Raw genomic sequence first — 51,066 nt, 5'->3', positions numbered from 1 at the left:
GCCAACACGGCTGGCAGACGATGTCAACGGGGTAGAGGGTGCAGCGAAGTCAAGGAGGAGGATCGGGCGCAGCCCGGTCCGGGGGACATGAGCGGAGCCCTCTACCCCGATGTCATCGTCCCCCACAAACTATGACGCTTGCTGCACGGGGATCTACAGCCTGATTTGATATAAATTCATCATTCGTGACGCAGCGCCTCAATCGGGTCCAGCCGGGCGGCCCGCCGCGCCGGGAAGAAACCAAACAGCACCCCAATGCCGGCAGAGAACAAGAAAGACATGAGGTTCACCCCCGGGTTAAACAGGTAGGGCACATCCATCAAACTGGAGATGCCGATGGAGGCGATCGTGGCCAGAACGATGCCGATGATGCCGCCCAGCGAGGACAGCACCACCGCCTCAATCAAAAATTGCAGCAGCACCTCGCGCTCCAGCGCCCCGATGGCCAGACGTAGCCCGATCTCGCGGGTGCGCTCGGTCACGCTCACCAGCATGATGTTCATGATGCCGATGCCACCCACCAGCAGGCTCACCGCGGCCACGGCACCCAGCAGCATGGTCATGACCTTGGTGGTGCTGGAGAAAGTTTCGGCCAGTTGTTTGGTGTCGAGCACATTGAAGTTGTCCTCGTCGCCCTCAGCCAGTTTGCGCCGCTCGCGCAGCAGTTGGGTGATGCTGGCCTTGACGCGGGTGGCGTCACTGCCGTCACGCATCGACACCAGCAAGGTGTTCACGCGGGTGTTGCCGGTGATGCGGCGTTGCAGCGTCTTGATGGGCACCAGTACTACGTCGTCCTGGTCGTTGCCAAAAGCACCTTGGCCCTTGGACGCCAGCACGCCCACAATCTCGCAACTGATTTGCTTGACGCGCAATTGCTCACCCAAGGCCGGGCGTGTGCCGTAAAGCTCGCGCCGCACGGTTTCGCCGATCATGCAGACCGCCGCCCCGGCGCGGATTTCGTCGTCTGAAAACTCGCGGCCATCGCGAATTTTCCAGTTGCCGGTGATGAGCCAGTTGTTGGTGCTGCCGATGACGCTGCTGGTCCAGTTGCGCCCGTTGGCGACCAGCGTGCCGCCGGTGCGGGCCTCGGGCGCCACGGCTGCAATGCCGCCGATTTGGGTGGCAATGGCGTCGGCGTCAACTTCCTTGAAAGAGGGCGAGCCGCCACCGCCGCCGCCGGGGCCCATGCGTTGGCCGGGGCGCACTTGCAGCAGGTTGGTGCCCAGGCTCGAAATCTGGTTTTGCACCGCCAGGGTGGCGCCGTTGCCCAGCGTGACCATGGTGATGACGGCGCTCACGCCAATCACGATGCCCAAAATGGTCAGAAATGAACGCATCAGGTTGCGCCGGATCGAGCGCAAGGCGAGCAGCAAGGTGTTGAGCAGCATCAGGCGGCCTCTAAGGTGGACGAATGCAGCCCGGCCGGGTGCGGGTTGAGGGTGTCGCTTTCGACCACGCCGTCGACAAAACGCACGATGCGTTTGGCATAGGCCGCCATGTCGGCCTCGTGCGTGACCATCAGCACGGTGATGCCGTGGTTGACGTTGAGGCCCCACAGCAGTTCCATGATTTCTTTGCTGCGCTGGGTGTCAAGGTTGCCGGTGGGCTCGTCGGCCAGCAACACGGCGGGTTCGGTCACGATGGCGCGGGCAATCGCCACCCGTTGCTGTTGTCCGCCCGACAACTCGGCCGGTGTGTGGTGCTCCCAGCCGGCCAGACCGACCGAGGCCAGCGCTTTGGCGGCGGCGGCATGGCGTGCCTTGGCGCTTTCGCCCCGGTAGAGCAGGGGCAGTTCGACATTTTCTTGCGCCGAGGTGCGCGCCAGCAGGTTAAAGCCCTGAAACACAAAGCCCAGAAAACGTCGCCGCATGCGCGCCCGCTGGTCACGCGACAGGGTTTCGACGTGCACGCCATGAAACAAATACTCGCCAGTGGTGGGGGTGTCCAGGCAGCCCAGCATGTTCATGGCGGTGGACTTGCCCGAGCCGCTGGGGCCCATGATGGCGACAAAATCACCGGCCTGGATGCTCAGGTCCACACCTTTGAGCGCCTGCAATGCGGTAGCGCCTTCGCCGTAGACCTTGGTCACCCGCTTGAGCGTGATGAGCGGGGCGTCACTCATGGGGCTGATCCTGCAGCACGTTGGTCGGTAATCACCAGCATGCCGGTCTTCAAGTCGCCGCCGGTGATTTCGGTCATGCGACCATCGGTGATGCCGGCGGTGACCGCCACCGCGACTGCGGCACCGTCACGCAGCACCCACAGCTGCTTGGCGGGACCGCTGCCGCCGGCTGTTTTGCGGGCGCCGGGCGGCATGCGTGGCATCAGGCTCGACACAATGCCGCCCTTGGCCTTGGCGCCGCCTGCTGCACCTCCGGATTGAGTCGGTGTGAAGCGCAGCGCCGTGTTGGGCACCAGCAGCACATCGCGCAGTTCGGTGGAGGTGATGGTGGCCGAGGCGGTCATGCCGGGGCGCAAGCTCAGGTCGGAGTTGTCCACTTCAAGGTAGGTGACGTAGGTCACCACGTTTTCGGTGATGGTGGAGCCATAGGCCACTCGGGTGATGGTGGCCGGGTACTTGCGCGATGGGTAGGCGCTGACCGTGAAGCGCGCCTTTTGGCCCATTTTGACGGCGCCCACATCGGCTTCGTCGACGTTGACTTGCAGCTTGAGTTGAGCCAGGTCTTCGGCGATGGTGAACAAGGTCACGGCCTGCAAGGAGGCGGCCACGGCGTTGCCGGGGTCCACCGTACGCGTCAGGATCACGCCGTTGATGGGCGAGCGGATGGAGGCTTTGGAGAGGTTGGTTTCATCGGTCGAGGCCGCAGCCTTGGCATCGGCGACATTGGCGTGGGCACTCAACTCGTCGGCTTTGGCGCGCTCCAGCGTGGCACGACCGGTGTCCAACTCGGCCTGCGACGGCACTTTGCCGCCAGACAGGCGCGCTACTTCTTCCAGTCGCGCCAGGTTGCCTTGCGCTTCTTTGACGGTCGCCATCGTTTGTGAAACCCGCGCGTTGGCGGCGCTAAGTGCGGCACGTGAGCGGGCCACCTGGTCCGTCAGTTTGGCGGTGTCCAACGCCACCAGCACCTGGCCTTTTTTGACCTTGTCGTTCACATCGACCAGCACGCGCAACACGGTGCCCGACAACTCGCTGCCAATGCTGACCGAATTGGTGGGTTGCAGCGTGCCGTTGGCGGACACGTTCAAGGTCAGGTTGCCCAGGTTGGCGGCTTCGGTGACAAAGACCGGCGCCTCGTTGCTTTTGTTGTTGGCCTGCCAGAAGTAATAGCCAACGCCCGCCAGCAGCAGCCCGCCCGCGATAAGCCAGACCGTGAGGCGACGCCACCAGACGCGCGGCGGGGCTGCGTCCAGCATGGCTTGCAGGTCAGCCGTGTCGACTGGATCAGGAGTAGAAGTGGGAGTGGGAGTGGTCATGGTGTTTTCTTGGTTTTTTGGTTTTAGTTCCAGCCGCCGCCCAGCGCCTTGTACAGGCGCACATGGTCGGCACTGAGGTCGGCGCTGGTACTCGCCACGGTGTCTTGGGCGTTCAGGAGCGAGCGCTGGGTTAGCAACACGGTCTGGAAGTCAATCAAACCGCTGCTGTAACGGTTCTGGGCCAACAGGGCGGCATGGCCTGCGGCCTCGGCGGCGGCTTGCAGGTGCACCTGACGGGCCTGGTCACCTTTAAGGGCTGCCAGCGCATCGTCAACGTCTTTCAAGGCGGTCAACACCACCGTCTGGTAGCTGGCCCGCGCTTGCTCCAGTACAGCTTCTTGCGCCAGAACTTGGGATTTGGCGGCACCGCCGTCAAACAAGGGGACCGAGATACCCGCTAACAATGAGCTCACCACCGTGGCGCCATTGGTAATTGCGCCCAGCGTCAAGGCGTTCAGCCCCAGTGAGCCAGAGATGGAAAACCCCGGGTAGCGCGCCGCGTCAGCCGCTGAGACACGCGCCAGGGCGGCCGTAATGCGGTGCTCGGCAGCGCGCACATCGGGTCGCTGGCGCAGGGTTTGCGCGGGAATGCTCTGCGCCAGACTGCCAGCGGCCTGTGGCACCGGCTGAGTAGTCTTCAGCATGACCCGCAAGGCATCGGGGCGCTGGCCCGTCAGTACCGCGAGGCTGTGCTGGGTCTTGGCAATGCTGGCTTCCAGTGCTGGAACCTGCGCACTGGTTTGCTCGCTGGCAGTGCGGGCCTGCTCGACCTCGAGCGATGTGATCAACCCGGCCTGGGCGCGCCATTTGGTGATTTGCAGGGTTTCCTGCTGGCTGACGAGGTTGGAGCGGGCAATCTGCAGTTGGGCTTGCTGACCGCGTAGCTGAATGTAGGCGATGGCCACTTCGGCCGCGACCGAAACCTGCACATCGGCCAACGAGGCTTCGGAGGCCTGGGCATCGGCTTCGGTGGCGTTGAGCGCGCTGCGCTGGCCGCCAAAGATATCCGGCTCCCAACTGGCGTCGAGCCCCACCTTGAAACTGTTGCTGGCGTCAAAGTCGCCTGACTTGCTGCGCCCGGCCGAGCCTGAGGCGTTCAAGCCAGGCAGCAGGCTGGCACCTTTCACATCGCGCAAAGCCCGCGATTGCTGCAGCGCAGCCTGGGCGGATCTGATACTGGTGTTGGCCTGCAAAGACTGCGTGACCAGTTGGCTTAGTAGCGGATCGTTGAATTTTTGCCACCAGAGGGCCAGCGCATTCTCAGACGCTGTCGCAGTGCTTGCCGTGTCAGCCGCTAAGGGGTTGGCCGGAGGCTTGGCGGCACAGCCACCCAGCGCCAGTGCCACTACTAAAACCAGCGCGGGGGGCGAATTCGGGCGAAAAAACGAAGCGTTTGGTTTTTTAAAATTCATCAACTCATTGTGCAGGAGTCAAATTAATGTTTGGTTGTTGCAATGTGAAGTCTTGTAAATAGGGCTTGCGATATATCAGGCATCGGCGCTGAGAGTGCTTTCCTTGTCGCGCAAGCCAGAAGTCGGCGAAGGATTTATTCTGAAATCCAGCTGAACCGGGGTTGCCGTACGCCATCAATCACCACTTCTTCGGAAAACATGGCGGCCGGGCGCACCCAGAGGCCCTGTTCACCGTAAAGCGCGCGGTAAAGCGTCATGGGTTCCAGTGTTTCGCTGTGGCGCACGGTGTCAATCACTTCATAGCGCAGGCCTTTGTAATGGCGGTACTGGCCCTTGCGGGTTGGGGTGATGGGTGGGAGGATTTCGTCAGTCATGGGACAATCGTAGGCTATGCACCCAAAAGCCCTGCTCGACGTTTGTTCTGAACTCGTCCGCCTCACCCTCAAATTTGACCACCCCACCGACGCTGTCGTCTCGAAATTCTTTCGCGACAACCGCGGTCTTGGGCCTCGCGAACGCGCCACCTTGTCCGGAACGGTCTATGCCGTACTGCGCAAAAAACAACTGTTTGAACACTTTGCGCCCTCGGGCAGCGGCCCCAAAGAGCGCCGTTTGGCGATTTTGGGCTTTTACGGCCCGGGCGATTTTCTGCGCAGCGCCTTGAACGACCTGGAAATCAACTGGCTCGATCAGTGCGAAAAAATCAACGTCGCCGACTTGATGGAGCGCCACCGCCATAACCTGCCCGAGTGGCTGGTGCAGCCGCTCAAAGAGCAGCTGGGCGATGAATTCTGGCAACTCGCCGACAGCCTTAACCAGGGCGCCGGGCTCGATTTGCGGGTCAATGCCCTCAATGCCAAGCGTGCCGACGTGCAAAAAGAGCTGGCTCAGGTCGGCATCAAAGCGCTGCCTACGCCTTACTCTCCCAATGGCTTGCGCATTTCCGGCAAGCCCGTGCTGAACAAGCACGAGGCCTTCATTCGCGGTGCGTTTGAGGTGCAAGATGAAGGCTCGCAACTGCTGGCCATGCTGGTCGATGCCAAGCGCGGCGAGATGGTGGTGGACTTTTGTGCCGGTGCCGGTGGCAAAACGCTGGCGATTGGCGCGGGTATGCGCAGCACCGGTCGCTTGTACGCGTTCGATACGTCACCGCACCGTCTGGACGCCCTGAAACCGCGTCTGGCGCGCAGTGGTCTGTCCAATGTGCACCCGGCAGCAATAGCCCATGAACGTGACGACCGCGTCAAACGCCTGTCTGGCAAGATTGACCGCGTGTTGGTGGATGCGCCTTGCTCGGGTTTGGGCACGCTGCGGCGCAACCCGGATCTGAAATGGCGCCAAAGCTTGGCGCTGGTGGAGCAAATGGCGGTGACACAAACCGCTATTTTGCAAAGTGCCGCCCGCTTGCTGAAACCCGGCGGTCGCTTGGTCTATGCCACTTGCAGCACCATGATTCAGGAAAACGAAGCCGTTGCGCAAGCTTTCAGTGAAGCCAATCCGGAATTCACCCAAGTCGATGCCGGTGAAATTTTGACCGGCCTGAAGGTGGAGGGCGCTGAAAAACTGTGCTCTGGCGGCGAAAACAACCTGCGCTACTTGCGCCTGTGGCCGCACCGGCACCAGACGGATGGTTTTTTTGCCGCAGTATGGGAAAAGAAACCCGCCTGACGATTGCTTTTTCAGGGGCAGTCCCTATCTGCGGCTGGCCCCGGAATATCTTTTTTGCGCTGAACGCTTTAAAATCTGTGGCTAGCAGGTTAAGCACGAGCCCATCCTGATCATTATCAATTCGTTGTTGAAAGACTCTCTGAATATGTTGTTTTCTGATGGGGCTGCATTCAATGCAGTGGTTAATTGGTTGGCTAATGGTTTTTGGAATTTGTCGGGTTGGCAAATTGCCGTATTTACTTTGGTGATGACCCACATCACCATGATCAGTGTGACGGTGTTTTTGCATCGGCACCAAGCGCACCGTGCGCTGGATTTGCACCCGATTGCTTCGCACTTCTTCCGCTTTTGGCTCTGGCTGACCACCGGGCAGGTCACCAAGGAATGGACGTCCATTCACCGCAAACACCACGCCAAATGCGAGCAACCTGATGATCCGCATAGCCCGCATGTGTACGGCATCAAAACGGTGTTGCTGCAAGGCTATGAGTTGTACCGCAAAGAGGCGGCCAACAAGGAAACCATGACACGTTTTGGCCACGGGACGCCCAGCGACTGGATAGAAAGCCATCTCTACACCCGATTTTCAGCGCTGGGTATTGCCTTGATGCTGACCCTTGACCTGGCCCTGTTTGGCGCGGCCGGTCTGGCGGTATGGGCTGTGCAAATGGCCTGGACACCTGTGATGGCGGCCGGCATCATCAATGGCGCGGCGCATTACTGGGGTTATCGCAACTTCGAGGCGCCAGATGCCAGTACCAACATTTCACCCTGGGGCCTCCTGATTGCCGGTGAAGAGTTGCACAACAACCACCACACCTACCCCACCTCTGCCAAGTTGTCGGTCAAGCCCTACGAATTTGATATTGGCTGGATGTATATCAGCCTGATGCAGCGCGTGGGCTTGGCAACGGTTAAAAAGACGCCGCCCAAGCTGGCCTTTGGCGATGTGCGCCCGGTGGCCGATGAAAAGACCCTGGAAGCCTTGATTTCCAACCGTTACGAAATCATGGCCGGCTATGCGCAAGACATGCGCCGTGCCTTCAAGGAGGAGCTGGAAGCCATGAAAGCGCGCAGCGCCGACGCTTCAGTGCTCAAAGCGGCCCAGCGTTGGATGCACCGCGACACCGACCGTGTGCCAGCCGCTGCCGCCGTTCAATTGACGATGGCGCGTGCGGCCTCGCCGGTGCTGGACAAGATGGTGGTCATGCGCGAAGAGTTGCGCCAGATGTGGCTGAACCGCTCGCACACCCGTGAGCAGTTGGCCGCTGATCTGCAAGCCTGGTGTCACCGCGCCGAGGCCAGCGGCATTGCAGCGCTGCAAGAGTTTTCATTCAAGCTGCGGGCGGCACAGGTCTGATAATTATTAACCAAATGAGGCTCTAGCCCCCGTCCTTATTGCCTGAGTAGCTATTGATAAAATAGCATCAGGCAAAAAGACCCAGCCACAAAAAAGCCCGTTATAAACGGGCTTTTTTGTTAGCAAATAAACCTGAATTACTTCAGTTTCATTTCTTTGTAGTCAACGTGCTTGCGAGCTTTTGGATCAAATTTCTTGATCAGCATCTTCTCGGGCATTGTTTTCTTGTTTTTGCTGGTGGTGTAGAAGTGGCCAGTGCCAGCTGTCGATTCCAGCTTGATTTTTTCGCGTCCGCCTTTGGTTGCCATGGTGCTGCTCCTTATGCCTGACCACGTGAACGCAGATCTGCGAGCACGACATCAATACCGTTTTTGTCGATCAAACGCAAACCTGCGTTGGAAATGCGCAAGCGAATCCAACGGTTTTCGCTCTCGACCCAGAAACGGCGATATTGCAGGTTCGGCAAGAACCGGCGCTTGGTTTTGTTGTTGGCATGGGAAACTTTGTTCCCAACCATCGGGCCTTTGCCCGTGACTTCACATACGCGTGCCATTTGGACACTCCAGAAGACGTAAACACTTTCGTGCCTACTCGTTAACAGCTTTCGCCGCACCTCGCCACACATTCAAGTGGCGGTAAATAGATTCCCTGAACCCGATATGTTTCGTGAGAAACGCAGCTAAATCCAGGAAAGCCTTCGATTATAGCTATTTAACCTTGCTCAAGAAAACGTTGCGCGTCAAGGGCCGCCATGCAACCGGTGCCGGCGCTGGTGATGGCCTGGCGGTAGACGTGATCCTGCACATCGCCCGCAGCAAAAATGCCGGGCACGCTGGTTTGGGTGGCCGCGCCCTTGAGTCCGCCCTGGGTGACGATGTAGCCACCGGCCATCTCCAGTTGACCGGCAAAAATATCGGTGTTGGGCGAGTGACCAATGGCAATAAAACAGCCCTTGAGGGTCAGGTCTTCGGTGTTGCCGGTGGTAACGTTCTTCAGACGAACGCCGGTGACGCCGCTCTGGTCGCCCAGCACTTCGTCCAGGGTGCAAAAGGTTTTGAGTTCAATCTTGCCAGCGGCCACTTTTTCCATCAGCTTGTCGATCAGGATCGGCTCGGCCTTGAATTTGTCGCGGCGGTGCACCAGAAAAACCTTGGCCGCGATGTTGGACAGGTACAACGCTTCTTCGACCGCAGTGTTGCCACCGCCCACGACGCAGCAAATTTCGTCACGGTAAAAGAAACCGTCGCAGGTTGCGCAACCCGAGACGCCGCGCCCCATGAAAGCGGTCTCGGAAGGCAGGCCCAGGTATTTGGCCGAAGCCCCGGTGGCGAGAATGAGCGAGTCGCAGGTGTATTCGCCGCTGTCGCCCTTGAGGGTGAAGGGGCGCTGGCTGAAATCGACCGCGTTGATGTGATCGAATAAGATTTCGGTTTTGAAGCGCTCGGCGTGTTCCTGAAAGCGTTGCATCAGCTCCGGGCCTTGCACGCCGTGAACGTCGGCGGGCCAGTTGTCCACTTCGGTGGTGGTCATGAGTTGGCCGCCTTGGGCAATGCCGGTGATCAGCAAGGGGTTGAGATTGGCGCGTGCGGCGTAAATAGCCGCGGTGTAGCCCGCTGGGCCGGAGCCCAAAATTAAAACCTTGGCATGTCGTGTGTTGGACATTGTGGATAACCTTTTTAGAAAAATTTGATGCGCCGTGTACAGTGCGAGATAGTATGACTTACTCTTTAAATACCTTGAATTCTTCTCGCTCTGCAGCTTCTCCGGGACGCGCTGGATGGCGGCGTTTTGCAGACGAACTCGGCTTGTTGGCCGGGTTCATCCTTCTTGCATTTTGGCTGATTTCGTTGCTGGGGTATTCGACGCAGGACATGGCCTGGTCGACCTCGGGGAATGGCGCGCCGGTCCTTAATCGGGCCGGACGCTTGGGCGCCTGGCTGGCGGATGGCAGTTATTTTGTGTTGGGTTTTTCAGTCTGGTGGTGTGTGGCGGCGGGCATTCGTGTCTGGCTCTCGGGCCTGGCCCAGTGGCTGCGAGGGCGCGAACTGCTGACCACCCGCGTCGACCCCAGCCCGACACCGACCACATTCATCACCCGGTTCACGGCCAGTCGGGCTGCTTTTTGGTGTGGCCTGATCTTGTTGCTGTGCGCCAGTGCCAGCCTGGAGTGGTCACGCTTTTACAGTCTGGAGGCGCGTCTGCCAGGTTCGGGCGGCGGTATTTTGGGTTACTTTGTGGGCCCCTTGAGTGTCAAATGGTTGGGATTTGCAGGTGCGGGTCTGGTTGCCATCGCGTTGGGCGTGGTGGGCTCGGCGCTGGTGTTTCGTTTTTCCTGGGGTCATGTGGCCGAGCGCCTGGGCGCCTGGCTTTATTTTCAGGTCGAGTCACGGCGTGAAAAACGTGAAGTGGCGCAAGACATTGCCGTGGGTCGCCAAGCGGCGCGGGCTCGTGAAGAAGTGGTGCTTGAGGAGCGCGAAGAAATCGCCGTGCACCACCCTCGGCCGGTCGTGATTGAGCCGGTGATGGTCGACGTGCCAAAGAGCGACCGGGTCGCCAAGGAGCGGCAAAAACCTTTGTTCAAGGAAATGCCCGACACCAAGTTGCCGCAAGTTGATTTGCTGGACGAAGCGCTGGTGCGTCAGGAGACCGTGGCGCCCGAGACGCTGGAGATGACCAGTCGCATGATCGAGAAAAAGCTGAAGGATTTCGGCGTCGATGTGCGTGTGGTGCTGGCCCAGCCCGGCCCGGTCATCACGCGTTACGAGATTGAGCCGGCCACTGGCGTCAAGGGCTCGCAGATTGTGGGTCTGGCCAAAGACTTGGCGCGCTCCCTGAGTCTGGTGTCGATCCGGGTGGTGGAGACCATTCCGGGCAAGAACTTCATGGCGCTGGAGTTGCCCAACGCCAAGCGGCAGTCCATCAAACTGTCCGAGATTTTGGGCTCCAACACCTACCACGAGGCCAAATCACTTCTGACCATGGGCTTGGGCAAAGACATTGTGGGCAACCCGGTGGTGGCCGATCTGGCCAAAATGCCGCACGTGCTGGTGGCCGGTACCACGGGCTCGGGAAAGTCGGTCGGGATCAACGCCATGATTCTGAGCCTGCTCTACAAGGCCGAGGCGAGCGATGTGCGGTTCTTGATGATCGACCCCAAAATGCTTGAAATGTCGTTCTACGAAGGTATTCCGCATTTGCTGGCGCCGGTGGTGACCGACATGCGCCAAGCGGCGCACGGCCTGACCTGGTGCGTGGCCGAGATGGAGCGCCGCTACAAGCTGCTGAGCAAAATGGGTGTCCGCAATTTGGCTGGCTACAACGCCAAGATTGACGAGGCCAAGTCGCGTGGCGAGTTCATCTACAACCCGTTCAGCCTGACGCCGGAAGCGCCTGAGCCGCTGGAGCGCCTGCCGCACATTGTGGTGGTGATTGATGAGTTGGCCGATTTGATGATGGTGATCGGCAAGAAGATTGAAGAGCTGATTGCCCGTCTGGCTCAAAAAGCCCGTGCCGCTGGTATCCACCTGATTCTGGCAACCCAGCGCCCCAGCGTGGACGTGATCACCGGCCTGATCAAGGCCAATATCCCGACCCGCATTGCGTTTCAGGTCAGCAGCAAGATCGACAGCCGCACCATTCTGGACCAGATGGGCGCCGAGGCCTTGCTGGGCATGGGCGACATGCTTTACATGCCCAGCGGCACTGGTTTGCCGATTCGTGTGCACGGCGCTTTTGTCAGTGACGATGAAGTGCACCGCGTGGTGGCCTACCTCAAGTCGCAGGGTGAACCCAATTACGTCGAAGGCTTGCTCGAAGGTGGCACCGACGATAGCGTGGGCGACATGATGGGCGAGGGCGGCGGTGGCGGCGCTGAAAAAGACCCGCTCTACGACCAGGCCGTCGAAATCGTTTTGAAGAACCGCAAGGCCAGTATTTCGCTGGTGCAGCGCCACTTGAAGATTGGTTACAACCGCGCCGCGCGCTTGGTGGAAGATATGGAAAACGCCGGTCTGGTCAGCTCGATGAGCAGCAGCGGACAGCGTGAAATTTTGGTGCCAGCGCGCGCCGAGTGAAAGACATCATGAAACGAATTGCTATTTTTTTTATAGCTGCTTACGCAGGTATCACGGGGGCTGCAGGCTTGGAAAGCCTTGAAATATTTATAAAGACCGTTAAAACAGGCCGCGCTGATTTCACACAGGTGGTGACTTCGCCGCCCAAGGAAGGGCAAGCGACGCGTGTCAAGACCTCGAGCGGCACCTTCGAGTTTTCGCGGCCTAGCCGTTTCAAGTTCATTTACAAAAAACCGTTTGAACAAAGCATCGTGGCCGACGGTCAGACGCTGTGGTTGTATGACGTGGATTTGAACCAGGTTACCGCGCGCAAACAGTCTCAGGTGCTGGGTTCCACGCCCGCCGCCCTGATTGCATCGGCACCCGATCTGCTCGCCTTAAAGGCTGATTTCACGCTGGCTGATGCGCCCGACAAAGATGGGCTGCAGTGGGTGGCGGCGACGCCAAAAGCCAAAGAAGGGCAGTTGCAGTCGGTGCGTGTGGGCTTCAAGGTGGGTGACGGGGCTGCCAGCAAAACAGGCGGCCTGGCCGCGCTTGAAATTCTCGACAGCTTCGGTCAGCGCTCTTTGTTGACCTTTAACCGGTTTGAGGCCAACCCTGCTTTGCCGGGCAACAGCTTCTCGTTCAAAGCCCCGGCGGGCGCGGACGTGATCAAACAGTGACGCCGTGAGTTCGTCAACACCTGCCAAATCCCTCCAACCGCTGGCCGAGCGGCTGCGCCCCAAGACGCTGGCGGCCGTGATTGGCCAGCAGCACCTGCTGGGAGAGGGCATGGCGCTGCGGCTCGCGTTTGAGTCGGGTCAGCCGCACAGTTGTATTTTGTGGGGTCCGCCGGGCACCGGCAAAACCACCATTGCGCGCCTGATGGCGAATGCCTTTGACGCGCAGTTCATCACCATCAGCGCCGTGCTAGGGGGTGTCAAGGACATCCGTGAAGCGGTCGAGCTGGCCCAGTTGGCGCTCGGACAAGGCCGGCGCACACTGGTGTTCGTGGACGAAGTGCACCGATTCAACAAAAGCCAGCAGGACGCTTTTTTGCCGCATGTGGAGAGTGGTCTCTTCACGTTCATCGGCGCCACCACCGAGAACCCGTCGTTTGAGGTGAATTCGGCTTTGCTCTCACGCGCAGCGGTTTATGTGCTGCAAGCCTTGTCGCCCCAGGACTTAGAACAAATAGTGGCTGTAGCCCAAGCAGAACATGCGCTACCAGCTATTGAAAAGATAGCTATTGATCGGCTGGTGGCTTATGCGGATGGCGATGCCCGGCGACTGCTCAACACGCTGGAGACTTTGACGGTGGCCGCCACACAAGAGAAGCGTGCCGAAATCACAGATCTGTGGCTCCTCAAGGTACTGGGCGAGCGCATGCGCCGATATGACAAGGGTGGCGAACAGTTTTACGACACGATTTCAGCCTTGCACAAATCCGTGCGTGGCAGTGATCCCGACGCCGCCCTGTATTGGTTCGTGCGCATGCTCGATGGCGGTGCCGACCCGCGCTATCTGGCGCGCCGACTGATCCGCATGGCCAGCGAAGACATTGGGCTGGCCGACCCACGTGCCTTGAGACTGGCGTTGGATGCGTCTGAGGTCTATGAGCGCCTGGGCACGCCCGAGGGCGAGTTGGCGCTGGCTGAATGTGTGGTTTACCTGGCCGTCGCGGCCAAATCGAATGCGGTTTACAAGGCCTTCAATGCGGCCAAGGCGTTTGTAAAACAGGATGGCACACGCCCGGTGCCGATGCACCTGCGCAATGCGCCCACCAAACTCATGAAAGACCTGGACTACGGCAAAGGCTACCGCTATGCGCACGACGAAGCCGGTGGTTTTGCGGCGGGCGAGCGCTACTTGCCCGAAGGCATGGCAGAGCCAGGTTTTTACCGCCCGGTGGAGCGGGGGCTGGAGATCAAAATTGCAGACAAGCTGCGTCAGCTTAAAAATCTAAATCATCAAAAAGGTTGATGCCCGATAAGACTTGCTGATAGTTGTTTTGTCGCAAGGGTAAACCCCCTCTGTGACGGGCACGTCAACGCGTGTTGCTTCGCTACAATCGCGTCCACTTAGCTGCCAGCAACGTGACGTGAGTTACCTTTCTGGCAGGATTATTGCTAAAGAACTGGTACAGCCCACAAGGCCGCACGGATCGTCAGCAAACAGCTGATTCAAACCGTCGGCAAATTTTCGGAGAAGAATATGGATACCTTCATACAGCAGATCATCAATGGTCTGGTGTTGGGCAGCATGTATGCCCTTGTCGCCCTCGGGTACACCATGGTGTACGGCATTATTGGCCTGATCAATTTTGCCCACGGCGAAGTACTCATGGTTGGCGCCCTCACCAGTTGGACCATCATTGGCCTGATGCAGGAATCGATGCCCAGTACCCCCGGTTGGCTGATGCTTCTGATCTCCTTGTTGATTGCCTGCGTGGTCTCAGCTGCCCTCAATTTTGTGATCGAAAAAGTGGCTTACCGGCCGCTGCGCAACAGTCCCAAACTGGCCCCGCTGATCACCGCGATCGGCATGTCCATCCTGCTGCAAACGCTGGCCATGATCATCTGGAAGCCCAACTACAAGCCTTATCCGACGCTTTTGTCGCGCACACCCATTGAGATCGGTGGCGCCGTTATCACGCCAACGCAGGTGCTGATTCTGGCCATGACGGCGGTGTCGCTGGCGATTCTGATGTGGGTGGTGAACTACACCAAGCTCGGTCGCGCCATGCGAGCGACGGCTGAAAACCCCCGCGTGGCAGCCCTGATGGGTGTCAAGCCGGATGTGGTGATTTCTGCCACCTTCCTGATTGGTGCGGTGCTGGCAGCCATTGCCGGCGTGATGTGGGCGGCCAACTACGGTACCGTGCAGCACACCATGGGCTTCCTGCCCGGTCTCAAGGCCTTTACGGCGGCTGTTTTTGGCGGCATCGGTAACCTCGCTGGTGCGGTGGTGGGCGGTATCTTGCTGGGCTTGATTGAATCGCTCGGCGCCGGCTATATCGGTCAACTCACGGGGGGCGTACTGGGTAGCCATTACTCTGACATTTTTGCGTTCATTGTCTTGATCATTGTGCTGACGCTGCGGCCTTCGGGCTTGCTGGGTGAGCGCGTGGCAGACCGCGCTTAAGGAGACTTGTCATGACTCAACAAAAGAAAATCTTCACCTTCCTGCTGGCAGCCATCGGCCTGCTGATCGTGCCGCTTGTGCTGCAGGGTTTTGGCAACGCCTGGGTTCGCATCGCCGACATGGCGCTGCTCTATGTTCTGCTGGCTCTGGGCCTCAACATCGTGGTGGGCTATGCCGGTCTGCTTGACCTGGGTTACGTCGCCTTTTTCGCCATCGGCGCCTACATGTATGGCTTGCTGGCGTCACCGCACCTGACCGAGACTTTTCCCGCGATTGCCGCGATGTTCCCGGATGGGATGCACACACCAATCTGGGTTGTGATCCCGGCGGCTGCTGGTATTGCGGGTGTCTTCGGGGTGTTGTTGGGGGCGCCTACACTGCGTTTGCGCGGCGATTACCTGGCAATCGTGACCTTGGGTTTCGGAGAAATCATCCGGGTGTTCCTGAATAACCTAGACCATCCCGTCAACATCACCAACGGCCCCAAGGGCATGAATCAGATTGATTCGCTCAGTTTCTTCGGGCTTGATCTAGGTAAAAAAATCACCATCGGTGGCTTTGAGTTGGCCTCGGTGTCCTTGTATTACTACCTGTTCCTTTCCTTGGTGCTTTTTAGCATCGTGATCTCGCATCGGCTGCAGTTGTCCCGCGTGGGTCGTGCCTGGATGGCGATTCGGGAAGATGAAATTGCTGCCAAGGCCATGGGCATCAACACCCGCAACCTGAAACTGCTGGCCTTCGGCATGGGCGCGACTTTTGGCGGCGTGTCGGGTGCCATGTTTGCCTCTTTTCAGGGCTTTATTTCGCCCGAGTCCTTCAGCCTGATGGAGTCGGTGATGATTGTGGCGATGGTGGTGCTCGGCGGCATTGGGCATTTGCCGGGCGTTATTCTGGGCGCCGTGATGTTGTCCGCCCTGCCTGAAGTCTTGCGCTACGTGGCAGGCCCCTTGCAGGCGATGACCGGTGGGCGGCTTGACTCTGCCATTCTTCGCCAACTGCTGATTGCGCTGGCCATGATCAGCATCATGCTGCTGCGTCCTCGCGGTTTGTGGCCTTCGCCCGATCACGGCAAGTCACTGAACACCAAAGGCTGAACATGACAGACACAGTACTCAACGTCTCCGGCGTTTCCAAGCGTTTCGGTGGCCTGCAGGCCCTGAGCGAAGTCGGTATCCAGATCAAACGCGGTCAGGTCTACGGCCTGATTGGCCCCAATGGCGCTGGTAAAACCACCTTTTTCAACGTGCTGACCGGGCTCTACACCCCCGATACCGGCAACTTCGAGCTCGCTGGTAAAACCTACCAGCCCACGGCAGTGCATGAAGTGGCTAAAGCCGGCATTGCGCGCACCTTCCAGAACATTCGCTTGTTTGCCGAAATGACGGCGCTGGAAAACGTGATGGTGGGACGCCATATCCGCACCCATTCTGGCTTGCTGGGCGCGATTTTTCGCACCCCCGGTTTCAAGGCCGAAGAAGCCGCCATCACCCAGCGAGCCCACGAGCTGCTGGACTATGTTGGTATCGGCAAGTTTGCTGACTACAAGGCGCGCACTCTGAGCTACGGCGACCAGCGGCGCCTTGAAATTGCGCGCGCCCTGGCAACCGACCCGCAACTGATTGCGTTGGACGAACCTGCCGCAGGCATGAATGCCACCGAAAAAGTGATGCTGCGCACGCTGATTGACAAAATCCGCAACGACAACCGCACTATTTTGCTGATCGAGCACGATGTGAAACTGGTGATGGGTCTGTGTGACCGCGTGACGGTGCTCGACTACGGCAAACAAATTGCCGAAGGCACGCCGGCTGATGTGCAGCGAAATGAAAAAGTGATTGAAGCCTATCTGGGCACCAGCGGTCATTAAACAGTTACTGAGCAATAAAGATGGCAAATATTCTTCTTAAAGTAACCGGCCTCAAAGTGGCTTACGGCGGCATCCAAGCGGTCAAGGGCGTAGACTTTGAAGTGCGCGAAGGCGAGTTGGTTTCCCTGATTGGCTCCAACGGCGCCGGTAAAACCACCACCATGAAAGCCATCACCGGCACCTTGCCGATCAACGATGGCGACATCGAGTACCTGGGCAAAAGCATTCGCGGCCAAGGCCCTTGGGATCTGGTGCGCCAGGGCTTGGCCATGGTGCCGGAAGGGCGCGGGGTTTTTACCCGCATGACGATTGTCGAAAACCTGCAAATGGGCGCCTACATTCGTGACGACAAAGCCGACATCCTGATGGATATCGACAAGGTGTTCACCATATTTCCACGGCTCAAAGAGCGTCGCGACCAATTGGCTGGCACCATGTCCGGCGGTGAGCAGCAAATGCTGGCCATGGGTCGCGCCCTGATGAGTCGCCCCAAAGTGCTGTTGCTTGATGAGCCCTCCATGGGGCTGTCGCCGATCATGGTCGACAAGATTTTTGAAGTGGTGCGCGACGTGTATACCCAAGGTGTGACCGTGCTGCTGGTCGAGCAAAATGCCAGTCGCGCCCTGTCGATTGCCAACCGGGGCTACGTCATGGAGTCCGGCATAGTCACGATGACGGGCGATGCCAAAGAGATGCTGAACGACCCCAAAGTGCGGGCTGCCTACCTCGGCGAATAATCGGGATTTTATTGAGTCATATTGGCCTCTGGCCCCCGTGTATTCTGCGTAAGCAGCTATTAAATTAATAGTGCAACATGCCCATTCTGAATCCGGTCAACCAGCCCCGCCAGTTTTTGGAATACCTCTTCCAGGTGGCGGTGCATCGAGCATTGCCACTGCACAACACGGTCGCTTTTTTGCCACCGCCGCCCAAAGGCCGAACGCTGGTGTTGGGTGCTGGTAAAGCGGCTGGCGCCATGGCGCAGGCGGTTGAGGCGCATTGGCCTGCCGATGCACCCCTTTCGGGACTGGTGGTGACGCGTTACCACCATATTCCCACACGACCACCAGGTTTATCGCAGCGCATCGATGTCGTGGAAGCGGCGCACCCCGTTCCTGATGATGCGGGTATGGCCGCGTCTGAACGCATATTGGCCTTAACCCAAGGCTTGACAAAAGATGACCTGGTGCTGTGCCTGATTTCTGGGGGTGGCTCGGCCCTGCTCATGCTACCCGCAGAGGGTTTGATGCTGCAAGACAAGCAGCGCATCAGCCGCGAGTTGCTTCACAGCGGCGCCACCATTTCTGAGATGAACTGCGTTCGCAAGCACCTCTCTCGCATCAAAGGGGGGCGACTGGCGCTGGCCTGTGCACCGGCGCGGGTGGTAACGCTGGCCATTAGCGATGTGCCGGGTGATGACCTTACTGTGATTGCCAGTGGACCGACCGTGGCCGATCCCAGCACGAGCGAAGAGGCGCTTTCCATTTTGAAACGCTACCGTATTGCATTGCCTGAGCCCGTGGCTGAATTATTGGCAAGCGGCGTGTTGGAAACGCCAAAACCTGACAACCCCGCCTTTTACGACCATTCCATCCACTTGATCGCCACCCCCCAGCAGTCGCTTGAGGCGGCGGCAGATGCGGCCCGTGCAGCGGGCTTGGCGGCTTACATCCTGAGTGATGAGATGGAAGGCGAGTCACGCGAAGTGGGTAAGGTACATGCGGCGTTGGCGCGTGCTGTGGCCCGTAAAGCACAGCCGTTTCAAAAACCTTGTGTCATTTTGAGTGGTGGAGAAACCACAGTGACTGTGCGTCCCGTCGCGCCAGGAACACCACGCGGGCGTGGCGGTCGCGCCGGCGAATTTTGTCTTGGACTGGCTCAGGCCTTGCAAGGACAGGCGCATGTGTTTGCCTTGGCCGCCGACACCGATGGCATCGACGGGGTGGAAGACAACGCGGGTGCTTGGGTGGAGCCTGCCACGCTGGAGCGAGCAAAGTGCTTGGGAATGAAGCTTGATGAATACCTTGACCGTAACGATGCCTATGGCTACTTTGCTGCGCTGGGCGATTTGGTCACCACAGGGCCGACCCACACAAATGTCAATGATTTCAGGGTAGTGCTGGTTTTGTGAAGTGCTTCCGCTAAAAAGTTTGATTTCGCTCAAGGTAGCGATTTGGGATGCGCGGCACAGTCGCAGCATGCTTTCTCCACAAACCATTAATCCCTCACTTGAGAGACAAGTCGCTATCCGGGGTGAGTCTTTGCTGAGGCGTTCTGACTCTTCTGCTTGGGTTTGCTATGTCGAATCCGGGCGCGTTGCATTGGGTGTGATGGAGGGTGATGCTATGGAGCACCAGTTGGGCGTGGTCGTTGGGCCCTGTTGGTTGGAGGCAACTTCGGCGGTTCTGAATCTGCCCAATGCCCTGGATGCCATGGCAGAAACCGAGGTGTGTTTGCGTCGTGTGCCCCTTGCCGAGTTTCGCCGTTCGCTCTCAGAAATGCCTAAACCAGCCCAAGCCGTATTGCACGATGTAGCGATGGCGCACCGCCAACAAACCGAACTGGCCGTCAGTCGCATGGCCAAAGACGCCGAGGCTCGTTGTGCCGAGTGGTTGCTGCGCAATGCCCAAGTGGACGTCGAAGGCGTCATGACTGTGCAGCTACAACAGCGCAAACGCGCCATAGCAGCTCAACTCAACATTGCTCCGGAGACCTTGTCCCGCGTGCTGCGTCACTTGCGTGAGCACAGCCTGATCAGCGGAACAGGCCGAGCCCTGAACCTGATGGACCCCACCGGCCTGCGTTCACTGGCTGGTATTTAAACCCCTGGAGTTCAAGCGAATTCGATAAGCACGTCGCCAGTCTGGACGTGCTCGCCGGCCTTCACCTTAAGTGCAGAGATGACGCCTGCAGCAGGCGCGGTGATATTGGTTTCCATCTTCATGGCTTCCAGCACCAGCAAGGAGTCACCGGCATGAATCTGCTGGCCAGCTTCTGCCAAAACCTTGACAACAATGCCAGAGACCGGACTGCGGCAGACCTTGCTCTCGTTGGCAAGGGGTGAAGTGGGTGCACTTGCAGGATGTCCGTTTTGCGCGCTGGCTGCACTGCCTGCCAGTTTGGCGGACCCCACCGGGTAGGCGGGCGGAAGATTGGCGTGGTCTTCGGCTACTTCGACCTCTACGTCGTAAGTCTTATCGTCAATGTTGATGCGTAGTTTCACAGTGATTTCCAATCAATGATGTCGGTGCGATGCATGGGCGCCGATGCGTCCTACCTGAGCCCAGGCACTAGAGTGGACCAGTCGTACATTGCGAACGCGGGCTTGCACGCCCAAAAAGGCGGCCACTGCCGCAGAGATGGCGAGCAAGGTTTCTTCGCTCAGGGTGTCGTCTGTGAAAGCTACCTTGTTACCCAGTCGTTGTTCGAGCGCGAGGACCCGGCGGCTGAGCGCGCCGATTTCTTCGCGCATTTGCGCTATCAGTGGTAACAACTCGGTGTCGCTTGACTTGTGTTTCATCGTATCCTTTCTAAAGTGGCATCAGGCCGTGCTTTTTGTGCGGACGGGGGATCCGTTTGATGCGCAGATATTCCAGCGCCTTGGCAATATGACTGCGGGTCATGGCGGGTTCAATCACGGCATCGACCAGTCGCTGCTCGGCCGCCACATAAGGGTTGGAGAATGTGTTCCGGTAGTCAGCAATCAGCTCCGCACGCCTTTGCTCGGGGTTTTCGGCCTCTGAAATCTCTTTGCGAAACACAATCTCGGCTGCGCCTTCAGCGCCCATGACTGCGATCTCTGCCGTGGGCCAAGCAAAGACGCGGTCTGCATCCAAGTCTTTGCCGCACATGGCGAGGTAGGCGCCGCCGTAACTCTTGCGCAGGATGATCGTGATCTTGGGCACGGTGGCCGCCGAATAGGCAAACAGCAACTTGGCCCCATGGCGGATGATGCCGCCGTATTCCTGCTCAACGCCCGGCATGAAGCCCGGTACATCGACCAGGGTCACGATCGGAATATTGAAGGCGTCGCAAAAGCGAATAAAGCGGGCCGCCTTGTTGGATGCATTGATGTCGAGCACGCCAGCCTTCACGCAAGGTTGGTTGGCGACGATGCCGACTGAGCCGCCGCAGATGCGGGCAAAGCCGACCACGATGTTCATCGCATGGCCCGTCTGCACCTCGAGAAAATCAGCGTGATCGACGATGGACTCGATGACGGCGCGCACGTCGTAACCCTGCTTGTTCTCAGCGGGCAACACGGTATCAAGCGCCAGATTGGGCTCTACCGAGTAATCGCCTTCGACGATCGGCGGGTCTTCCAGGTTGTTGGCGGGTAGAAAACTGAGCAATTTGGCACACAAGGCGATGGCGTGCTGGTCATCATCAGCAATGAAGTGAATCACGCCGGAATGCACCATGTGGGCATCGGGCCCGCCGAGTTCTTCCGCCGTCACGCTTTCACCCGTGACCTGTTTGATGACCTGTGGGCCGGTGATGAACATCTGCGCCTGGCGGGTCTGGATGATGAAGTCGGTCAGCGCCGGGCTGTAAGCCGCGCCGCCTGCGCAGGGGCCGCAGATCAGTGAGATTTGTGGCACCGCGCCGGACAGCATCACATTCGCGTGAAACACCTTGCCGTAACCCGATAGCGAGCCAATGCCTTCCTGCACCCGGGCGCCGCCAGAATCGTTGATGAAGATAAAGGGCGAGCCGGTCTTCAGTGAAGCGTGCATGATTTCTGCGACCTTGATCGAGTGCATCTCCCCTGCTGACCCGCCGGCCACCGTGAAATCCTGGCTTGCCAGATGCACCAGACGCCCGCCGACCGAGGCGGCCCCGGTGATGACGCCATCGGCAGGCAACACCTTGCCCGCCATTCCAAACAGGGTTGAGCTGTGCGTTGCGAAAAGGCCCACTTCTTCAAAACTACCAGGGTCGACCAGCGTGGACACCCGTTCACGCGCGGTCAGGCGCCCGGAGGCCCGGTGCTTGGCCTGCTTGTCGGCCCCGCCACCCAAATAGGAAGTCTCCTGGCGCTGGCGTAAGTCGTCAATTTTTTCCTGCATGGTGCTCATAGTTTTCCTTGTCTATTCGCTAATGGGCGTGACGGACACCCGGTGTGAGCGGCCGTTCAGCTTGACATCGTAAGTAACCGGTGTGCGCGGCGCTGAAGGCTCAACGCCCGGTTGGCTGGTTTTAACCGCTGCCGCTTGCGGGTCGACACCGAGGTTTTTGGGTCCAAGCTCGCGGGTTTCAAAGAAAGCGGCAGCAACCTGCGGGAACATCGCGTAGGTCAGCACATCTTCTTCACTGCCATCGTTACCGGGCAATGCCATGGCGGCGGTCTGCAGGTTGTCCCATTCAGGGTGCAGCAGGTCAGCGGGGCGCTCGGTGATGGCTTCCTTGTGTGCATGTTGTGTGGCGAGTGCCAGCACCGCCGGATCGCGTTCGCCGGGTGCTTTGCCGTAGTAGCCCAGCATCAGGTCGGCAAACTCGTTGGACATGACCTTGTAGCGCCCCATCAGCACATTAAAGACAGCCTGGGTGCCGACAATCTGACTTGAAGGCGTCACCAGCGGGGGGAACCCGGCATCTTCACGCACGCGCGGCACTTCGATCATCACCTCTTCGAGCCGATCCTCGGCCTTTTGCTGCTTGAGTTGGCTTTCCATGTTGGAAATCATGCCGCCCGGAATCTGACTGTCAAAAATATCGGTCTCGACACCGTGGATGTTGGACATGAAGGCCTGGTAGCGCGGCCGGATGGTCGAAAAGTGGTTCTTGATGCGCCGCAGGCAGTCCTTGTTTAATCTGGCCTCGTAACCGGTGCCCTCCAGCATTTCAACCAGGCTTTCGGTCGGGTTGTGGCCCGGGCCAAGACTCAGGGAACTGATGGCGGTATCAACTCCATCGGCCCCCGCTTCAATGGCTTTCATCAACGAAACCAGCGTGACGCCAGTTGTGGCGTGGGTGTGCACATGAATGCGCACCGAGTCGCCGCAGCGCTGCTTGATGCCCTTGACGATGTCATAGGCGGGCTGCGGTTTGAGCAACGCGGCCATGTCCTTCAGGCAGATCGAGTCGCAACCCAACTCGACCAGTTGTTCGGCCATGTCGATGAAGGTTTCAGTGGTGTGCAGTGGGCTGATGGTGTAGCAAATGGTGCCCTGGGCGTGCTTGCCGTTGCGACGCACGGCGTTGACCGAGTGCCGGATGTTGCGGATGTCGTTGAGTGCGTCAAAAACCCGGAAAACATCCATGCCGTTGCTGGCCGCCTTGTCCACAAATCGGTCCACCACACTGTCTTCGTAGTGACGGTAGCCCAGTAGATTCTGACCACGCAGCAGCATTTGCAAGCGGGAGTTGGGTAACAACTGGCGGAATTTTCGCAGTCGCTCCCACGGGTCTTCGTTCAAAAACCGGATGCAGGCATCAAAGGTGGCGCCGCCCCAGCACTCGACCGACCAATACCCGGCCTGGTCAATATCGGCACAGGCGGGCACCATGTCTTCAAACGCCATACGCGTTGCCAACAGGCTTTGGTGGGCGTCGCGCAGGCATAACTCGGTGATATCGATTATTTTTGCCATATGGAATTCATTTCTATTGCTAATGCGTCAGCGGTTTTGAGCGGTGGATGATGCCCATTGCTGACGCTGTAGTGGTTGATGTTTTCGGTGGGGTGATCGTATTCTTGGACATTTGCGGTGGGACTATTCAACCGCCTTGCCTCAAGTATGGCACCGCAAGCCGAAATAAAGCTATTCTCTTTATTTAATAAATTGATTCATGTCAATCTACATGCTACAAGTGCTGTGTGACAGTCACTTTTAATCGTCAGCGACCGAAAAAAACGGATAAGCGGGACGCCCATTTCGTTAACGGTTTTAAGTTGGAAATCTCTGATCCATGCAAGTGTTCACGAGGCTGTTTTAACCAAAAAAACTGGTCTGCACGTTCTCAGCGGTAATATTCTCGCCGGCGGGCCTCGGATGTGAACTCTTCCAAATCTGGATCCATGGCGCTGCGTGATGAAATGATGCCAATAGGTCGGTCATTCTCCACCACCGGGATATGTCGAAAGCCGTTCACCTGCATTAGTAACAAAGCATGCCCATAAGACTTATCAGGGGCGAGTGTGATGGGGGCGGCGCTCATGACTTCACAGATCCGGGTGCGACTGGCATCTCGACCTTGGGCCACCACGCGAAACAAAACATCGCGCTCAGTCACAATGCCGACGAGTCGCTCGTTCTCCACGACCAAGAGTGCACCCACGCGACGGCTAGCCATTTTTTCAGCGGCTACGTAAACGGTGGTGTCTGGTGAAGCAGTCAAAAACTTCTGCTGCTCCAGGAGGTTTCGGATGGGTTGATTGAACATAGTGGCTTTCGTTGCCAAATGCTAGCCGTCTTTACGGAATTGGATTTGACCTATCTCAGCGTTTTAAACGCTTCGAACCCGTTTTCCTCGGCCTAAGAGTCCACAAGTCTGAGGTCGATATTCAGCAACCCCCCGTTGGCAGGCCTAAATTTGGGATTTGACCAACGCGCCAAGCGCCTCTGGGTTAAGAATATGAATATCTCGATGGCGAACATCCAGAATGCCTGATGCCACCAATTTGGTAAAAGCACGGCTCACGGTTTCTATTTTTAATCCCAAATAGCTGCCAATTTCCTCACGAGTCATGCGCAAGACCAATTCTGATTGCGAGTACCCCCGCTCATGAAAACGCTGGGACAGGTTCAGCAAAAACGCAGCGAGGCGTTCCTCCGCGTTTTGGGTACCAAGTAGCAGCATCATGTTTTGGGTACGTACCAACTCGCGACTCATAAGGACATGTACATGGCGCTGCAAAGCAGGGACTTCCCGTGATAGTTCCCCGATGCGGTCGTAGGGTAGGACGCAAACTTCGGCATCTTCCAGAGCCACTGCGTTGTGAACGTGTTGGTCGCTTTCAAGGCCATCGAGGCCAATAATTTCCCCCGACATTTGAAAGCCGATGACCTGCTCTTGTCCGCTGGCCAATGTCAAATAGATCTTGAAAAAACCGCTACGAATGGCAAACAAGTTGTTAAAAATGGCCCCATTGCGCAACAAAAGGTCGCCGCGTTTGACTGTACGTCGGGCGGTGACAAGCGTATCAATGCGTTCAAAGTCGTCTTTACTCAGCGGCAGACAAAGGTCCCGCAAGTTGCAGTTGGCGCAGTCAATGATGGAGGTATTTGGGTTCAAGGGACCCATTGTGGCATTAGCCTTGATATGAATTGATCTGAATCAAAGTTATTGTGTGATTTAACCGAACAAAAGCTGGATTGCTACACGATTGCAGCCACTGACTTTAGGATTTTTCCACGACGATCATTCCAGTTTCAATTCAACGTCAGCGCCCTTAAAACATTTTCCGCAGTCGCTGGCGCCGTCAATCGCACCGCCCCACTATCACCCCGTGCCTGCGCTACGGCATCGCGCAAGGCTTCAAATACGCTGATGGCCAGCATGAACGGCGGTTCTCCCACGGCTTTGGAGCCGAACACGTTGTCTTCCCTGTTCGGTTCGGGCCAGAGGTCGACCCTGAAGTGTTTCGGCACATCACCGGCGGTAGGGATTTTGTAGGTGCTGGGCGCGTGGGTGCTCAGCGCCCCTTGGTCGTTCCAAACCAGTTGCTCGGTGGTGAGCCAGCCCATGCCCTGCACAAAACCGCCTTCGATCTGGCCGATGTCGATGGCCGGGTTGATGCTGCGGCCGACGTCGTGCAGGATGTCCACGCGCAGCACCCGGCTTTCGCCGGTGAGGGTGTCAATAGCCACTTCGGTGCAGGCGGCGCCGTAGGCGAAGTAATAAAACGGCCTACCACTCAGGGTTGCTTTGTCGTAGTGGATTTTTGGCGTGCGGTAAAAACCGTCGCTCCAGAGTTGGATGCGGTTGGCATAGGCCAGTTTCACCACCTCATCGAACGGGCGGGTGCTGTTGGGTCCATAGATCAGTCCACCGTCAAAGCGGATGGCGCCAGCGCCGCAGACGTCCAGACCGCCGACGAATTGAGCGAGGTTGTCGCGCACATGGCGGGCTGCAAACTGGGCAGCGCGGCCGTTCAGGTCGGTGCCGGCCGAGGCGGCGGTGGCCGAGGCGTTGGGGATTTTGCTGGTGTCGCTGGCAGTCGTCAGCACCCGCGACAAGGGCACGCCCAGTTCGTCGGCCACGATTTGCGCCACTTTGGTGTTCAGGCCCTGACCCATCTCGGTGCCGCCGTGGTTCACCTGAATGCTGCCATCCAGGTACACATGCACCAGAGCGCCAGCCTGGTTGAACAGCGTGGCGGTGAACGAAATGCCAAACTTGACGGGCGTGAGGGCGATGCCACGTTTGATCACCTGGCTCTTGGCGTTATAGGTTGAAATGGCCTCTAGCCGCCGTCGATACTGCGCAGTCAGCTCTAACTTTGATAGCAATGGTTGCAGGATGTTGTCTTCAACCTGCATGCCATAGTGGGTGGTGTCGCGTTTGTTGCTGTTCAGCGTCGGGCTGCTCAGGGCTTCGTCGGCGTAAAGATTGCGCTGGCGCACATCAAGCGGGTCCAGCCCCAAATGGCGGGCGATATCACTCAAAATAGTTTCGGTCACGATCATGCCCTGCGGCCCACCAAAGCCCCGAAATGCAGTGTGGCTCTGGGTGTTGAGCTTGCAGCGATAAGAGGAAATCTCAACATCTTCCAGAAAGTAGGCGTTGTCGGCATGGAAGATGGCCCGGTCTGCCACCGGGCCTGATAAGTCGGCGCTAAAGCCGCAGTGGGCCGCCATCATCAGCTTCAGACCACACAGGCGGCCAGTATCGTCAAAGCCGGCGGTGTACGCGTAGCTAAAAGGGTGACGTTTGCCAGTGACCATGAAATCTTCGTCGCGGTCCAGGCGCAGCTTGACCGGGCGTTTTAGCTTGGCGGCCGCCACCGCCGCCCACACCGCCAAGTGCCCGGCTTGGGTTTCCTTGCCGCCAAAACCACCGCCCAAGCGTCTGCATTCGACGCGAACTGCATGGTTGTCCAGCCCCAATGCGTGCGCTACCCAGTGCTGCACCTCGCCGGGGTGCTGGGTGCTGGAATAAATCAGCCACTGGTGTTGCTCTTGCGGCAGCGCGTAGGCAATCTGGCCCTCTAAATAAAAATGTTCCTGTCCACCGACCTCCAGCGTACCGCTCAAGGTGTGGGGCGCTCTGGCCAACGCCCGTGTGGCATCACCGCGGTTGACGAAAACCGGAGGCAGCACATAGCTTTGTGCGGCTAGCGCGTCTTTGACCGTGAGGATGGCGGGCAGCGCCTCAATCGCCAAAATTACTTTGCGGGCGGCGTGCCGAGCTTGAGCCACGCTGTCGGCCACCACCACACCGACCACTTGGCCGATGTGCTGCACCGTGTCGATCGCAAAAATGGGTTCATCACCGGCAAAAGCCGCCAGCATCGGGTCACCGGGAATGTCCTGGGTAAGGATGACCCCGCGCACGCCCGGCATGGCCAAGGCGATTCGGCTGTCAACGCCGAGCAGTTTGCCGTGCGCCACGGTCGAGAGAATGGGCGCGGCGTAAAGCGTGCCACGCACCTCGGGAATGTCGTCCACGTAGGTGGCGGCGCCAGCGACTTGGGCGAAGGCGCTTTCATGCGGGTGGGATTGGCCGCTGGCACGCGCGGCAACCGGGGTGCTGGGGCTCATGCTGGTTCGCCTTCCAGAGTGAAGGATTCGAGGTTGATCTGTTGCTCGCCCTGGCTCTCCAGCCAGAAGCGTTGCAACAGATTGCCCAGCACCAGCGTGCGGTAGGTGCTGCTGGCGCGCATGTCGGAGATTGGCTGAAACTCCTCTCGTAGCGAGGCCATGGCTTGCTGCACGGTGGATTGTGTCCAGGCTTGGCCAAGCAAGGCCGCTTCGGTTTGGAGTGCCCGCACCGGGGTGGCGGCGACACCCCCGACGCCGATGGAAATGTGCTTTACCAGTCCGTCCTCCTGGTGCAGATTCAGGGCCAGGCACACAGCGGAGATGTCATCGTCAAAGCGCTTGGATATTTTGTAGACGCGCGACCATTCTCCTTCGACGGCTTTTGGCACCTTGATCCAGGCCAGCACTTCGTCGGCGGTCATCACGTTGGTGCGGTAGCCGGTGTAGAGCGTCTCCAGCGGCAGCTCGCGCTGCACTACCTGGCCACTTTTTTCACTCATCAGCACCACGCGGGAACCCAGTGCAATCAGCAGCGGCATCGAGTCGCCAATCGGTGATCCGTTAGCCACATTGCCACCCAGCGTGCCCGAGTTACGAACTGGCAGCCCGGCAAAGCGGTTGGCAAACGTGTGCAACTGAGGTCGGTCCGCCACCAGCGCGGCGAAGGCATCGGTCAATGTCACGGCGGCGCCAATCGAGAGGTGGCTTGGGGTGTCTTCAATCAGCCGCAGTTCCTTGACCTTGGAGACATCGAGCACCTTGTCGAACTGTTTGTGCATTTTGTTGATCCACAGCCCCACGTCGGTGCAGCCGGCCACGATCTGTGCGTCAGGATGGGCGGCACGAGCGCTGAGCAGGGCTGTCAGCGTTCGGGGAGAGATATAAGCCAAATCAGGCTCTAGCCCTCGTCCTGCTTGCGCAAGTAGCTCTAATTTTTGTAGCAAATCGGGTTCATCGACACGCACCTGCGGCAGTTTTTCCATTTGCTGTGCTGCCTCCAGAATCGGGCGGTAGCCGGTGCAGCGGCACAGGTTGCCCGAGAGCTCCGCTTGTGCCAGTTCGCGGCTGATGGGCTCGCCTTGAACGACATGGTTCTGGTACATGCCAAACAAACTCATCACAAACCCCGGGGTGCAAAAGCCGCACTGGCTGCCATGAGACTGCACCAGCGCTTGCTGGGCTGGGTGCTGTGTGCCGTCGTCGGCTGCCAGATCTTCGACCGTCCACAGTGCCAGACCGTCGATGGAATGCGCCATCCGGATGCAGCTGTTAACAGCGCTGTATTTGAGCTTGCCACCGTCTGCCTCGCCCAGCACCACCGTGCAGGCACCACAGTCGCCCTCATTGCACCCCTCTTTGGTGCCGGTGCAGTTCAGATCCTCACGCAACACCTCCAGCAGGGTGCGGGTGGGTGGTACATTGCACAGCGTGACAATTTCGCCGCGCTTGATAAATTGAATGACTCGGTTCTTCATGGTCAGTTCCTTGGACGGCGTGTGAGACTGAATCAGGGTAAAACAGCAGGGCGTTCTAAGTTGTTTAGGCTAGCATAAGACGTGAAAATATTCATGAGTCACTCTAATTTGTTCATTGCGTTCAGTTCAGCATAAATCGTGCCTTCTTGGCATCAACTTTGCATGTGAATGCCATCCGCTCACTACGTGTCAAAAAACAATACCAACAGCATGACAACTCCCCGACTGCAACTTGCGGGCATTACCAAAAGCTACCCGGGCGTGGTAGCCAATAGCGCTGTGTCCCTGACGGTGATGCCAGGCGAGACGCATGCGGTGCTGGGCGAAAACGGGGCTGGCAAATCGACCCTGATGAAAATCATTTATGGCTCGGTCAAGCCGGATGCGGGCAAGGTCATGTTCAATGGCCAGGTGGTGCATGTGCGTAATCCGCAGGAAGCCCGCGTGCTGGGGATCAGCATGGTGTTTCAGCACTTCAGTTTGTTTGACACCATCACGGTGGCCGAGAACGTTTGGCTGGGTCTGGACAAGCGCTTGAGCCTGCTCGAAGTTACCCACAGCATCACCGCCAAAGCGGCTGAATATGGGCTCGATATTGACCCCGCCCGACCGGTGCATACCTTGAGCGTGGGCGAGATGCAGCGTGTGGAAATTATCCGCGCCTTGCTCACCAACCCGCAATTGTTGATTCTGGATGAGCCCACCTCGGTGCTGACGCCGCAAGCGGTCGAAAAGTTGTTTGTGGTGCTCAAGAAGCTGGCCAGCCAAGGGTGCAGCATTTTGTACATCAGCCACAAGCTCCATGAGATCCGCGAGTTGTGCAATGCCTGCACCGTACTGCGCGGCGGCAAGGTCACGGGGGTCTGCAACCCGGCACAAGAGACCAACGCCTCGCTTTCCAAAATGATGATTGGTGCCGAGCCGCCGCTGCTGACCCGGCGCACCCAAAAAACTGGCGCGCCCGTCTTGCGCGTGCAAAATTTAAGTCTCGCGCGCGAAGATCAGTTTGGCATGGACCTGGAAAATATTTGCCTGTCGGTCAAGTCGGGCGAGGTGGTGGGCATTGCGGGTGTCTCAGGCAATGGCCAAAAGGAATTGCTCTACGCCTTGTCGGGTGAAGACATGCGTGCACCGTCGGGCAGTATTTGCATCGGTGAGGTGGATGCCGCCAGCCTGCACCCTGGCGCCCGTCGCAAGCTGGGGCTGCATTTTGTGCCAGAAGAGCGTTTGGGCCGGGGTGCCGTGCCGACCTTGAGTCTGGCGCACAACCTGCTGCTGACGCGTAATGAATCGATATCTTTCCCACGCTTCGCCGGGGGCTGGATTCGGGTGCGTCAACTGGAAGCACATGCCGCCGACATCATCCAACGCTTTAACGTCAAAGCAGGGGGACCGCGCGCCGTAGCGCGTTCGCTGTCGGGGGGGAATTTGCAAAAATACATTGTGGGCCGCGAAATTGACGCCAACCCCAAGCTGTTCATCGTGTCGCAGCCGACCTGGGGCGTCGATGTCGGCGCTGCCGCGCAAATTCGCGGTGAAATTCTGGAACTGCGCGATGCCGGTTGTGCCGTGCTGGTCGTTAGTGAAGAACTTGAAGAATTGTTTGAGGTCAGTGATCGACTGCACGTCATCGCCAACGGCCGCCTATCTCCCTCGGTGCCGATTGCCGAGGCTACGGTTGAGACGATTGGCGAGTGGATGAGTGGGTTATGGGATGTGAATCATGCTCAAGCTTGAAGCCCGCCCTCAACCTTCGGCCATGTGGAGCTATGGCTCGCCGCTGCTGGCCTTGTTCATCACCGTCATCCTTGGTGTCATGCTGTTTGTTGCCTTGGGCAAAGACCCCGTGAGTGGTTTGTTGGTGTTTTTTTGGGAACCCATCAAAAGCGTGTATGCCCTGGGTGAATTGACCGTCAAAGCCACACCGTTGTTGCTGATCGCGCTCGGTCTGGCAGTGTGTTTCAGGTCCAACGTCTGGAATATTGGCGCCGAGGGTCAGTATGTGCTGGGCGCTATTGCCGCCAGTGGCGTGGCCATGATGGCGGATAAAACCACCGGTGGCTGGATCGTGATTCCCATCGTTTTGGCAGGCGTGTTGGGCGGCATGTTCTGGGCAGGCATTACCGCTTTTTTGCGCGACCGCTTTCACGCCAACGAAATTTTGGTCAGCTTGATGCTGGTCTATGTGGCCGTGCAGGTGCTCAGTTACATGGTTTCAGGGCCATGGAAAGACCCCCAGGGCTATAACTTTCCACAGACCAAGAATTTTGATCTGGTGACCCGCATCCCGCGTCTGTTTGAGGGCTCGCGGGTCAGTATTGGTGTGTTTTTCACTTGGGTTGGTGCGTTGGGCACCTGGATATTTTTGTTTCGCACCCGCTCCGGCTTTGCTCAGCAGGTTGGCGGCCTGGCACCAGCGGCGTCCCGCTATGCCGGATTTTCTTCGCGTCGGGCCCTGTGGGTAGCAATGCTGGTGTCGGGTGGTATGGCCGGTCTGGCGGGCGCGCTGGAAGTCGCGGGCCCGATTGGACAGCTCACGCCCTATGTGCCGGCAGGTTACGGGTTTGCGGCCATCATCGTTGCCTTTGTCGGGCGCTTGCACCCGGTCGGCATGATTTTCTCGGCCATGTTGATGAGCATGTTTTATATCGGGGGTGAGTTGGCGCAGTCGCGCTTGGGTCTGCCCAAATCGCTCACCGGCGTCTTTCAGGGCTTGTTGCTCTTCACCTTGCTGGCCTGCGACACACTGGTGAATTACCGATTGAGGTGGAAGAAATGATGGAATCCTACGCACTGCTGATTGCTGCCACCCTCAATGCAGGCACCGTGCTGGCCCTGGCATCTCTAGGGCTGCTCATCAACGAGAAGGCCGGCATCGTCAACCTGGGCGCCGAGGGCATGATGTTGTGCGCGGCCATTGCCGGTTTTGCGGCGGTGGTTCACTCGGGCAGCGATATGGTCGGGTTCGCTGCGGGCATCGGTGCCGGTGCTTTGCTGGCGCTGATTTTTGGCGGACTGGTGATTTGGCTCAACACCAATCAGTACGCTACCGGCCTGGCGGTGAGTTTGTTTGGTACCGGTTTTTCAGCCTTTGCCGGCATTGCCTATGTGCAGGAAAAAATCCCGGAGCGCCCTCACTTTGCCGTTCCTTATCTGTCGGACATTCCACTCTTGGGCCCGGCCTTGTTTCGGCACCACCCCCTGGTCTACCTGACCGTTTTGTTTGCCTTGGGTCTGATCTGGTTTTTGTACCGCACGCGCAGTGGGTTGGTGTTGCGCAGTGTCGGCGAGAGCCCTGAGTCAGCCCATGCCCTGGGCTACCCGGTGCGTCGCATTCGCCTGATGGCCGTGGTTGCGGGTGGTGCGCTGTGCGGCTTGGCGGGTGCTTATATTTCTATTGTCTATACGCCTTTGTGGGTGGAAGGGATGGTGGCGGGCAAGGGCTGGATTGCCCTGGCGCTCACGACTTTCGCCACCTGGCGGCCGGCCCGTGTCTTGTTGGGAGCCTACCTGTTTGGGGGTGTGACCATGCTTCAGTTTCACTTGCAAGGTATCGGCGTGGAAGTGCCGAGCCAGTTTTTGACCATGTTGCCTTACGTCTCCACCATCGTAGTGCTGGCACTCATTTCAAGAAATCCCCAATGGATTCGTATCAATATGCCGACATCGATTGGTAAGCCTTTCTACCCCGGCGCCTGATTTCCCGTTCATAATTTCACTTTTTCTCAACCCTGTCTCAACCACCTCACTCCAAAAGGACCTGACATGACCGACCTCCAAAAACGCTCGCTCCTCAAAATTGCAGCACTGACCGCCGTGGCCTCTGCCGCGATGGTCGGTTGTGGCAAAAAAGAAGAACCAGCGCCGGCTCCAAAACCTGCGCCTGTCGCTTCGGCACCAGCGCCTAAGGCCGAGCCCTTGAAGATTGCCTTTGCCTATGTCGGCCCGGTCGGTGATGGTGGCTGGAGCTTCGCGCACGACAACGGTCGCAAGGCCCTGGAAAAAGAATTCGGTGACAAGATCAAAACCTCGTTTGTTGAAAACGTGCCCGAGTCGGCCGATGCCGAGCGCGTCATTCGCGATATGGCGGGTCAAGGCAACAAGCTGATTTTTGGCACCACGTTTGGCTACATGGAGCCGATGCTCAAAGTGGCTGCCGACACCAAGGGCGTCAAGTTTGAACACGCCACCGGTTACAAGCAGGCCGAGAACATGCGCACCTATGACAGTCGCACCTACGAAGGCGCGTACATGGCGGGTGTGATTGCGGGCAAGATGACCAAATCCAACACGCTGGGCGTCGTGGCTTCGGTGCCAATTCCTGAAGTGGTGCGCAACATCAACGCTTTCACGCTGGGCGCGCAGTCGAGCAATCCCAAGGTCAAGACCAAGGTGGTATGGGTGAACGAGTGGTTTAACCCACCGAAAGAAACCGAAGCGGCTACTTCCTTGATCAACGGCGGTGCCGATGTGTTGTTCCAGAATACCGACTCACCCGCGGTGCTCAAGACGGCAGAGGCCAAGGGCAAGCGCGCTTTTGGTTGGGATTCCGATATGACCGCTTACGGCCCCAAGGCCCACTTGGCATCCGCCGTGATTAACTGGGGTCCTTACTACATCAAGGCCACCAAGGAAGCACTGGATGGCAAATGGGTCGGTGGTACGCATACTTGGTGGGGCGTGAAAGAAGGCGCCATCGACTTGGTGTCGATCGCTGAAGACGTGCCTGCCGAGACAAAAGCCAAAGTCGATGAAGTCAAGAAAGGCCTCGTCGATGGAAGTTTCTCAATCTGGAAAGGCCCCATCACCGACAACACCGGCAAGGTGCAGATCGCCAAGGACACCGTCGCGGATGACAAGTTTCTGGGTGGCCTGAACTTCTTTGTCAAGGGCGTTGAAGGCAAGGTGCCTGGTAGCAAATAAACGTCATTTCACTAGCAGAATCAAGTCGCCTTGGGGCGGCTTGTCTGTTTTTTGAAACATCATTTGACTACTTTAGCGCGGTATTTACACAGGTTTTACATAAGCCTGTGCGAATGCATCACAATACCGCCTGACACAAAAGCACAGTTGTGCGTGGCGTGTTAATTATTAACAACTCTGGAATAAATATTATGACAAACCGTCGCGAATTCATTGCTCAAATCGGCCTGGGTGGCTCTGCCTTGTTGGCTGGTAACGTCATGGCTGCTGACCTGCCAATGGTTGCTGATGCTGATCCACAAGGTAAAGCGCTCGGCTATGTGGCTGACGCTGCTAAAGCTGACAAAGTGAAATTCCCCAAGTTTGCTGCAGGCCAAAACTGCACCTCTTGCGCTTTGTTCCAAGGTAAGGCTGGCGCTGCTTCCGGTCCTTGCCCCTTGTTTGCTGGCAAACAAGTGGCTGCCAAAGGCTGGTGCTCCGCTTACGCCAAGAAGGCTTAAGTCTGCCCCTTTCAAGGAGGCGGCACTGGTCGCCACCTTGTCTGAACAAGGCACCGTCATGGTGCCTTTTTTTCGTCCCAGCTTTGCGATACTCGGTGCATGCAGTTACAAGATATTCTTTATTCTCAGGGTTTTGGTACCCGCCGTGTGTGTTCTGGCCTGATTCAACAGGGCTTGGTTCAGGTTTATGAGTCAAATGAGGCGCTAGCCCCCGTGCCCTGTTCGCAGTCAGCTACTGATTTTGTAGCGGATGGCTTGCGTTTTCGGGTTCAGGGTGTGGACTGGCCCTACTTTGAGAAGGCCTACGTGATGCTGAACAAGCCCATGAACACCGAGTGCTCGCAAAAACCCTCAACCCATCCCAGTATCTACACCTTGTTGCCCTCGCCCTTGCGTCTTCGCCCCCAAAAGGGCGCTGTTCAAGGGGTGCAGGCGGTCGGGCGGCTGGATCAGGACACCACCGGCTTGTTGTTGCTGACCGATGATGGCAAGTTCATCCACCGCATGAGTTCGCCGCGCCACCATGTCCCCAAGGTGTATGAGGTGACGGTCAAGCATCCGCTGGATGAGGTGCAGGTTAACAAGTTGCTGTCTGGCGTGGTGCTGGACGACGACCCCAAGCCGGTGCGGGCAGCAGCATGCGAGGCGGTATCAAGCCACCATCTGCGGCTGACCTTGACCGAAGGTAAATACCACCAGGTCAAGCGCATGGTAGCGGCGGTGAGCAACCGGGTGGAGGCCTTGAGCCGCTCGCAAATTGGCGGTTTACGTTTGCCTGATGATTTGGCGCCTGGGCAGTGGCGCTGGTTGACACAGGCCGATCTGGCTTCTATTGCCAGTTGAATGAGTACTTTTTCAACGATAGTCACCTGTTCATTGCAGGATAGGGATTCCGTTCTGTCTTGATTTAACCCGGTGTAGGCGCGCCATTGGCCGCGCGTGACTATTTCATACAGTCTGATATTGACGTTATTAGATTTCCATTGAAAATCCACGCCATGAATGTCATCACCTTGCAACAGAATAAATGGTTTAAACGAGCGCTGCGGTCCATGGCGGGTGTCTTGGCGTTGTGGGTGCTGGCTTGGTTGGCAGTGCCGCCGATTCTTAAAAGTCAGTTGGAGAAAGAAATGACTGCGCAGTTGGGGCGACGCGTCACGCTGGGGGCGGTCGATTTCAAACCCTGGTCGCTCGAACTCACGCTGCAAGACCTGGCCGTGGCCCGTGCCGCAGGTACTGTCGATACCTCACCGCAGCTCAGCATCCAGCGTATCTATATTGATGCAGAGTTGCAGTCTCTGGTGCGACTGGCGCCGGTGCTGGACGCGATCGAGGTGGCGACGCCTCGTTTGAGCCTGACGCACCTGGGCGAGGGCCATTACGATGTGGACGATATTCTGGCGCGACTGACTCAACCCACCGACAAACCCGACGCAGCGCCCCTCAGGTTTGCACTTTACAACCTGGCTTTGAGCGGTGGCGCGATGGATTTCACCGACAAAGCGGTGAACAAGTCCCACGTCCTGCAGGATTTGCAGATCAAGCTGCCTTTTTTGAGCAATCTGGACTCGCAACGGACCGTGCTGGTGCAGCCGCAACTCGCGTTTCGGCTCAATGGCAGCCAGTTTGACTCTGCCGCGCATGGTACGCCTTTTGCACAAACCCACAAGACGGATGCCACCTTCAAAATCACCGATCTGGATTTGGCGCCGTACTTGGCCTATGTGCCCGCCGGTTTGCCGGTTCAGCTGATGTCAGCGGTGCTGAATGCTGACCTCAAGGTGGCGTTTGAGCAGTCGCCCACGATGGCCGTCAAACTCAGCGGCACGCTGCAGGCGGGCAAAGTCAAGCTCCAGCGCCCGCTTGTCAAGTCGCCGGAGTTGCTGGACTTTGACCTGCTCAAACTCACGCTCGCCGATGTGCGTCCGCTGGAGCGGGTGGCACGGCTGGCGGCGGTGGAATTGACCGGCGCTACGCTGAGTGTTCACCGCGACAAGTCGGGCCAGATTAATTTGGCGCAGCTGTCAAAACCGCAAAATGCTACTAAAAAAATAGCTACTAACGCAAGTAGCACGGGGGCTACAGCCAAAAATGACTCAAAAGAGGGTGCCTGGAAGCTCGACATCGCCCAAGTGCGCCTGAACAATGGCGCGCTTCATTGGACGGACGAGGGCACCGCACCCGTGGCGCGGCTGGGCTTGAACGATGTTGCACTGGAAGCCACAGGTATTGCCGTTCCATTTGTTCAACCCTTGCAGTTTGGCGGATCGGCCAAGTTGGCCACTTTGGCCGAGGGAAAGCCGGGCCCGGCCGTCAAACCCGCCCCGGTGGCCGCTTTTAGCTTCAAAGGCTCCGCCACCGACCAGGCAGCCACGCTGAACGCCACGCTGGCTGAGTTGCCGCTCGGCATCGCCGGGCCCTATCTGGCGAAATTCATGACGCCTTCGTTGAGCGGCATGCTCAACGCAGACCTTGGCGTGACCTGGAAAGCCAACGTGGACCCCGAAAAACCGGCCGAATTGTTGCTCGATGCCAAAACGTTGACGCTCGACGGCGTGGCCTTGACGCAGGGCAGGGCGAGTCTGGCCAGCATCAAAAAAATTCAGGTCGAACAAGCGCTGCTTGACGTGGCGAAACAAAGCGTCACAGTCGGTAAACTGAACGTGACACAGCCCAAAACCGGGGTGCAGCGCGAAGCCGATGGGCAATGGATGTTTGAGCGTTGGCTTAAAGCCGTGCCTGACACCACGCCTGCACGTCCAGCGGACAAGAAACCTGTCACCCCAGCCAAACCTTGGGGCGTCGCCATTCAGGATGTGGCGCTGGAGGGTGGCGCTTTTAGTTTCATGGACAAATCAACCGGCAAACCGGTGGCGGTGGACCTGGCAGGCGTGTCGGTTCAGTTGAAAAACTTTTCCACCACCAGTCCCAAACCTTTCGGCCTGAACGTGTCGACCCAGCTTCGAGCCGGTCACACCGAAGCGGGTCGGTTGGCTTGGCGTGGCACCTTGGGGCTGAGTCCACTTACGGTGCAGGGCAAGCTGGACGCCGTCAGGGTGCCGGTGCACGCGTTCGAGCCCTATTTGGCCGACACGTTGGCTATTGAAATCCTCAAGGCCGAAGCCAGTTTCAAAGGCCGGGTCAGCTATGCGCAGACGGCAGCAGGCCCGGTGGTGAAGGTCAACGGCGACGCCGCGATCGAAGAGTTTCAGGCCAACACCTTGCCGCAAGGTGATGAGTTGTTGAGCATGAAACTGCTCAGTTTGCGTGGGCTGGACTTGGGGCTGTTGCCCGGCAGCGCCACCAGGGTGTCAGTTCAAGAAACGGTGCTAAGCGATTTCTTTGCCCGACTGATCCTCAGCGAGGCCGGGCGTCTCAATTTGCAGGACGTGATGAAAGTGCCAACCCAAGCCGCTGCACCCGCCCTGGCTTCTTCAGCGCCGATTAGTCATGCTTCAGATGCTTCTAAATTAATAGCTACTAGCGCAGGTAATACGGGGGCTACAGCCCCAATAGATGCTAAGCCGACGTTGGCGCCCGTGATCAGCTTCGGGCCGATCAGCGTGATTGGTGGTCGGGTGAATTTCTCGGACCGATTCATCCAGCCCAACTACTCGGCCAGTTTGACGGAACTGACCGGCAAGCTCAGTGCGTTTTCGTCGCAAACCCAGCCGGGTGTCGTCAATCTGGCTGATCTGGAATTGCGCGGTCGCGCTGAGGGCACGGCGTCGCTGGAGATCACCGGCAAGGTCAATCCGCTGGCGACCCCGTTGGCGCTCGACATCAAAGGCCGCGTGCGCGACCTGGAGTTGCCGCCGCTGTCGCCGTATTCGGTGCGTTATGCGGGTTATGGCATCGAGCGCGGCAAGCTCAGTGTCGATGTCGGTTACGTCATTGCGCCCGATGGCCAACTCACCGCCAGCAACAATATCGTGCTCAACCAACTCACTTTCGGCGAGAAGGTGGACGGCGCGCCAGCTTCTTTGCCGGTGAAGCTGGCGGTGGCCCTGCTGGCCGACCGCAACGGCGTGATCGATATCAACCTGCCGGTGAGCGGTTCCTTGAGCGACCCGCAGTTCAGGCTGGCGCCGATCGTGTTCAAGCTGATTCTGAATCTCGTGGTGAAGGCCATTACGTCGCCGTTCAGTTTGCTGGCCAGTGCCTTTGGCGGCGGCTCTGACGAACTCAGTATGGTGAACTTTGCACCCGGCTCTGCCGTTCTGAGTGAGCAGGCCAAACCGGGTCTGGACAAAGTCGTGAAAGCCCTGATCGAGCGTCCGGCGCTCAAGATGACTGTGATCGGCACCGCCAGCCTTGAAGTCGAGCGCGAGGCTTTCAAGCACGAACAACTCAAAGCGCTGGTGCAAGCCGAGAAACGCCGTGCCGCGATTGTCAATGGGGCGCCTGCGAGCCCCCCTAATGAAGCCCATGGACAGGGCGTTGTCTCGGCGACGGAATACCCGGTGCTGCTCAAAGCGGTTTACCGGCGCGCCGATTTTCCCAAACCGCGCAACCTGATTGGTCTGGTCAAGGACATTCCCCCTGCAGAGATGGAAGCCCTGATGTTGGCGAACCTGCCCGCCACCGAGGACGCCATGCGTGAGCTGGCGGTGCAGCGCGGGGTGCATGTGCGGGACTATCTGGCCAGTCAAAAACTGCCCACTGAGCGCCTCTTTTTAGGTGCCGCAAAAGCGGTTCCACCTGAGGCAAAATGGAGCCCCCGCGCGGAGCTGAATTTAACGACTCAATAGTTCGTCCCCGAGACTTTTTGCCGAATGAGAAATTTGGGCGAAAATAGCGGGTTCAGCCCTGTCCGCTTGACGGTGGGGATCCTCCCCCAATGTATGCGCGACTCATGTTCTCTGTCTTCAATAAAACTGCCAAAGCCCCCGAAGTGATTAAAACCCCCGCCAAAACTAACGAACCCCATCCGCTGGACGCGCTGACGGGCGGGGCATTTTCTGCCCATACCTCCACCGAGCGCACCGCGAAAATTCGCGAATGGCTGGTCACTGAGCCCACTGCCGACAACCTGCAGGCCGTGTTCAAGGAAATGGGTGGCAAAGACAAAGGCGCGGCCAAGTTGTTGCGCGAAAAGCTTGATGAGATTAAGCGCAGCAAGGGCCAGGAATCCATCGCCCAAGAGTGGGCCGACAAGGCCCAGGCTTTGCTGGCCGTGGGCAAGCTCAACATTGCCGATGCGATGGCTTGGCAGCGTGATGCCGCCAAAGCTGGCGCGCCCCTGAGCAAAGAGCCGCTCGCCACGCTGCGCGGCCAGCTCAGCGACCGGGTTAAGGTGATTGAAGACTTGCAACACCGGGTTCAAGTTCAGCGCGAAGCCGCTGTGTTGCTGGCCCAGCGCATTGAAGTGCTGTCCACCAAGTCCTGGCGCGATGCGCAGGCCGTGGTTGAAGCCCTGCACGCCGATGTCGACCACTGGCAGGCGCAAGCCACCGCCCTGCTGGGTGACGCCAATTGGGCCAGTGTTGATGCCAAATATCCGCCGCTGCTGGATGGTTCGCGTGCGCAGTTGCTGGTGGTGTGGGATGCTTTCAAAAGCGCATTGGGCCAAGCGGCGGCGGCTGCGGCAGACGCTGCGGCGCCCTTGCCCCCCGTGCCGGTGTGGGCTGATGAATTGCGCCTGGCGCGTGGCATTCCGCTGGAAGCGGTGGCCAAGCCCAAGAAAGCGCCGATTGATCCTGAAATCAAGGCCAAAGCCATTACCATCGTGCGTGAGGCGCTCACAAAACTAGAGCAAGAAGTTGGCGAAGGCCACGGCAAAGCCAGTGCCGGTGCTGCCAATGCCTTGCGCAATGCGCTCAAAGAATTCGGCAAAGTCATCGACGACAAACTCGAAAACCAGGCCCACGCGGCGCTGGCCGCTGCAGGTGAATTGGAAGGCTGGCAGCGCTGGCGTGCCGACCAGTTGCGCGAAGAACTCGTCGCCAAGGCCGAAGGCTTGCTCAAGCGCCCTGAAGGTCAGGCCATGGGCGGCCGCAAACTGCAAGAAAGCCTGCGCACCCTGCGTGACCAGTGGAAACAAACCGACCAGGGCGGTGTGCCCAACCACGGTTTGTGGAAACGCTTTGACGACGCCTGCAACGAAGCCCACAAAGTGGTCGAAGTCTGGCTTGAAAAAGTCAAGGCCGAGTCGGCTGAGCACCGTGCCCAACGTCTGGCCTTGATAGAAGAAGTCAACGCCTGGGCTACCGCCAACACCACTGCGCTGGACAACGACTGGAAGGGTTTCAACCGCATCCTGCATCAGTTTGGTGACCGCTGGCGCGAAGGCGGCCATGTCGGCGAAAAAGCCTTTGCCGAATTGCAACCGCTCTTTAAAGCCGCCATCAACAACGCAGCTGCCCCACTTGAAGCCCTGCAAAAAATCAGCCTCGCCACGCGACAGGCCCTGATCGAAGAAGCCAAAGTGTTGGGCGCCCAGCCTGAGTTGCGCATCGATGCCGTCAAGGCTTTGCAGCACCGCTGGCAAGCCGAAACCCACGTCGTGCCGATGGACCGCCGCCAGGAACAAAAGCTCTGGGACGCGTTTCGCAAACCGATCGACGAAGCCTTCAACCGCAAGACTGTGGAACGCGAAAAAGCCGATGCCGCCTTGGGTGAACGTGACCGCACCGTGCTGGATGCTGCCAAGGCGCTCGAAGCCGCCAATGCCGCTGGTGATGCCCAAGGCATTCGCAGCGCCATGAATGCCCTTGAAGCAGCCTTGCGTGGCCAGGCCCAGGCCAAAGCTGCGGTGCAAGTGGTTAGTTCTGAGGTGAATCCGCTTGTAGCCCCCGTTGAATCTGCGCAAGATGCTACTGAAACTGTAGCAACTTCAGAGCCAGCCGATGCCGCTGAAGAAGGCGCTGCGGCCGAGTCGGCCGCACCGGTGGAGCCAGTGGTCGCGCCCAAGCCCGCCCCCAAGCCGGTGATCGCCGTTCGCGGTGATGACCGTCCGGGCATGAAAAAGACCGAACCCGTCGTCATGGGACGCGGTGGCAAGTTTGGTGACCGCAAAGACGGTGGCCGTGATGGCGGCCGTGACAGCAACCGTGGCCCTCGCGAAGGCGGCTTTGCCGGTCGTCCGGATGACCGCGGCCCCCGTCGCGACAGCCGTGATGCACCGTCGGCCCCTTGGTCCGATGCACCGCGTTTGGGCGACACCGCTTTCCGTGCCCAGCGTGATGCGCTGGAGCATGCCCAGTTTGCCCTTCGCAAGTTGGCCGCTCAAGCCCACGGTGAGTCCTTGATCCAGTTGATGGCCGCTTGGGAGCATCGTGATGCCGCCCAGGTGCCTTCGGCGCAAGAGTTGGGCAGCCGTGTGACGCCTGTCACCCGCAGCGCCTGGACCAAAGCACTGGCCCAAGCGCCAGCCGGTGATGCCAATATCGCCTTGTTGCGTCTGGAAATGGCGTCTGAAGTGCCAACACCTGCCGAGCACATCAATGCCCGTCGCGCCCTGCAATTGCAGTTGCTGACCAAGCGCAACGATCCGCCACCGGCACAAACATGGGGCCAGGACGCTGCCACCGTGTTGGCCAGTGGCTTTGATGCCAGCCTGGCACGCCGTGTGCAGAATGTGTTGAAGGCTTTGCTGAAGCCTTGAACCACAGCAGGGCGGCCGCCATAAGCTGCCCTGCTATTCCATTTCCAAATCAATCCGATATGTTGTTGCTTCGCCTTGCCGTACGTCCGTACTGTCTGCGGCTTCGCGCCTAATGTCGTATCGATCTGGAAACGGAATTAGCCCGTTCGTTTGAAGGGGGTTGCCCGGTTGGGCGCTCGCGAACTTTAGACCGGTAAGCGTTGAATCTGGCAGCCCATCCGGGCGCACGTCGTCAAGCGTAAAACTTCCAGTCGCGGTGGTGTGGCTGTGGCATCCCAGTCGCTCAGCACGAGGCGGCGCAATGGCGTGGATGAATCTTGGTTCAAATCATGGTCACCCGGTTGGTGGGTGTGGCCGTGAATTAATGTGTTGGCTTGGGCGGAGTTCAGCCAGTCGCGAGCGGCTTGGCTATCGACGTCCGCATACACCGCGCCACTGTGTTTGCGGTTTTCGCTCTGATCCCGCAGCGCGCGCGCAATGTGTTGGCGTTCTGCCAAGGGCTTGGCCAAAAAAGCCTGCTGCCATGGAGCGCTACGCACCTGCGATCGAAAGTCCATGTAATCAGTGTCTGCAAGGCACAGTGCATCGCCATGCGAAAGCAGCCAGCGTTGGCCGCCAAAATCCAATGGGGTGGGGTCGTTGAGTAGCGTCATGCCGCAAGAGGCTGCAAAGGCCGGACCGAGCAGGAAGTCGCGGTTGCCATGCATGAAGAAAATAGACAGTCGCTTTGCTGCGGACTTTAAAGCGTGGCCGCAGCGTGCTTCAAAGTCAGCCAATGGCTTTGATTCGGCCGATAGACCTTCAATGCTGTCATCACCGACCCAGACTTCAAACAAGTCGCCCAAAATAAAAACGGCATCGGCCGGTGTGGTCTGCAGGTAGTTTTGCCACGCAATGAAGGTGGCGGCCTCGCTGGCCTGCAGGTGCAGGTCGGAGATGAAATCAATCTGGCGCCACTGTGGTGGCGCTTGCAGTACCGGCCCGGTCAGCGCACCCGGGTGCGCCATGATCGGCGGTACTGCCGGTGTCATGTCAGAGGGCCACGGCCTTTTCCATGATCACGTCTTCCACGGGCACGTCATCGTGGTAGCCCTTGCGGCTGGTTTTGACGGCTTTGATCTTGTCGACCACTTCTTTGCCCGACACCACTTTGCCAAACACGGCATAGCCCCAGCCTTGGGCTGAAATGGCGGTGTGGTTCAAAAAGGTGTTGTCAGCCACGTTGATGAAAAACTGCGCGGTGGCCGAGTGCGGGTCGCCCGTGCGGGCCATGGCCACGGTGTAGTTCAGGTTTTTCAGGCCGTTGTTGGCTTCGTTGTTGATGGGGGAATCGCCCTTTTTCTCTTTCATGCCGGGCTCCATGCCGCCGCCTTGGACCATGAAACCGGGAATGATGCGGTGAAAAATGGTGTTGTTGTAGTGGCCTTTGTTCACGTAGCTCAAGAAGTTGGCTACCGTGTTGGGGGCTTTCTCTTGGTCGAGTTCAAGCGTGATGACGCCGTAATCGGCAATGTGGAGTTCGACTTGGGGGTTGCTCATGATTTATTTCACCAGGGTTGCAGAGTTGATAAGAACAGGGGTTTTGGGGACATCGGTTGGGAAGGGGCCGCCAGCACCCGTGGGGGTGGTCCTGATTTTCTGGACGATGTCCATGCCGCCCACGACCTTGCCAAAGACGGTGTAGCCAGGTTGCTGAACGCTGGGGTCCAGAAACGAGTTGTCTTTGACGTTGATGAAGAACTGTGCCGTGGCAGAGTTGGGGTCATTGGTGCGGGCCATGGCCAGCGTGCCTTCGACGTTTTTCGGGCCGCCCTTGGCCAAGGCTTCACGGCCTTCGTGCACGACCGGGGCGCGGGTTTTCTTCTCGGCGTATTTGGCGTCATAGCCACCGCCTTGAATCATGAAGTTGCCAATCACGCGGTGAAAGATGGTGCCGTCGTAGTGCTTGTCTTTAACGTACTGTAAAAAGTTCTCAACCGTCTTGGGGGCCTTGTCGGGATAAACCTCGACGGTGAAGTCGCCCGCCGTGGTGGCAAATTTCACCCTGGGTGCATCTTCAGCATGTACCGTGCTTGCTACTGAAAACATAGCTGCTAGCGCAAGTGCAACGGGGGCTAGAGCCGAAAAACGTGTAAATTTCATCCAATAACTCCTTCAAAAAATATTTTCCATCGACTACCTTGTCGGCCCCAGTACTGGCGCTTGGTAGGGCCAGTGACGGTTCCGACTGCCACTTCACCAAAGGTAACGATCATGGTGTCGTTGGCATCCGTCCATCGTAACAACGAAAGATCTTTAAGCTGGATAGCGCGCCCACGCCCCTTGGTGAGTTCGGTGCGCAAGGTTGGCGTCCACTCGGTCAGCGTTTGCCCGTTGTTGTTGAAGTCGGGGCTGTAAAAACTGAGTACCCGGTCCACATTTCCGCTGGATTTGGCGGTTTGCCATGCGTTTAAAGCATCTTCAAACGCTTTGCTTTCTGAACGGACTACCTTTTGCGTGATCCAGTTTAGTTGCTGTGAGATGACCACGGGTGTGGTACGGACTTCGACGGTGCGAATAATCTGGTCAAGGTCCGGGTTAGCCAAAACGACACAGCCGTCCGTGGCTTGCGGTGGGCGTGAAAACTGGCCGGGCGGTGTGCCGTGCAGCCAGATGCCTTTGCCAGTCTTGCCGCGCTTGCTGTCCAGAACGTTGGGATAGTTGAGAGGAAGTGCACCCGATCCGTAAAAATTTTTCAGGGATTTCGGATCCAGGTTACTGGTGATGAAATACACCCCCATGGGGGTGCGCAAATCACCCTCAATATTTTTTTCCAACCCTGACTTGCCGACTGAAATGTAGAAGTCAGCCACCAGCGTCAGACCGGTGGCCCGGTTTTCAAACAGGTACAGCCGCGAGCGGGATGCATCAATGGCAATGGCGTGTTTGTTGCGAGGAGAGAGTGCCAGAAATTGCGAAGGGACTGAGCCCTGAGGCGGGCGTTCGCGAAGCGCTTTCAGCCGCATCTGGGACTCGTCGCGCAGTTCGGCCAAGGCCGGGGCGGCGTCCTTGAGCAGGTTTGGCGGAACGTCCCCCAAGATATGGACCGGCCGGACCCGTGCGGAAAGAAGGTCGCCGTAAACCAATTGGGCCAACTGGAAGTTGGGATAGTCGCGCACCAGGTTTTCAGCCTTGGCAAGGGCATCGCGCCCCTGTGATTGCGCCAATAATTTGTAGACCTCAATCAAGCGCGCTTCAGCCAAACCCGCATCAACCACTTTTTTGGGTTTGACGATTGATTTGGATGCGGCTTTATGCTTTTGTTTTTGAGCGGCAAACACCGTTCCATTCGAAGCCAGCAAGGCGACGAACAAGGCTGAAAAAATAATGAAATGCCGCTTCATATGGGCATCAGGCGATCAATGAATACAGAACGGTCTTCTGTGACCCGCAAACGATCATCAGTTACCCGTGGATTCCTTGACGATCAGCCAACGGTCACCAGTTTTGATGAGGTCAAGCGTTTTCCGGCTGGAAACAGCCAATTCATTGGCGCGATAGTCTTGCTTAAATTTGGCGACCGCTTTGTTGGCACTGACCGTGACAGTCAAGTGTTCCAGCTTGACGCTGATGCTGGATTTGCCAACGATCCGGCTGCGGCGTTCGTGCTCCCAAGTGCTGCGCGATTGTTTGCCGGGCGGATCAAATTCTTTGCCGTAGGCGCCGAGGTAGGCGGCCATGTCTTTGGTAGCCCAGGCTTTGGCCCAAGCTTCAACGGCCATTTCGACTTCTTTTACGGAACTGTCAATGGCTGCCGGTTTGGCAGATACGACCACAGGCGCAGCGACGGCGGGTGGCTTGGCGGCGACCACGGGTGGCGCTGCCGGAACGACAGGTGCGATCACCGGGGCGGGCGCAGCGACAGGTGCCGCAGGCTTGGTAACCACCACAGGCGGCGCAGGTATTGGTTTTGTTTGGGCTACGGGCTGCGATGGAACAGTGGGTGCAGCGACGGATTGACTCTTGAGGTTGGGTTTGAAAACCTCTTTGATCAGCGCTAATTTTGGTGGCACGGCGGCATTGGCGCCATCAAGCTGCAGAGCCTTGTTATAGGCTTGACTGGCGAGCCGGGCGTAGACATCACCCAGGTTTTCGTGGGCAGTGGCATAGCTGGGGTTGGTGCGAATTGCCATCTCGAGGGCGGCTCGCGCTTTGTCAAATTGGCTTTGCCCGGCGTAAAGCACCGCCAGGTTGTTATAGGGCTCGGGCAATTCGGGGTAGTCTTCAGTGAGCTTGGTGAAGGTCGCAATGGCTTCAGCTTGTTTGCCCGAGTTGCGTTGAATGACACCCTTCAGGAATCGCATTTGTGGGTCGCGTGGCTTGGCGGAGAGAAATACGTCGGCCTTGATCGTGGCTTCGTTCATCTTGCCGGCGCGCAGCAATTGACTGACATCGTCATAGTCATCGGCGTGGGCAGACAGGGTGGCGCAGGCCGCCACCACGGTCAGAAGGCGAAGGGTGGAATAAATGGCAGATCGGGTGTGCTTCATGAAGCCTTTTGATTTGTACAGGGTGACAAACAGCAGCAGCAGGCTGACTGGCAGGGCTATATACTGGGTTTAATTGTAGCGTAGGGGGTGTTTTCAACGCCCTCGCAATTACCCACTTACCTCAAGCTTTGCCGAGATTTTCTTCCGGTTCAACAACCTGACGACAACATTAATTACACCCATGAGTTTGCGCATTTACAACACGCTGTCGCGTGCACTTGAAACTTTTTCACCGATTGAACCGGGCCATGTGCGGATGTACGTCTGCGGCATGACCGTTTATGACCTGTGCCATTTGGGGCATGCTCGTTCGATGGTCGCCTTTGATGTGGTGCAGCGCTGGTTCAAGGCCAGCGGCATGCAGGTGACCTACGTGCGCAACGTTACCGATATTGATGACAAAATCATTCGACGTGCCCTTGAAAATGGCGAGACCATTCGTTCTTTGACGGACCGTATGGTGGATGCTTTGCACCAGGACGCTGATGCACTCGGCATTGAACGCCCCAATTTTGAGCCCCGGGCGACCGAGTTTGTGCCACAAATGTTGAGTCTGATTGGCCGCTTGGCTGATAAAGGTCTGGCCTACCAGTCGCCCAATGGCGATGTCAACTATGCCGTGCGCAAGTTTCAGGGCTATGGCAAGCTCAGTGGCAAATCACTTGATGAGTTGCGGGCCGGCGAGCGTGTCGCCGTTTTGGATGGCAAAGATGACCCGCTGGATTTCGTGCTTTGGAAAACAGCCAAGCCCAGCGAACCGGAAGATGCCAAGTGGGACAGTGTGTACGGCCAAGGTCGGCCTGGCTGGCACATTGAGTGCTCGGCCATGTGCGGTCAGATGCTGGGTGATACCTTTGATATACACGGAGGTGGCGCTGATTTGCAGTTCCCACACCATGAAAACGAAATAGCCCAAAGTGAAGGTGCCACCGGCAAGCCCTTGGCAAACATCTGGATGCACAACGGATTTGTGACTCGCGACAACGAAAAAATGTCCAAGAGTCTGGGCAATTTCTTCACTATTCGCGACATCCTGGCCCAGTATGACGCCGAGACCACCCGCTTTTTCATCATCCGGGCGCATTACCGCAGTGCCCTGAATCACAGCGACGCACATTTGGACGATGCCCGCAATTCCCTCAAACGCTTGTACAACGTGTTGGCGCTGGTGGCGCCTGCTGATGTAAATATTGATTGGTCGCAGCCGTTTGCCACACGCTTCAAAGCGGCCATGGACGAAGACTTTGGCACGCCCGAGGCCGTTGCGGTGCTGTTTGAGTTGGCGACCGAAGTCAATAGGACGCAATCGGCTGAGTTGGCCGGACTGCTGAAGTCATTAGGGGCTTGCCTTGGTTTGCTGCAAAGCGACCCCAAGAAGTTTTTGCAAGCGGGCGCGACCCTGGATGAAGCTGCCATCAGCGCCTTGATCGCTCAACGTGCCGCCGCCAAAGCGGGCAAGGACTTTGCTCAGGCAGATCGGATTCGTCAGGAATTATTGGCCAAGGGAATAGTTTTGAAAGATTCGCCAACGGGCACCAGTTGGGAGGTCGTAGCGTGATATTTTTAAATATCAAATTGGCCTATAGCCCCCGTGCTTAGTGCGATGATAGATACTAAAAGAATAGCATCTGAGCTGGCCACTCCCCTCTATTGGGAAGATGCCTGCAAACACTTGATGAAAAAAGATCGGGTGATGAAGCGGCTGATTCCTCAGTTTGGTGACGCCTGCTTACAAACTCGCGGCGATGCTTTCGTCACGCTGGCGCGCAGCATTGTGGGTCAGCAAATCTCCGTCAAGGCCGCTCAGACGGTGTGGGATCGCTTTGCGCTCCTTCCCCCCAAAGTGACAGCCGGCAATGTCCTCAAACTCAAGGTCGACGACATGCGGGCCGCGGGGTTAAGTGTGCGCAAGGTCGAATATCTGGTTGATCTGGCACTTCACTTTGACAATGGCGCTGTGCATGTCAAGGCTTGGGAGATCATGGACGACGAAGCTATCATCGACGAATTGACTGACATTCGGGGCATTGGACGCTGGACCGCCGAGATGTTTTTGATCTTTCATCTGATGCGTCCCAATATTTTGCCGCTGGACGATGTCGGGCTGATCAACGGCATTAGCAAGAGTTATTTTTCGGGCGAAGTGGTCAGTCGCAGTGATGCAAGAGAAGTGGCCGCTGCCTGGGCTCCCTATTGCAGTGTGGCAACTTGGTATATTTGGCGCTCGTTGGATCCACTGCCGGTGGAATATTAATGGAACCGGGATGTTGGAAGTTGACCTTGCGGGACAAACCGCTTCGAAGGATTTATGGCTAAAAAAACATTTCTAGACTTTGAGCAACCGATTGCTGATCTCGAAAACAAAATTGAAGAACTGCGCTATGTGCAGACCGAGTCGGCCGTCGATATTTCGGCTGAAATTGACCAGTTGGCCAAGAAAAGTCAGCAGCTCACCAAAGATATCTACAGCGACCTGACGCCTTGGCAAATTACCAAGATTGCCCGTCATGCCGAGCGGCCCTACACGCTGGATTACATCAACGAGATATTCACCCATTTTGTCGAGCTGCATGGCGACCGGCATTTCGCGGACGACCTGAGCATCGTGGGTGGCCTGGCACGTTTCAATGGCACGCCTTGTATGGTGCTGGGCCAGCAAAAAGGACGCGACACCAAAGAGCGTGGCCTGCGTAACTTTGGCATGAGCAAGCCTGAGGGTTATCGCAAAGCCTTGCGCCTCATGAAAACTGCCGAGAAATTCAAGCTGCCGGTGTTCACGTTTGTTGACACGCCCGGCGCTTACCCCGGCATTGATGCCGAAGAACGCGGTCAGTCCGAGGCGATTGGGCGCAATATTTTCGAGATGGCGCAACTGGAAGTGCCCATCATCACGACCATCATTGGCGAGGGTGGTTCAGGCGGTGCCTTGGCGATTTCGATTGGTGACCAAGTGCTGATGCTCCAGTATTCGATTTATTCGGTGATCAGCCCTGAAGGGTGTGCCTCGATTCTCTGGAAAACATCTGACAAGGCGCAGGAAGCCGCTGATGCGCTTGGCATCACGGCGCATCGCCTGAAGGCACTGGGCGTGATTGACAAGATCGTTAACGAACCGGTCGGCGGCGCTCACCGTGACCACAAACAGATGGCCGCTTTCTTGAAGCGTGCCCTGAATGACGCTTTCCGTCAGGTCAGCGATCTGAAGACGAAAGAACTGCTGGACCGTCGTTACGACCGCCTGCAAAGCTATGGCCGTTTCACAGACACCAAGGCCGCGACCAAGTAATTTGCCCTCGTTTGGCGTTCGGGAAATGGGTCAATGACCACGACGCTGGCTCACGCCATCGCCCATTTTTCACCGGAATTGCCGCTCACCGTGGCGTTCAGTGGCGGAGCCGATTCCACGGCCTTGTTGCTGGCCTGCGCCGAGAAGTGGCCAGGCCAGGTCCAGGCCCTTCATGTTCACCATGGTTTGCAGGCTGCTGCGGATGATTTTGAGCGCCACTGCCGGGCTTTTTGCGAACGCTTGAAAGTGCTCTTGGTGGTCCGAAAAGTGGATGGACGTCATGCCCCAGGTCAAAGCCCGGAAGATGCCGCCCGCCGTGCACGTTATAAGGCTTTTGAGGCTCTAGCCCCCGCTGAATATGCGCAGATAGCTATTAAAACAATAGCTGTCGCGCAGCACGCTGATGATCAGGTTGAAACACTGTTGCTGGCTTTGAGTCGAGGCAGCGGTTTGCCGGGTTTGAGTGCCATGCCTGCCACCTGGCAGCGCTCTGGTATCACTTACCATCGCCCCCTCCTGACCGTGCGTGCCTCAGACATCCGGGCCTGGTTGCTCAACCGCGGTGTGGGCTTTATTGAAGACCCCACCAACGTGGATGAACAATTCACCCGCAACCGTATTCGAGCCCGTTTGTTGCCTGCCTTGGAATCGGCGTTTCCACAGTTTCGCGATACCTTTGCCCGCAGTTCTGCGCATGCAGCTCAAGCGCAGTTGGTGTTGCATGAAGTGGCGCTCGAAGATTTGGAGACGCTGGGTTTGCCGCCCGCCATCAAATCCCTCCAGCGTTTGAGTCGACCACGGCAAGCCAATGTGTTGCGGTACTGGCTCAAATCGACCTACGGGGCCATCCCCAGCGCTGCGCAATTGGCGGAGTTGCTGGACCAGATAGACGCCTGCACCACGCGTGGCCACAAGATTTGCATCAAGGTGGGTGCTGGATTCTGCGAGCGTCGGGGGCCTGAGTTGCATTGGTACAATCCTTCGGTTTTGAGCTAAAAAATACCACCAATGTCATTGATCGTTCACAAATATGGCGGCACATCGATGGGTTCAACCGAACGCATCCGCAATGTCGCCAAGCGCGTCGCCAAATGGGCACG

General features: G+C 57.9%; 44 protein-coding genes. 23 read left to right on the top strand and 21 right to left on the bottom strand.

The window, feature by feature from the left end; all coding sequences use genetic code 11:
• Positions 1-179 precede the first annotated feature (179 nt).
• The 5 genes from WCG50_RS03705 to WCG50_RS03685 form a co-directional block, all read right to left on the bottom strand.
• The gene (locus WCG50_RS03705) at positions 180-1,388 is read right to left on the bottom strand and encodes an ABC transporter permease (RefSeq protein ID WP_336898221.1); all 1,209 of its coding nucleotides are present in this window, start codon (positions 1,386-1,388) and stop codon (positions 180-182) included.
• Positions 1,388-2,122, bottom strand: a complete 735-nt coding sequence (locus WCG50_RS03700) for an ABC transporter ATP-binding protein (protein ID WP_336898220.1) — start codon at positions 2,120-2,122, stop codon at positions 1,388-1,390. The genes WCG50_RS03705 and WCG50_RS03700 overlap by 1 nt, the downstream gene beginning before the upstream one ends.
• Complete coding sequence (locus tag WCG50_RS03695) at positions 2,119-3,438, bottom strand: efflux RND transporter periplasmic adaptor subunit (RefSeq protein WP_336898219.1); 1,320 nt, start codon at positions 3,436-3,438, stop codon at positions 2,119-2,121. The genes WCG50_RS03700 and WCG50_RS03695 overlap by 4 nt, the downstream gene beginning before the upstream one ends.
• Before the next feature lie 23 nt (positions 3,439-3,461).
• Entirely contained in the window at positions 3,462-4,850 is a 1,389-nt protein-coding gene (locus WCG50_RS03690) for an efflux transporter outer membrane subunit (protein WP_336898218.1), read from the bottom strand.
• Positions 4,851-4,984: 134 nt separating this feature from the next.
• The gene (locus tag WCG50_RS03685; protein WP_336898217.1) at positions 4,985-5,224 is read right to left on the bottom strand and encodes a DUF1653 domain-containing protein; all 240 of its coding nucleotides are present in this window, start codon (positions 5,222-5,224) and stop codon (positions 4,985-4,987) included.
• A 16-nt stretch (positions 5,225-5,240) separates the two neighbouring features.
• Between WCG50_RS03685 and WCG50_RS03680 the strand changes: the two genes are divergently transcribed.
• Together WCG50_RS03680 and WCG50_RS03675 are read left to right on the top strand one after the other, a co-directional pair.
• Positions 5,241-6,518: an RsmB/NOP family class I SAM-dependent RNA methyltransferase gene (locus tag WCG50_RS03680; protein WP_336898216.1), complete on the top strand. Its 1,278-nt coding sequence runs from the start codon at positions 5,241-5,243 to the stop codon at positions 6,516-6,518.
• Between the two features lie 145 nt (positions 6,519-6,663).
• Positions 6,664-7,878 carry a fatty acid desaturase gene (locus WCG50_RS03675; RefSeq protein ID WP_336898215.1) on the top strand — a complete coding sequence of 405 codons (1,215 nt, stop codon included), beginning with the start codon at positions 6,664-6,666 and terminating at the stop codon, positions 7,876-7,878.
• A 137-nt stretch (positions 7,879-8,015) separates the two neighbouring features.
• Here WCG50_RS03675 and rpmG read toward each other — a convergent pair whose 3' ends face one another.
• From rpmG to trxB, 3 genes are all read right to left on the bottom strand, one after another.
• A complete protein-coding gene (gene rpmG, locus WCG50_RS03670; protein WP_011465453.1) occupies positions 8,016-8,186 on the bottom strand; it encodes a 50S ribosomal protein L33 in 171 nt (56 codons plus the stop codon).
• Between the two features lie 11 nt (positions 8,187-8,197).
• Entirely contained in the window at positions 8,198-8,431 is a 234-nt protein-coding gene (gene rpmB / locus WCG50_RS03665; RefSeq protein ID WP_336898214.1) for a 50S ribosomal protein L28, read from the bottom strand.
• Between the two features lie 158 nt (positions 8,432-8,589).
• A complete protein-coding gene (trxB, locus tag WCG50_RS03660) occupies positions 8,590-9,540 on the bottom strand; it encodes a thioredoxin-disulfide reductase (protein WP_336898213.1) in 951 nt (316 codons plus the stop codon).
• Positions 9,541-9,593: 53 nt separating this feature from the next.
• On the opposite strand from trxB, the gene WCG50_RS03655 reads away from it, so the two are divergent.
• The 9 genes from WCG50_RS03655 to WCG50_RS03615 all read left to right on the top strand — a co-directional run bounded on the left by WCG50_RS03655 (position 9,594) and on the right by WCG50_RS03615 (position 19,763).
• Positions 9,594-11,951: a DNA translocase FtsK 4TM domain-containing protein gene (locus WCG50_RS03655; protein ID WP_336898212.1), complete on the top strand. Its 2,358-nt coding sequence runs from the start codon at positions 9,594-9,596 to the stop codon at positions 11,949-11,951.
• Positions 11,952-11,959: 8 nt separating this feature from the next.
• On the top strand, positions 11,960-12,613 hold the full coding sequence (gene lolA, locus WCG50_RS03650) for an outer membrane lipoprotein chaperone LolA (protein WP_336898211.1): 654 nt from the start codon (positions 11,960-11,962) through the stop codon (positions 12,611-12,613).
• A 4-nt stretch (positions 12,614-12,617) separates the two neighbouring features.
• Positions 12,618-13,913 (top strand): replication-associated recombination protein A, encoded by a 1,296-nt coding sequence (locus WCG50_RS03645; RefSeq protein ID WP_336898210.1) that lies wholly within the window; start codon positions 12,618-12,620, stop codon positions 13,911-13,913.
• 231 nt (positions 13,914-14,144) lie between these two features.
• Positions 14,145-15,074 (top strand): branched-chain amino acid ABC transporter permease, encoded by a 930-nt coding sequence (locus WCG50_RS03640; protein WP_336898209.1) that lies wholly within the window; start codon positions 14,145-14,147, stop codon positions 15,072-15,074.
• A gap of 11 nt (positions 15,075-15,085) precedes the next feature.
• On the top strand, positions 15,086-16,168 hold the full coding sequence (locus tag WCG50_RS03635) for an ABC transporter ATP-binding protein (protein ID WP_336898208.1): 1,083 nt from the start codon (positions 15,086-15,088) through the stop codon (positions 16,166-16,168).
• 2 nt (positions 16,169-16,170) lie between these two features.
• Positions 16,171-16,941 (top strand): ABC transporter ATP-binding protein, encoded by a 771-nt coding sequence (locus WCG50_RS03630; protein ID WP_336898207.1) that lies wholly within the window; start codon positions 16,171-16,173, stop codon positions 16,939-16,941.
• A 20-nt stretch (positions 16,942-16,961) separates the two neighbouring features.
• Complete coding sequence (locus WCG50_RS03625; RefSeq protein ID WP_336898206.1) at positions 16,962-17,678, top strand: ABC transporter ATP-binding protein; 717 nt, start codon at positions 16,962-16,964, stop codon at positions 17,676-17,678.
• A gap of 77 nt (positions 17,679-17,755) precedes the next feature.
• On the top strand, positions 17,756-19,072 hold the full coding sequence (locus tag WCG50_RS03620) for a glycerate kinase (RefSeq protein WP_336898205.1): 1,317 nt from the start codon (positions 17,756-17,758) through the stop codon (positions 19,070-19,072).
• 67 nt (positions 19,073-19,139) lie between these two features.
• Positions 19,140-19,763 carry a Crp/Fnr family transcriptional regulator gene (locus WCG50_RS03615; protein WP_336898204.1) on the top strand — a complete coding sequence of 208 codons (624 nt, stop codon included), beginning with the start codon at positions 19,140-19,142 and terminating at the stop codon, positions 19,761-19,763.
• A gap of 11 nt (positions 19,764-19,774) precedes the next feature.
• On the opposite strand, the gene WCG50_RS03610 is transcribed toward WCG50_RS03615, so the two are convergent.
• The 8 genes from WCG50_RS03610 to xdhA all read right to left on the bottom strand — a co-directional run bounded on the left by WCG50_RS03610 (position 19,775) and on the right by xdhA (position 29,122).
• Positions 19,775-20,164: an acetyl-CoA carboxylase biotin carboxyl carrier protein subunit gene (locus tag WCG50_RS03610; RefSeq protein WP_336898203.1), complete on the bottom strand. Its 390-nt coding sequence runs from the start codon at positions 20,162-20,164 to the stop codon at positions 19,775-19,777.
• A 12-nt stretch (positions 20,165-20,176) separates the two neighbouring features.
• The gene (locus WCG50_RS03605) at positions 20,177-20,461 is read right to left on the bottom strand and encodes a hypothetical protein (RefSeq protein WP_336898202.1); all 285 of its coding nucleotides are present in this window, start codon (positions 20,459-20,461) and stop codon (positions 20,177-20,179) included.
• A gap of 10 nt (positions 20,462-20,471) precedes the next feature.
• Positions 20,472-22,010 carry an acyl-CoA carboxylase subunit beta gene (locus WCG50_RS03600; RefSeq protein WP_336898224.1) on the bottom strand — a complete coding sequence of 513 codons (1,539 nt, stop codon included), beginning with the start codon at positions 22,008-22,010 and terminating at the stop codon, positions 20,472-20,474.
• Between the two features lie 21 nt (positions 22,011-22,031).
• Positions 22,032-23,534 (bottom strand): methylmalonyl-CoA carboxytransferase subunit 5S, encoded by a 1,503-nt coding sequence (locus WCG50_RS03595; RefSeq protein WP_336898201.1) that lies wholly within the window; start codon positions 23,532-23,534, stop codon positions 22,032-22,034.
• A gap of 370 nt (positions 23,535-23,904) precedes the next feature.
• The gene (locus WCG50_RS03590; protein ID WP_336898200.1) at positions 23,905-24,327 is read right to left on the bottom strand and encodes a CBS domain-containing protein; all 423 of its coding nucleotides are present in this window, start codon (positions 24,325-24,327) and stop codon (positions 23,905-23,907) included.
• A 144-nt stretch (positions 24,328-24,471) separates the two neighbouring features.
• Positions 24,472-25,179, bottom strand: a complete 708-nt coding sequence (locus WCG50_RS03585; protein WP_336898199.1) for a helix-turn-helix domain-containing protein — start codon at positions 25,177-25,179, stop codon at positions 24,472-24,474.
• A gap of 137 nt (positions 25,180-25,316) precedes the next feature.
• Positions 25,317-27,647 carry a xanthine dehydrogenase molybdopterin binding subunit gene (gene xdhB / locus WCG50_RS03580; RefSeq protein ID WP_336898198.1) on the bottom strand — a complete coding sequence of 777 codons (2,331 nt, stop codon included), beginning with the start codon at positions 27,645-27,647 and terminating at the stop codon, positions 25,317-25,319.
• The gene (gene xdhA, locus WCG50_RS03575) at positions 27,644-29,122 is read right to left on the bottom strand and encodes a xanthine dehydrogenase small subunit (protein WP_336898197.1); all 1,479 of its coding nucleotides are present in this window, start codon (positions 29,120-29,122) and stop codon (positions 27,644-27,646) included. Before xdhA ends, xdhB begins: the two co-directional genes overlap by 4 nt.
• Positions 29,123-29,332: 210 nt before the next feature.
• On the opposite strand from xdhA, the gene WCG50_RS03570 reads away from it, so the two are divergent.
• From WCG50_RS03570 to WCG50_RS03535, 8 genes are all read left to right on the top strand, one after another.
• Positions 29,333-30,859, top strand: a complete 1,527-nt coding sequence (locus WCG50_RS03570; RefSeq protein ID WP_336898196.1) for an ABC transporter ATP-binding protein — start codon at positions 29,333-29,335, stop codon at positions 30,857-30,859.
• Positions 30,846-31,901, top strand: a complete 1,056-nt coding sequence (locus tag WCG50_RS03565) for an ABC transporter permease (RefSeq protein ID WP_336898195.1) — start codon at positions 30,846-30,848, stop codon at positions 31,899-31,901. Before WCG50_RS03570 ends, WCG50_RS03565 begins: the two co-directional genes overlap by 14 nt.
• Positions 31,901-32,821: an ABC transporter permease gene (locus WCG50_RS03560; RefSeq protein WP_336898223.1), complete on the top strand. Its 921-nt coding sequence runs from the start codon at positions 31,901-31,903 to the stop codon at positions 32,819-32,821. The genes WCG50_RS03565 and WCG50_RS03560 overlap by 1 nt, the downstream gene beginning before the upstream one ends.
• Positions 32,822-32,887: 66 nt before the next feature.
• A complete protein-coding gene (locus WCG50_RS03555; RefSeq protein WP_336898194.1) occupies positions 32,888-34,045 on the top strand; it encodes a BMP family ABC transporter substrate-binding protein in 1,158 nt (385 codons plus the stop codon).
• Between the two features lie 191 nt (positions 34,046-34,236).
• On the top strand, positions 34,237-34,545 hold the full coding sequence (locus WCG50_RS03550; RefSeq protein ID WP_336898193.1) for a high-potential iron-sulfur protein: 309 nt from the start codon (positions 34,237-34,239) through the stop codon (positions 34,543-34,545).
• Between the two features lie 99 nt (positions 34,546-34,644).
• Positions 34,645-35,388 (top strand): 16S rRNA pseudouridine(516) synthase, encoded by a 744-nt coding sequence (locus WCG50_RS03545; RefSeq protein ID WP_336898192.1) that lies wholly within the window; start codon positions 34,645-34,647, stop codon positions 35,386-35,388.
• Between the two features lie 155 nt (positions 35,389-35,543).
• Positions 35,544-39,296: a DUF748 domain-containing protein gene (locus WCG50_RS03540; protein WP_336898191.1), complete on the top strand. Its 3,753-nt coding sequence runs from the start codon at positions 35,544-35,546 to the stop codon at positions 39,294-39,296.
• A 104-nt stretch (positions 39,297-39,400) separates the two neighbouring features.
• Positions 39,401-42,151 carry a DUF349 domain-containing protein gene (locus WCG50_RS03535; RefSeq protein WP_336898190.1) on the top strand — a complete coding sequence of 917 codons (2,751 nt, stop codon included), beginning with the start codon at positions 39,401-39,403 and terminating at the stop codon, positions 42,149-42,151.
• Positions 42,152-42,336: 185 nt separating this feature from the next.
• Here the strand turns inward: WCG50_RS03535 and WCG50_RS03530 are convergent, their stop codons facing one another.
• The 5 genes from WCG50_RS03530 to WCG50_RS03510 are packed head-to-tail and all read right to left on the bottom strand — an operon-like array spanning position 42,337 to position 46,680.
• Positions 42,337-43,182, bottom strand: coding sequence for a UDP-2,3-diacylglucosamine diphosphatase (locus WCG50_RS03530; protein WP_336898189.1), 846 nt, complete (start codon positions 43,180-43,182; stop codon positions 42,337-42,339).
• Position 43,183: 1 nt separating this feature from the next.
• The gene (locus WCG50_RS03525; protein WP_336898188.1) at positions 43,184-43,690 is read right to left on the bottom strand and encodes a peptidylprolyl isomerase; all 507 of its coding nucleotides are present in this window, start codon (positions 43,688-43,690) and stop codon (positions 43,184-43,186) included.
• A 3-nt stretch (positions 43,691-43,693) separates the two neighbouring features.
• Entirely contained in the window at positions 43,694-44,239 is a 546-nt protein-coding gene (locus tag WCG50_RS03520) for a peptidylprolyl isomerase (RefSeq protein WP_336898222.1), read from the bottom strand.
• A 50-nt stretch (positions 44,240-44,289) separates the two neighbouring features.
• The gene (locus WCG50_RS03515) at positions 44,290-45,534 is read right to left on the bottom strand and encodes a L,D-transpeptidase family protein (protein ID WP_336898187.1); all 1,245 of its coding nucleotides are present in this window, start codon (positions 45,532-45,534) and stop codon (positions 44,290-44,292) included.
• 57 nt (positions 45,535-45,591) lie between these two features.
• Positions 45,592-46,680 carry a tetratricopeptide repeat protein gene (locus WCG50_RS03510; protein WP_336898186.1) on the bottom strand — a complete coding sequence of 363 codons (1,089 nt, stop codon included), beginning with the start codon at positions 46,678-46,680 and terminating at the stop codon, positions 45,592-45,594.
• A 181-nt stretch (positions 46,681-46,861) separates the two neighbouring features.
• On the opposite strand from WCG50_RS03510, the gene cysS reads away from it, so the two are divergent.
• Genes cysS through tilS form a run of 4 tightly spaced genes read left to right on the top strand, consistent with a single transcriptional unit; the run spans position 46,862 to position 50,962 of the window.
• On the top strand, positions 46,862-48,238 hold the full coding sequence (gene cysS / locus WCG50_RS03505) for a cysteine--tRNA ligase (protein ID WP_336898185.1): 1,377 nt from the start codon (positions 46,862-46,864) through the stop codon (positions 48,236-48,238).
• Positions 48,239-48,283: 45 nt separating this feature from the next.
• Positions 48,284-48,934 carry a DNA-3-methyladenine glycosylase 2 family protein gene (locus WCG50_RS03500; protein WP_336898184.1) on the top strand — a complete coding sequence of 217 codons (651 nt, stop codon included), beginning with the start codon at positions 48,284-48,286 and terminating at the stop codon, positions 48,932-48,934.
• Between the two features lie 54 nt (positions 48,935-48,988).
• Positions 48,989-49,966 (top strand): acetyl-CoA carboxylase carboxyltransferase subunit alpha, encoded by a 978-nt coding sequence (locus tag WCG50_RS03495; protein WP_336898183.1) that lies wholly within the window; start codon positions 48,989-48,991, stop codon positions 49,964-49,966.
• Positions 49,967-49,999: 33 nt separating this feature from the next.
• Positions 50,000-50,962 carry a tRNA lysidine(34) synthetase TilS gene (tilS, locus tag WCG50_RS03490; protein ID WP_336898182.1) on the top strand — a complete coding sequence of 321 codons (963 nt, stop codon included), beginning with the start codon at positions 50,000-50,002 and terminating at the stop codon, positions 50,960-50,962.
• Positions 50,963-51,066: the final 104 nt, after the last annotated feature.

It is taken from the genome of Rhodoferax sp. (assembly GCF_037143375.1).
In the GTDB taxonomy this organism is placed as follows: Bacteria; Pseudomonadota; Gammaproteobacteria; order Burkholderiales; family Burkholderiaceae_C; genus Rhodoferax.
This window is presented reverse-complemented; position numbering and strand designations above follow the sequence as displayed.

Excerpts from the sequence above, each read along its gene's own strand:
- cysS (WP_336898185.1), top strand. The coding sequence starts at position 46,862 with ATGAGTTTGCGCATTTACAACACGCTGTCGCGTGCACTTGAAACTTTT.
- WCG50_RS03690 (WP_336898218.1), bottom strand. The coding sequence starts at position 4,850 with ATGAATTTTAAAAAACCAAACGCTTCGTTTTTTCGCCCGAATTCGCCC.
- WCG50_RS03565 (WP_336898195.1), top strand. The coding sequence starts at position 30,846 with ATGCTCAAGCTTGAAGCCCGCCCTCAACCTTCGGCCATGTGGAGCTAT.
- xdhA (WP_336898197.1), bottom strand. The coding sequence starts at position 29,122 with ATGAAGAACCGAGTCATTCAATTTATCAAGCGCGGCGAAATTGTCACG.
- WCG50_RS03680 (WP_336898216.1), top strand. The coding sequence starts at position 5,241 with ATGCACCCAAAAGCCCTGCTCGACGTTTGTTCTGAACTCGTCCGCCTC.
- WCG50_RS03630 (WP_336898207.1), top strand. The coding sequence starts at position 16,171 with ATGACAGACACAGTACTCAACGTCTCCGGCGTTTCCAAGCGTTTCGGT.
- WCG50_RS03555 (WP_336898194.1), top strand. The coding sequence starts at position 32,888 with ATGACCGACCTCCAAAAACGCTCGCTCCTCAAAATTGCAGCACTGACC.
- WCG50_RS03635 (WP_336898208.1), top strand. The coding sequence starts at position 15,086 with ATGACTCAACAAAAGAAAATCTTCACCTTCCTGCTGGCAGCCATCGGC.
- tilS (WP_336898182.1), top strand. The coding sequence starts at position 50,000 with ATGACCACGACGCTGGCTCACGCCATCGCCCATTTTTCACCGGAATTG.
- WCG50_RS03520 (WP_336898222.1), bottom strand. The coding sequence starts at position 44,239 with ATGTTTTCAGTAGCAAGCACGGTACATGCTGAAGATGCACCCAGGGTG.
- WCG50_RS03525 (WP_336898188.1), bottom strand. The coding sequence starts at position 43,690 with ATGAGCAACCCCCAAGTCGAACTCCACATTGCCGATTACGGCGTCATC.
- WCG50_RS03590 (WP_336898200.1), bottom strand. The coding sequence starts at position 24,327 with ATGTTCAATCAACCCATCCGAAACCTCCTGGAGCAGCAGAAGTTTTTG.
- rpmB (WP_336898214.1), bottom strand. The coding sequence starts at position 8,431 with ATGGCACGCGTATGTGAAGTCACGGGCAAAGGCCCGATGGTTGGGAAC.
- WCG50_RS03700 (WP_336898220.1), bottom strand. The coding sequence starts at position 2,122 with ATGAGTGACGCCCCGCTCATCACGCTCAAGCGGGTGACCAAGGTCTAC.
- trxB (WP_336898213.1), bottom strand. The coding sequence starts at position 9,540 with ATGTCCAACACACGACATGCCAAGGTTTTAATTTTGGGCTCCGGCCCA.
- xdhB (WP_336898198.1), bottom strand. The coding sequence starts at position 27,647 with ATGAGCCCCAGCACCCCGGTTGCCGCGCGTGCCAGCGGCCAATCCCAC.
- WCG50_RS03655 (WP_336898212.1), top strand. The coding sequence starts at position 9,594 with ATGACTTACTCTTTAAATACCTTGAATTCTTCTCGCTCTGCAGCTTCT.
- WCG50_RS03570 (WP_336898196.1), top strand. The coding sequence starts at position 29,333 with ATGACAACTCCCCGACTGCAACTTGCGGGCATTACCAAAAGCTACCCG.
- WCG50_RS03620 (WP_336898205.1), top strand. The coding sequence starts at position 17,756 with ATGCCCATTCTGAATCCGGTCAACCAGCCCCGCCAGTTTTTGGAATAC.
- WCG50_RS03605 (WP_336898202.1), bottom strand. The coding sequence starts at position 20,461 with ATGAAACACAAGTCAAGCGACACCGAGTTGTTACCACTGATAGCGCAA.
- WCG50_RS03560 (WP_336898223.1), top strand. The coding sequence starts at position 31,901 with ATGGAATCCTACGCACTGCTGATTGCTGCCACCCTCAATGCAGGCACC.
- WCG50_RS03535 (WP_336898190.1), top strand. The coding sequence starts at position 39,401 with ATGTTCTCTGTCTTCAATAAAACTGCCAAAGCCCCCGAAGTGATTAAA.
- WCG50_RS03595 (WP_336898201.1), bottom strand. The coding sequence starts at position 23,534 with ATGGCAAAAATAATCGATATCACCGAGTTATGCCTGCGCGACGCCCAC.
- WCG50_RS03550 (WP_336898193.1), top strand. The coding sequence starts at position 34,237 with ATGACAAACCGTCGCGAATTCATTGCTCAAATCGGCCTGGGTGGCTCT.
- WCG50_RS03540 (WP_336898191.1), top strand. The coding sequence starts at position 35,544 with ATGAATGTCATCACCTTGCAACAGAATAAATGGTTTAAACGAGCGCTG.
- WCG50_RS03625 (WP_336898206.1), top strand. The coding sequence starts at position 16,962 with ATGGCAAATATTCTTCTTAAAGTAACCGGCCTCAAAGTGGCTTACGGC.
- WCG50_RS03705 (WP_336898221.1), bottom strand. The coding sequence starts at position 1,388 with ATGCTGCTCAACACCTTGCTGCTCGCCTTGCGCTCGATCCGGCGCAAC.
- rpmG (WP_011465453.1), bottom strand. The coding sequence starts at position 8,186 with ATGGCAACCAAAGGCGGACGCGAAAAAATCAAGCTGGAATCGACAGCT.
- WCG50_RS03545 (WP_336898192.1), top strand. The coding sequence starts at position 34,645 with ATGCAGTTACAAGATATTCTTTATTCTCAGGGTTTTGGTACCCGCCGT.
- WCG50_RS03600 (WP_336898224.1), bottom strand. The coding sequence starts at position 22,010 with ATGCAGGAAAAAATTGACGACTTACGCCAGCGCCAGGAGACTTCCTAT.
- WCG50_RS03685 (WP_336898217.1), bottom strand. The coding sequence starts at position 5,224 with ATGACTGACGAAATCCTCCCACCCATCACCCCAACCCGCAAGGGCCAG.
- WCG50_RS03510 (WP_336898186.1), bottom strand. The coding sequence starts at position 46,680 with ATGAAGCACACCCGATCTGCCATTTATTCCACCCTTCGCCTTCTGACC.
- WCG50_RS03675 (WP_336898215.1), top strand. The coding sequence starts at position 6,664 with ATGTTGTTTTCTGATGGGGCTGCATTCAATGCAGTGGTTAATTGGTTG.
- WCG50_RS03695 (WP_336898219.1), bottom strand. The coding sequence starts at position 3,438 with ATGACCACTCCCACTCCCACTTCTACTCCTGATCCAGTCGACACGGCT.
- WCG50_RS03500 (WP_336898184.1), top strand. The coding sequence starts at position 48,284 with ATGATAGATACTAAAAGAATAGCATCTGAGCTGGCCACTCCCCTCTAT.
- WCG50_RS03515 (WP_336898187.1), bottom strand. The coding sequence starts at position 45,534 with ATGAAGCGGCATTTCATTATTTTTTCAGCCTTGTTCGTCGCCTTGCTG.
- lolA (WP_336898211.1), top strand. The coding sequence starts at position 11,960 with ATGAAACGAATTGCTATTTTTTTTATAGCTGCTTACGCAGGTATCACG.
- WCG50_RS03495 (WP_336898183.1), top strand. The coding sequence starts at position 48,989 with ATGGCTAAAAAAACATTTCTAGACTTTGAGCAACCGATTGCTGATCTC.
- WCG50_RS03615 (WP_336898204.1), top strand. The coding sequence starts at position 19,140 with ATGCTTTCTCCACAAACCATTAATCCCTCACTTGAGAGACAAGTCGCT.
- WCG50_RS03530 (WP_336898189.1), bottom strand. The coding sequence starts at position 43,182 with ATGACACCGGCAGTACCGCCGATCATGGCGCACCCGGGTGCGCTGACC.
- WCG50_RS03640 (WP_336898209.1), top strand. The coding sequence starts at position 14,145 with ATGGATACCTTCATACAGCAGATCATCAATGGTCTGGTGTTGGGCAGC.